The organism is Pseudomonas sp. TE6283, assembly GCF_054060555.1.
This window is the reverse complement of sequence record NZ_JBSSDH010000008.1, coordinates 1-56,309: the sequence shown is the minus strand read 5'-3', so window position 1 is coordinate 56,309 and position 56,309 is coordinate 1. Positions and strand designations below refer to the sequence as shown.

Genomic DNA, 56,309 nt, shown 5'->3' with positions numbered 1-56,309 from the left:
GCCTATTCGGCCAACCCGGTCAAACTGGAAAGCCAGCGCATCGGTACCTACGTGTTGCTGTACCTGGCTTTCTTCTTCGTGTTCGCCTACTTGCTCAAGCGCGAATACTGGAAGGACGTGCACTGATCACGCAGTAGTTTCTGGTAGTTGAACGCGCCCGGGGGGCTCCAGCGATAGTGCTGGGGCGCCCCGGGCGCGTTTTCATTTAAGTTTTACAAGCATCCCGTGCGAGGAGGCGCTACATGGGCGCAACCAACAGGTTAGCCTGCTATTCCGACCCCGCTGATCATTACTCTCATCGGGTCCGCCTGGTGCTTGCGGAGAAAGGCGTCACGGTGCAGATCATCGATGTCGACGCCAATCGCCTGCCGCCCAAGCTGATTGAAGTGAACCCTTATGGCAGCTTGCCGACCCTGGTCGATCGCGACCTGGCGTTGTACGAATCGACCGTGGTGATGGAGTACCTCGAGGAGCGTTACCCGCATCCGCCGCTGATGCCGGTCTACCCGGTAGCTCGGGGCAACAGCCGCCTGCTGATGCACCGCATCCAGCGTGACTGGTGCGCCCTGGCCGACACCGTGCTCGATGCGCGCAGCAGCGAGGCGGCACGCACCCAGGCGCGCAAGGAGCTGCGCGAGAGCCTGACCGGCGTGGCCCCGCTGTTCGGCGAGATGCCCTGCTTCATGAGCGAGGAGCAAAGCCTGGTCGATTGCTGTCTACTGCCCATTCTCTGGCGTTTGCCGGTGATGGGTATCGAGTTGCCGCGGCAGGCCAAGCCGCTGCTGGATTACATGGAGCGACAGTTCGCCCGCGAGCCTTTCCAGGCGAGCCTGTCCGCTGCCGAACGTGAAATGCGCAAGGTTTAAGAGGAACCGTTGATGAACTCCAGTCGCCCCTATCTGGTTCGTGCGCTGTACGAGTGGATCGTCGACAACGATTGCACGCCACATATGCTGGTCAATGCCGAGTATCCGGCGGTCCAGGTGCCCCAGGGTTTCGCCAGCGATGGCCAGATCGTCCTGAACATCTCTCCCAGTGCCGTGCGCAGCCTGCACATGGATAACGAGGCGGTGAGTTTCGAAGGCCGTTTCGGCGGCGTTGCGCACTCGCTCTTCGTGCCGGTCGGCGCCATCCTCGGGATCTATGCCCGGGAGAACGGCCAGGGCATGGTCTTCGAACTGGAGCCGCCGTTCGAGGATGAGGATGACCATGAAGATGAAGGCGTCGAGCCGGATGATGATGGGCCGCCCGAGCCGCCACGCCCCACTGGCCGTCCGAGCCTGAAGGTGGTCAAGTAGGCGTAGGGCAGTCAGGCCGGGCAGGTTCGGCACCGCTGAAGATGTTTCGACGCCGATTGACTTATCGTAAGCAATTTCAGAAGCTCACGACTTGCAGCCGCAGGCTGCTTCCAGGCCTGAGGCCGAAGTAACTTGGCCAGGGGCGGGCGACCGCCTCTGGCTCGAAATGGCCATGCGGCCGAGCAATGCAGCGACACACCGGTCGACCCAGGACGGGCGACCCAACAACAAAAACAAGAGAAGTCATCGACATGGATGTGAGATGTGATCAGCTCAAGGCGCTGACGGGCACCCTGTGCCTGGCGTTCGCCACCGGACTGCCGTTGCCTGCTGTGGCGGCCTATCAGGAAACCGGTCGCCTGGGCGACCCTGCCAGCTGGCGGTCGGCCGAGTACCAGCAGGACTGGGGCCTGGAGCGCATGCAGGCGAGTCAGGCCTATGCCGCCGGCATCACCGGCGCCGGCGTCAGCATTGGCGCCCTGGACTCGGGATTCGATGCCGCCCACCCCGAAGCCAACCCCCTGCGTTTTCACGCCGTTACCGCCACCGGCCAGTACCTGGATGGCACTCCGTTCAGTGTGTCCGGCGGGCTCAATGGCGCCAACGACAGCCATGGCACCCATGTCACCGGCACCATGGGCGCGGCCCGTGATGGCGCTGGCATGCATGGCGTGGCCTTCAATGCCCAGGTCTACGTGGGCAACACCAACCACGACGACAAGTTTCTGTTCGGTCCCGGCCCTGACCCCAAGTATTTCAAGGCGGTCTACGATGCCCTGATGGACGCCGGTGTTCGGGCCATCAACAACAGCTGGGGCAGCCAGCCCAAGGATGTCAGCTACCAGACCCTGGACGGCTTGCGCGCGGCCTACGCTCAGCATTTCCAGCAGGACACCTGGCTCGACGCCGCCGGCGACGTGGCGCGTCGGGGGGTGATCAACGTATTCAGCGCCGGCAACAGCGGCTATGCCAATGCCAGCGTGCGCTCGGCGCTGCCGTACTTCCAGCCGGAGCTGGAAGGCCACTGGCTGGCGGTGTCGGGCCTGGACAAGAACAACCAGCAGAAATACAACCAGTGCGGCATCGCCAAGTACTGGTGCCTGGCGACCCCGGGCGCGGCGATCAGCAGTACCGTGCCCGGTGGCGGCTACGCCACCTACAACGGCACCTCGATGGCCGCACCTCATGCCACAGGGGCCTTGGCCCTGGTCATGGAGCGCTATCCCTACCTGAACAACCAGCAGGCCCTGCAAGTGCTGCTGACCACCTCGCGCCAGCTCGACGGCTCGCCGACCCAGGGACCCAGCGAGCGGGTGGGTTGGGGCGTTCCGGACCTGGGCCGGGCGTTGCACGGACCCGGGCAGTTGCTGGGTGAATTCGACGTCAACCTGGGGCGCGGGCAGGGCGATAGCTGGAGCAACGGCATCTCCGACCAGGCCTTGGTGCAGCGTCAAATCGAGGACGCCGCGGAACGCCAGGCCTGGCAGCAGACCCTCAAGGATCGCGGCTGGGAGCATGGCCTGGCAGCGGGCGCCAGCCAGCAGGATCGCAGTGACTATGCCTTGGGCATGGCCCGCGACGCGGCTGCCGCGCAGCGAGTCTACCAGGGCAGCCTGGTCAAGTCCGGGGCTGGCTGGCTCGAGCTCACGGGGGACAGCAGCTACCGCGGCCCGACCCGCGTCGAGGGCGGCTTGCTGGCGGTCAACGGCAGCCTGCAATCGGCGGTGACGGTCAATGCGGGCGGTACCCTGGGCGGCAACGGGCGGGTCGGTGCCCTGACCGCCAGCGCCGGGGGCGTGGTGGCCCCGGGTAACTCCATCGGCACCTTGAGTGTCGCTGGCAACCTGGACTTGCAGCCGGGCTCGACCTACCGGGTGGAACTGTCGCCCACGGCCAGCGACCGCCTCGTCGTTGCTGGTCAGGCCAGTGTCGGCGGCGCCAATCTCAGCCTGCAGTCCCAGGCGCGGCCCAACCTGTTGACCAGCGGCCCGGTGTCCAGCCTGGTGGGGCGCCAGTTCGACATCCTGCAGGCCGCAGGTGGCGTCAACGGGCGCTTCGCCCAGGTCGAGCCCGACTACCTGTTCCTGGGGACTTTCCTCGATTATTCGGCCAACGGCGTGCAACTGGACGTGACGCGCAGCGCCACGACGTTCGCCAGTGTCGGTGTCACGGCCAACCAGCGCGCCAGCGGCGGTGCCGTGGAGCGGCTGGGGCCGGGCAATCCCGTGTATGAAAGCCTGCTGCTTTCGACCTCGGCGGACCAGGCCCGGGACGGCCTGCGTCAGCTGGCCGGGGAGATCTACCCGGCGCTGGACTCGATGCTGCTCAGCCAGGGCTCGGTCTTGCGCGATGCCCTGGGTGAGCGAGTGCAAGGTCGCGCACTGATTACCAATGCCCCTGGAAAGGGTGACAGCGAGTCGGGTGCGACCCAGCTCTGGCTCAAGGGCCTGGGCAGTTGGGGGCGCATCGAGGGCGTGCAAGGCACCGAGTCCTATACCAGTTCCCTGGGCGGCGTGCTGCTGGGCGTGGACCATGACCTTGACGAGCAGACCCGGGCCGGCCTGGGCGCAGGCTACAGCGACAGTTCCCTGGGCATGGGCGGCAGCCACTCCCGGGCCACGGTCGACAGCTACCACCTGGGCGCCTATGCCCGCCATGACCTGGACCAGTTGCGCCTGAGCCTGGGCGCCAGCCACAGCTGGCACCGTGCCGAAGTCCGGCGCGACCTGGCCTATGGCGAGGTGTCTGGCCGCCAGCGCGCACGGATCGATGCCCGCAGCCAGCAGGTGTTCGCCGAGGCGGCCTATCGCCTGGCGTTGCCGGCGGTACAGCTGGAGCCTTTCGCCAACCTGACCTACCAGCACCTGGAGCGCGACGGCTTCCATGAGAAAGGCAGTGCTGCGGCGCTGCATGCCGGTGACGAGCAGCGCGACGCCTGGCTCGGCACCTTGGGCCTGCGTGGGCGCCAGCAATGGCAACTGGGCCCGCAGCAGGACCTGCAACTGGCGGCAAGCCTGGGCTGGCAGCATCGCCTGAACGGCACCCAGGATCGTGAGCACCTGGCTTTCGCCGGCAGCGACCTGCCGTTCCGGGCGGAGACTGCGCCGGCCTTGCGCGATGCCGCGCTGGTGGGGCTGCAGGCACGGTTGGGACTGACCCGCGACCTGGACCTGAGCCTGGACTACCAGGGGCGCCTGGCCAGTCGCGAGCAACAGCATGGCGCAGGGCTCAACCTGCAATGGCGGTTCTGAAGCGCCCTGGCGTGATACGGGCCAGGCGTTGCAACACGGAGTGTGACCAACGCGGTACTAAACCAAAACAAAACTAAGGAAGGTTGTAGTGAAGCACGTCAGAAAGGATGACAGCGCACTCGCGCAGGGCTGGGCCCTGGCCCCACTGGGGCGGGCATTGGTGGGTTGGGCGGCGCTGATGGGCACGGCCCAGGCCGCGCCCTACGTGGAGAGTGGGCGCCTCGGCGATGCCGGCAGCTGGCGCAGCAGCGAGTTCAAGGCCGACTGGGGGCTGGGGGCGATCCACGCCGACAGCGCCTATGCCGCCGGCTACAGCGGCAAGGGGGTGAAGCTGGGGATCTTCGACCAGCCGGTATATGCCCCGCACCCCGAGTTCGCCGGCAAGGACAAGATCGTGACCCTGGTCACCAGCGGCATTCGCCAGTACACCGACCCCTACATTCCGGTGAAGGCCGGCGATGCGTTCCGCTATGACGGCAGCCCGTCGGTGGGCTCGGACGGCAAGCTCGGCTCCCACGGTACCCACGTCGGCGGGATCGCCGCCGGCAACCGTGATGGCGAGTCGATGCACGGCGTGGCCTATGATGCGCAGATCATCAGTGCCGACAACGGCGACCCCGGCCCCGAGGATGGCATCGTCCTGGGCAATGATGGCGCGGTGTACAAGGCCGGCTGGGACAGCCTGGTGGCCAGCGGCGCGCGGATCATCAACAACAGCTGGGGCATCGGTATCACCGATCGCTTCGCCAAGGGCGGGCGCAACCCGGACTTCCCGCATTTCACCGTGGACGATGCCCGCGCACAGTTCGCGCAGATCCAGCCGCTGCTGGGCACCTTGCCTGGCGGTGCCTACGACGGGGCCATCGCCGCTGCCCGCAGCGGAGTCCTGACGATCTTCGCCGCCGGCAACGACTACAACCTGAACAACCCCGACGCGATTGCCGGCCTGGGCTATTTCGTTCCGGACATCGCCCCGAACTGGATGACCGTGGCGGCGTTGCAGCAGAACCCCGACACCAGCAGCGCCAACCCGTACCTGGCCAGCACGTTCTCTTCCCGCTGCGGCTATACCGCGAGCTTCTGCGTCTCGGCTCCCGGTACCCGGATCTACAGCGCGGTGATCGGCGGCACCAGTCTGGAGGACCTGACCCAGGGCTACGCCAACAAGAACGGCACGTCCATGGCCGCGCCCCATGCCGCCGGCGCGGCGGCGGTGCTGATGGAGCGCTTCCCCTACATGAGCGGCGCACAGATCGCCAGCGTGCTGCGCACTACCGCCACCGACATGGGCGCGCCCGGCATCGATGCCTTGTACGGCTGGGGCATGATCAACCTGGACAAGGGGATCCGCGGTCCGGGCATGTTGGTCACCGAGCAGGACATCCCCGAGGAGTTCCGCATCGCCGGCGGCTACGGCCCGAGCCAGTTCGTGGTCGATCTGCCGGGTGTCGGCGCCGTGGTCGATGCCGGCAGGCCGACCCAGCGACTCTGCAACGGGCTTAGCTGCGTGCTGGACCTGTGGAGCAACGATATCTCCGGCCATGGCGGCCTGACCAAGCAGGGTATCGGTACCCTGGTGCTCAGCGGCAACAACACCTACGCAGGTCCAACCCTGGTCAACCAGGGGCGGCTGGCGGTCAATGGCTCGCTGCAATCGACGGTGACGGTCAATGACGGCGGCATGCTGGGCGGCAATGGCCGGATCGGCGCGCTGGTGGTCAACCGTGGTGGCGTGGTGGCGCCAGGCAACTCCATCGGCACCCTGCGCGTGGGCTCCGACGTCACCTTCCAACCGGGCTCGACCTATGCCGTGGAGCTTGATGCTACTGGCAGCGACCGCCTGGTCAGCGATGGCACGGTTTCTGTGAGCGGTGCGAACCTGGCCCTGGATCTGCAGAATCCCGGGGTTTCGCTGCAGTCCCAGCCGGCAACCAGCCTGGTGGGACGTCAGTTCGACATCCTGCAGGCCGCTGGCGGCGTGCAGGGCGGTTTTGCCGCTGTGCAGTCCAACCTGCTGTTCCTTGGCGGTGGCCTGACCTACACCGGCACCGGGGTGCAGCTGGCGGTGCAACGCAGCGCCAGCTTCGCCAGTGTCGGCCTGACCGCCAACCAGCGTTCGGTGGCCGCGGCCGCCGACCGGCTCGGCGCGGGCAATCCGGTCTACGAGAGCCTGCTGTTGTCGGCTGATGCCGGCAGCGCCCGGCAGGCGTTCGATCAACTGTCCGGTGAAATACACCCGGCGGTGGGCAATCTGCTGCTCAACGACAGTCGCCAGTTGCGCGACGCCGTGGGCGAGCGTACCCGCCAGCAGGGTGTCGCCGCCGCGCCGGCCATCGACGGCCAGGGCAACGGCCTGTGGGTCAAGGCCCTGGGGGCCTGGGGCAAGGCCGACGGTGATTCTGGCCATGCGCGCTACAGCAGTTCGATCGGCGGCATGCTGCTGGGTGTCGACGGGCAGTTGAGCGAGGACACCCGCCTTGGCGTCTTCACCGGCTACAGCGACAGCTCGCTGAGCATGGGCGATGGTCGTCATTCCTCGGCCAGCGTCGACAGCTACCACTTGGGTGCCTATGCCGGCAAGGAGCTGGAGCAGGTGCGCCTGAGCCTGGGCGGCAGCCACAGCTGGCATCGCATCGAGACCAAGCGCGAGCTGCAATACAACGAGGTCAGCGATCGCCAGAAGAGCAAGCGTGATGCGCAGAGCACCCAGGTGTTCGGCGAGGCCGCCTGGAAGGTCGCGGTGCCGGGCATGGCGCTGGAGCCGTTCGCCAACCTGGCCTATGTGCATATTGCCAGCGACAGCTTCAAGGAGCATGGCGGCGCCGCCGCGCTCAAGGGCGGACAGGATAATCGCGATGCCTGGCTCTCGACCCTGGGCATGCGCGCCGGCAAGCAGTTGCAATTGTCCGGCGGCCAGACGGTGGAGCTTTCCGCCACCCTGGGTTGGCAGCACAACCTGAGTTCCACCGGGTCCGACCAGCACCTGGCCTTTGCCGGCCAGGGCGATGCCTACAAGGTCCAGGCGCTGTCCCTGGACCGTGATGCGGCGGTGATCGGCGCACGGGCGGGGATCAGCCTGGGGCGTCAGGCCCGGGTCAACCTCGACTACAACGGATTGCTGGGTAGCCGCGACAAGAGCCACGGGGTGGGCTTGAGCCTGGACTGGGCGTTCTGAGGCCCTGAAAAGCAAAACGCCCGATGCTGAGCATCGGGCGTTTTGCTTGACCTGCCTGAACCGCCATTTCGCAATTACAGGTCCTTGATGCTCTGCACCTGGTCCTTGTTGATGCGGGTCGGCTTGCCGTCCAGTTGCTTGAACTCGTAGAAGCCGGAGTTGCGGTCGAAGTGCGGAGTGTCGGTGGTCTGCAGTTCGCGACCATCGTTGAGGGTGATCACGCTCGGGGTGGAGCAGCCGGCCAAGGTGGCGAAGGCGCCGATCAGCAGGGCGGGCAGCAGCAGCTTTTTCATGGAGTACTTCCTGGATCAGAGGGGAAAGGCGAGCGTCCTGACGCCCGCCGAAGGGTTGTCAGTCGATGTATTCGAACAGCTTGACGATCTTCTGCACGCCCGATACGCCCTGCACCACGTTGGTGGCGGCGTTGGCCTCCTGCTGGCGGACCAGGCCGAGCAGATAGACAATGCCGTTCTCGGTGATCACCTTGATGCGCGAGCTGGGAACGCTCTCGTCGGTCAGCATCTGGGTCTTGATCTTGGTGGTCAGCCAGGCGTCGTTGTTGCGCGCCAGAATCGACGATGGCTGCATCACCTGCAGCTCGTTATGCACCTTCTTGACCCGCTGCACCTGGCCGGCGGTCTGCTCGGCAAGGGACTTGAGGTCAGCGCGCGGTGTCTGGCCGGCAAGCAGCACCACGCCGTTGTAGCTGCTGACGACGATGTGCGAACCCTTGTCCAGCTCCGGGTTGGCCTTGGCGATGTTGACCGAGACCTTGGTCTCGATCAGCGAGTCGTCGATCTTGCTGCCGATGGTGCGGGTGCCGCGGTCGTCCTCGATCGGCGAGTTACGGGTCGAGGTCAGCACGGAACTGCAGCCGGAGACACCCAGGCACAGGGTTAGGGCCATCAGGCCGAGACGCTTGGAGATCATTCTTCACTCCCGAACAGTTGGCTGTCGATCAGGTCGCACAGACAGTGGATCGCCAGCAGGTGGACTTCCTGGATGCGTGCGGTCACGCTCGAGGGGACGCGGATTTCCACGTCCTCGGGCAGCAGTAGCGAGGCCATGCCGCCGCCGTCGCGCCCGGTCAGGGCAACGACGATCATTTCGCGGTCATGGGCGGCCTGGATCGCCTGGATCACGTTGGCCGAGTTGCCGCTGGTGGAGATCGCCAGCAGGACGTCGCCGGGCTGGCCCAGGGCGCGGATCTGCTTGGAGAAGACTTCGTTGTAGCTGTAGTCGTTGGCGATCGAGGTGAGCGTGGAGCTGTCGGTGGTCAGGGCGATGGCCGGCAGGCTCGGGCGTTCACGCTCGAAGCGGTTGAGCAGTTCCGATGAGAAATGCTGGGCGTCGCCGGCCGAGCCGCCGTTGCCGCAGGCGAGCATCTTGCCGTCGTTGAGCAGGGTGTTGACCATGACCAGGCTGGCCTGCTCGATGTAGGGTGCCAGGATGTCCATTGCCTGTTGCTTGGTGTCGATGCTGTTCTGGAACAGTCGGCGGATTCGGGATTGCATGTCCATCTGGGTGACCTTAAGAGGGGCGGTGGCCTTTGCTACGCGCAACAGTGACCAGCCCGCGAAACATAGAGCTAGAAAATCGAATTGGGTTCAGCATTCGAAGGCGTTTTTCAGCCATTGAAGCGGTTGCCCCGCATGCCCCTGGCCCTGCAGGGCGACAACGTCGAAACGGCAGGGGTGGGTGGCCCAGCAGGGCGCTTGCTGCAGGAAGAGGTTGGCGGCCAGCGCCAGTCGCTGCTGCTTGCGCCCATCGATACTGGCGAGCGCTCCGCCGAACTCCGCATGCAACCGGTAGCGGACTTCGACGAATACTACTGTATCGGCATCGAGCATGACCAGATCGAGCTCGCCCCGCTTGCATCGCCAGTTGCGCGCCAGCAGCCGCAGGCCTTGCCCCTGAAGGTATTCAAGGGCGTGGTCCTCGGCGGCCTGGCCGGCGCGGTTGGGCGATGCGCCGGGCATCAGCGCGGCGTGTCCGGCAGGCGCTTGACCTGGCCACCGGCGAACTCGGCCCACGGCAGCTGGCGCTCGACGCGCTGGCTGGCGTTCATGCTCAGACTGCCCGACAGGCCCTCGACGCGGTTGTCCGGCAGTGCCTTGAGCTGGCCCAGGCGTGGCGCCAGGCTATAGGCGTCGACGCCCATGGCATACAGGCGGCCGAGGCTGCCGGCGGCCTGCGGCCACTGCTGCACGACCTGCTGGCGCAGGCTGTTGGTGGTGTCCAGCAGCCACGGCGTTTCGCAGAAGCGGATGCCGTTCATGTCGTTGTACTGGTTGACGTCGCCGCTGGCGCTGTACAGGTTGGAGGTGGCGTAGACCGGTACGTCGCCGGCGTACTGGAAGTTCAGCGTCGGCTTGATCTGCTGGGCTTGTTGTGGCGTCGAGGCGAGGAAGATGAAGTCGATGTCCTGGCGACGCGAAGGCTGGGCGGCGATGTTGCCGCCGACGGTGCTCTGCAGGCTCTTGGCGCGGCCTTCGCTCTGGCGCAGCTGGAACAGGTCGGCGATCTGCTGGGCGAGGGCAACCGGCTGGGCGATGCGCTGGGCGCTGATCAGGGTACCGCCATTGCCTTCCCAGTCCTGGCGGAAGGCGGCGAGCACGCGGTCGCCCCACTCACCGCTCGGCACCAGGGCCACGGCGCGGACCATGCCGTCGGCGCGCGCGCGGCGGGCGACTTCGCGGGCTTCGTCCTCGGCGGCCAGGCCGAACTGGAACAGTTGCGGTGGGGCTTTCTGGCCGGCGTCGGCGTAGTTCAGGGCCAGGGTGGTGATGGGCAGTTGCGGGTAGGCGGCGAGTTTCTTGACCAGCGGTTTTTCCAGCGGGCCGACCACCAGTTGCACGCCAGTGGCCTGGGCCTGGCGGTAGAAGTCATCCAGCGAGGTGATGCGCGAGCTGTCGAACACCTGTACGGCGGGGGCCGGCTGGCCACCTTGCTGCGCCTGGAAGTGGGCGGCCATGAAGCCGTCGCGCAGGGCGCGGGCGACACCGGCCAGCGGGCCTTCCTGGGGCAGCAGCAGGGCGATCTTGGTCAGTGGTTGGCTGGCCAGTTCCTTGAGTTTGACCAGGGCGGTCGGCAGTTGCCTGGCCGCCGGGTGCTCGGGGTGTTGCTGGCGCCAGGTGTCGATGGCGGCCTGTTGCTGCTCCAGGGTGCCGGCGCGCTTGACGGCGAGGGCCAGGCTGGTCCAGCCGGCCAGGGTCTCGTTGGCGGCGGGCTGTTGCAGCTGTTCGGCGGGCAGCGATGCAACCAGAGCCCAGGTGGCGTCGTTGTTGGCGGCGGCGGCCTGCTCGCTGAGCAACGGCGCCAGCAGCACGCGCTGCTGGGCGGCAGCCAGGGCCTGGCCGTCGGCCTCGAGGGCGGCGGCGTGGACGCTGTAGGTGCGAATCTGCTGCTCAGCCGGCAGTTCGCCGACGCGTTGCAGGCTCGGGTGCGCGAGGGCGGTCAGGGCGGCCTTGGGCTGGTTGCGGCTCATGGCCAGTTCCGCGGCCAGGGTCGAGGCGAACACCTGCTGGGCGGGCTTGAGCGGTTCCAGTTGGACCTGCTCGAGGATCCGGGCCGCGCGCGGGAAGTCCTTGTGCTTGTATGCCAGGTCCGCGGCGCTCAGGCGCAGCAGGGCCGCGTCCTCGGCGGACTTGCTGGAGGCCGCCTTCTCGAGCAGTTGCTCGATGCTGGCGTCCGGGGTGCGTGGCAGTTCGCCCAGGCTGGATGAGGGCGAGCTGGCGCAGGCTGCCAGCAGGGCAGCGAGGCAGAGGGCTGTGAGCAGCCGCAGACAAGCGATCATGTAAAGGTCCTGTTACTCGATCAAGTTGGCCGGCAATTGTACCCAAGCGGGGGGCGGGGCGCGATCTCGTCGACACTGATCCTTCACTATAGGTGGCCGCCGGCAGCGCCGGGGTGAAGTTCTTTGCGCCCTGTTACCGGCGCTCGGGCTACAATGGCGACCTTTGATCCGAAAAGCAGGTGTGCGCAGTGACTGATGTTGCAGGGGTTCCGAAATCCACGTTGGGCAAGCTTTACGTCGTCGCCACGCCCATCGGCAACCTCGACGACATGAGCGCCCGGGCGTTGAAGGTGCTGGCCGATGTGAGCCTGATCGCCGCCGAGGACACCCGTCACTCGGTGCGCCTGCTGCAACACTTCGGCATCGACACGCCGCTGGCGGCCTGCCATGAGCACAACGAGCGCGACGAAGGCGGGCGCTTCATCACCCGTCTGCTGGCCGGCGATGATGTGGCACTGGTGTCCGACGCCGGCACGCCATTGATTTCCGACCCGGGCTATCACCTGGTGCGCCAGGCGCGTGCCGCCGGTGTGCAAGTGGTGCCGGTACCCGGTGCCTGTGCGCTGATCGCTGCGCTGTCGGCGGCGGGGCTGGCGTCGGACCGCTTCATCTTCGAGGGATTCCTGCCGGCGAAGGCCGCCGGGCGCCGGGCGCGTCTGGAGCAGGTCAGGGAAGAGTCGCGCACGCTGATCTTCTATGAGGCGCCGCATCGTATTCTTGAGTGCCTGGAAGACATGGAGGCGGTGTTCGGTGGCGATCGTCCGGCGGTATTGGCCCGCGAGATCACCAAGACCTTCGAGACCCTGAAAGGGCTGCCCCTGGCCGAGCTGCGCGCGTTCGTGCAGGGCGACAGCAACCAGCAGCGCGGTGAGTGTGTTGTGCTGGTGGCGGGCTGGAGCGCGCCGGAGGGCGATCAGGCCATCAGCGCCGAGGTCCAGCGCGTGCTGGACTTGCTGCTGGCCGAGTTGCCGTTGAAGAAGGCCGCGGCTTTGGCGGCCGAGATTACCGGTGTGCGCAAGAACCTGCTCTACCAGTTGGCGCTGGAAAAACAGAAATCCCATTAATGGCGTAATGATATTATTTGTTGCATCGCTTGTTCTTGGGCGCGGCTACCGGTAACCTTGGCGGCGGAGAGTCGATCGGACAGTCGCTGCCGTCTTTTGTTCCGCAAAAGTCGGGGGAGGAAAGTCCGGGCTCCATAGGGCAGAGTGCCAGGTAACGCCTGGGAGGCGCGAGCCTACGGAAAGTGCCACAGAAAACAACCGCCTAAGCACTTCGGTGCCGGTAAGGGTGAAAAGGTGCGGTAAGAGCGCACCGCACGGCTGGCAACAGTCCGTGGCTAGGTAAACCCCACTCGGAGCAAGACCAAATAGGGTTCCATACGGCGTGGCCCGCGTCGGAACCGGGTAGGTTGCTAGAGGCGTCCAGTGATGGCCGTCGTAGAGGAATGACTGTCCTCGACAAAACCCGGCTTACAGATCGACTCTCCACCTTTTCCCTCCCTGCTTGAATCGATAGCAGAAGCGCCCTGGTAATACCGAAAAATTCTTACTCTTAATAAATCACTTTAACTTCGCACTCTATCCGCTTGAGTGTGTTTGATTTTTCCCGTCAGTTTTCTTCTTCGGCAATCCTTCCACCTTCCTTTGTTGAGCTAAATCGCCGTCCTGTAAGGGATTTCCCTATGAACGTGCCTTGACGGTGTGGCGGGCGGATTCCTATAGTGTGCGCAAGTGGCAGAAAGTGGGATGAAGTGGGTTTTCTGACACAAAAAAGCTAACATTGTGGGGAATCGCAGCCGTGTTCCGCGGAGCCAACGCCGTCAGCCTCGATGCCAAGGGCCGTCTCGCCATGCCGAGCCGGTACCGTGACGAGCTCGATTCGCGTTGCAATGGTCAGTTGATCGTGACCATCGACGCCGTTGACCCCTGCTTGTGTGTTTATCCCCTCGACGAGTGGGAGCAGATAGAAGCCAAGCTGCGCGCCTTGCCGTCGTTGCGTGAGGAAAACCGTCGCCTGCAGCGTTTGCTGATCGGCAATGCGGTTGACCTGGAACTCGATGGCAGTGGGCGTTTCCTGGTGCCGCCGCGCCTGCGTGAGTACGCCAAGCTGGACAAGAAGGCGATGCTGGTGGGGCAGTTGAACAAATTCCAGCTGTGGGACGAGGATGCCTGGAACGCGGTTTCGGCAGCCGACCTTGCAGCTATTCAACAACCGGGCGCCATGCCCGATGATTTGCGTGACCTGATCCTGTGACCATAGATAGCGGCTTCAACCACATCACCGTCCTCCTCGACGAAGCCGTCGAGGCCTTGGCTCTGCGCGCCGACGGTTGCTATCTGGACGGCACCTTCGGGCGTGGCGGCCACAGCCGCCTGATCCTCAGCAAGCTCGGGCCGCAAGGGCGGCTGCTCGGGTTCGACAAGGATCCACAGGCGATTGCCACCGGGCAAGCGCTAGCGGCCGAAGACGGCCGCTTTGTCATTGTGCAGCGCAGCTTTGCCGAGCTGGGTGCCGAGGTGGCCGAGCGCGGCCTGGCAGGCAAGGTCAGCGGCATCCTGCTTGACCTGGGCGTGTCTTCGCCGCAGCTTGATGACCCGGAGCGTGGCTTCAGTTTCCTCAACGACGGTCCGCTGGACATGCGCATGAACCCGGACCAGGGCATCAGTGCCGCCGAGTTCGTTGCCACTGCTCCGGTCGAGGAAATCGCCCGCGTGTTCAAGGAGTATGGCGAGGAGCGTTTCGCCGGGCGCATGGCGCGTGCCGTGGTCGAGCGTCGCGAGAAGCAGCCGTTCACCCGTACCGCCGACCTGGCCGAGGTGCTCAAGGTCGCCAATCCGGCTTGGGAGAAGGGCAAGAATCCGGCCACTCGAGCGTTCCAGGGGCTGCGCATTCACGTCAACAATGAACTGGGTGACCTCGAGACGGGCCTTGAAGCCGCGCTCGATGCCCTCGAAGTGGGTGGCCGCCTGGCGGTGATCAGTTTCCACTCGCTGGAAGACCGTATCGTCAAACTGTTCATGCGCAAGCTGGTCAAGGGCGAAGCGGACAACCTGCCGCGCAACCTGCCGGTGCAGCACAAGACCTTCGAGCCGAAGATCAAGCTCATCGGCAAGGCGCAGTTCGCCTCCGAAGCCGAACTCAAGGCCAATCCGCGGTCGCGCAGCGCCGTGATGCGGGTGGCGGAGAAGTTGCGGTGAGCCGGCTGTTTGCCAAGCCTTTGCCAGGCGGAAGCTTCCTGATGCTCCTGCTGTTCGTCGCCGTCCTGATTTCGGCCATTGCCGTTTCCTACAGTGCCCACTGGAACCGCCAACTGCTCAACACCCTGTACGGTGAGTTGAGCGAGCGCGACAAGGCCCAGGCCGAGTGGGGGCGACTGATCCTCGAACAAAGCACCTGGACCGCGTCCAGCCGTATCGAGAGCCTGGCCTCCGAGCAGCTCAAGATGCGCGTGCCCGCCGCTGACGAAGTGCGGATGGTGGCGCCATGATGAAGCTCGAGGGCGCGCTCTACCCTTGGCGGTTCAGGGTGGTTATCGGCTTGCTGGCGCTGATGGTCGGTGCCATCTGCTGGCGCATCATCGACCTGCAGGTGGTCGACCGTGACTTCCTCAAAGGCCAGGGTGATGCCCGCAGTCTGCGCCATATTCCCATTCCTGCGCACCGTGGCCTGATCACCGACCGCAACGGCGAGCCGCTGGCCGTCAGTACCCCGGTCACCACCTTGTGGGCCAACCCCAAGGAAATGCAGGCGGCCAAGGATCGCTGGCCGCAACTGGCCGCCGCGCTGGGGCAGAACCCGCAGCAGCTGACCGAGCGCCTGACCCAGCAGGCCAACAAGGAATTCATCTACCTGGTCCGTGGCCTGACCCCGGAGCAGGGCCAGCACGTGCTTGACCTGAAGGTGCCGGGTGTCTACGGCCTGGAAGAGTTCCGTCGTTTCTATCCGGCAGGCGATGTCACCGCGCACATGGTCGGCTTCACCGACCTGGACGACCATGGTCGTGAAGGCGTCGAGCTGGCCTACGACGAGTGGCTCGCGGGAGTGCCCGGCAAGCGGCAGGTGATCAAGGACCGGCGTGGTCGGCTGATCAAGGATATCCAGGTAACCAAGAACGCCAAGGCCGGCAAGACCTTGGCGTTGTCGATAGACCTGCGCCTGCAATACCTGGCTACCCGCGAACTGCGCAACGCGATCGCCGAACAGGAAGCCAAGGCCGGCAGCCTGGTGATCATGGACGTCAAGACCGGCGAGGTCCTGGCCATGGTCAACCAGCCGACCTACAACCCGAACAATCGCCGCAGCATGTTCCCGGCGGCCATGCGCAACCGGGCGATCATCGACGTCTTCGAGCCGGGCTCGACGGTCAAGCCGATCTCCATGAGTGCTGCGCTGCAGAGCGGCCGCTGGAAACCCACTGACAAGGTCGAGGTGTATCCGGGCAGCTTGCAGATCGGCCGCTACACCATCAAGGACGTGTCCAGAAGCGAGGGCCCGATCCTCGACCTGACCGGCATCCTGATCAACTCGTCCAACGTCGGCATGAGCAAGATCGCCTTCGATATCGGTGGCGAGGCCATCTATCGGGTGATGTCCCAGGTCGGCCTGGGCCAGTACACCGGACTCGGCTTCCCGGGAGAGCGCGTCGGCAACCTGCCCAACCACCGCGAGTGGCGCAAGGCCGAGACCGCGACCCTGTCGTATGGCTATGGCGTGTCGGTGACCGCCCTGCAACTGGTGCATGCCTACGCCGCGCTGGCCAACGACGGCAAGATGGTGCCGCTGTCGATTCTCAAGGTCGACAAGGTGCCGGAAGCGGTGCAGGCCATCCCCAAGGAAACCGCCGAAACCGTGCAGGCCATGCTGCAGCAGGTGATCGAGGCGCCACGTGGGGTGTTCCGCGCCCAGGTGCCGTTCTATCACGTGGGTGGCAAGTCGGGTACCGCGCGCAAGGCCACCGTCGGTTCCAAGGGCTACACCGAGAACGCCTACCGTTCGCTGTTCGCCGGCTTCGGCCCGATGAGCGATCCGCGCTACGCCATCGTCGTGGTCATCGACGAGCCGAGCAAGGGCGGTTACTTCGGTGGCCTGGTCTCGGCCCCCGTATTCAGCAAAGTGATGTCGGGCACCCTGCGCCTGATGAACGTACCGCCGGACAACCTGCCGCCTTCGACGCAGCAAGCCAGCGCAGTACCCGCCAAGGGAGGGCGAGGTTGATGACGATGCCATTGAGCAAACTGTTCGCCCATGCCAGCCGCGATCCGTTGATCCGCGAGCTGACCCTGGACAGCCGCGCCGTGCGCCCGGGCGACCTGTTCCTGGCCGTGCCGGGGGCCAAGGTCGATGGTCGTGCGCATATTGCCGATGCGCTGGCTCGTGGCGCCGCCGCAGTGGCCTATGAAGAGCAGGGCGCCAGCGTGCTGCCGCTCACCGATGCGCCGCTGATTCCGGTCAAGGGCCTGATCGGCCAGCTGTCGCAGATCGCCGGCCGCTTCTATGGCGAGCCGAGCCGTCAGCTCGACCTGGTCGGCGTGACCGGCACCAATGGCAAGACCAGCGTGACCCAACTGCTGGCCCAGGCGCTTGACGCCCTGGGCAACCGCTGTGGCCTGATCGGTACCCTCGGCACCGGTTTTTATGGCGAGCTACAGAGCGGCCGCCTGACCACGCCGGACCCGATCGCCGTGCAATCGACCTTGAATGACCTGAAGAAGGGCGGGGCCAAGGCCGTGGCCATGGAGGTATCCTCCCATGCGCTCGAGCAGGGTCGGGTTGCCGCGCTGGACTTCGATATTGCGGTGATGACCAACCTGTCCCGCGACCACCTGGACTACCACGGCAGCATGGAGGCCTACGAGGCCGCCAAGGCCAAGCTGTTCGCTTGGTCGAGCCTGCGTGCTCGGGTGGTCAACCTGGATGATGACTTTGGGCGTCGCCTGGCAGATGCTCCTGCCGCATCGCGCCTGATCAGCTACAGCCTGCAGGATTCGGCGGCGTCGCTGTTCTGCAAAGAGGCAGCCTTCAACGATGATGGCGTGCGCGCCGTGATCGTCACCCCGCAGGGCGAGCATGTCTTGCGTAGCCGCCTGCTGGGGCGTTTTAACCTGAGCAACATGCTGGCGGTGGTAGCCACGCTGATGGCGCTGGATTACCCGCTGGACGAAATTCTCAAGGTCACCCCGCAACTGCAGGGGCCGGTCGGCCGCATGCAGCGCCTGGGTGGCGGAGACAAGCCGCTGGTGGTGGTCGATTACGCCCACACCCCGGATGCCCTGGAAAAAGTACTCGAAGCCCTGCGCCCGCACGCTCACGGCAAGCTGCTGTGCCTGTTCGGCTGTGGTGGCGATCGTGACGCTGGCAAGCGCCCGCTGATGGCTGAAGTGGCCGAGCGCCTGGCCGACCGAGTGCTGGTCACCGACGACAACCCGCGTAGCGAAGATCCCTTGCGGATCTTCGACGATATTCGCCCCGGTTTCGCCAAGCCTGCTGCCGTCGCGTTCGTCGCCGGCCGTGGCGCGGCCATTGCCCAGCTGATCGCCAGTGCCAGGGCCGACGACGTGATCGTCCTGGCTGGCAAGGGGCACGAGGATTACCAGGAGATCAATGGCCAGCGCCATGACTTCTCCGACCTGGTCGAAGCCGACAAGGCACTTGCAGCCTGGGAGGCGCCACATGCTTGAGCCGATGATCCTCAGCCAGCTGACCGGCGCCCTGAATGCGCGTCTGGCAGGCGCCGACGCCAGCTTTACAGGCGTGAGCATCGACAGCCGCAGTGTCGTCGCCGGCCAACTGTTCGTCGCCCTGACCGGGCCGCGCTTCGATGGCCACGACTACCTGGCTGACGTGAAGGCCAAGGGCGCGGTCGCCGCACTGGTCGAGCGCGAGGTCACCGGTGTCGACCTGCCGCAGTTGCTGGTCGCCGACTGCCGCGTCGCCCTCGGCCAGCTCGGCGCGCTGAACCGTGCCGCCTTCGACAAACCGGTGGTGGCCATCACTGGTTCCAGCGGCAAGACCACGGTCAAGGAAATGCTCGCCGCGATCCTGCGTACCCGCGGTCCGGTGCATGCCACCCGGGGCAACCTGAACAATGACCTCGGCGCACCGCTGACCCTGCTCGAGATCGCTCCGCAGCACAGCGCCGCGGTGATCGAGCTGGGCGCCTCGCGCATCGGCGAGATCCGCTACACCGTCGGCCTGACCCGGCCGCAGGTGGTGATCATCAATAACGCCGGTACCGCCCACGTCGGCGAGTTCGGTGGCCCTGAGAAGATCGTCGAAGCCAAGGGCGAGATCCTCGAAGGCCTGGGCGAGGGCGGCACGGCCATCCTCAACCTGGCCGACAAGGCATTCGAAATCTGGCGCAAGCGGGCGGGCAATCACCACATCTTCAGTTTCGCCCTGGACAACCCGCAGGCGGACTTCCATGCCAGCGACATCGGGCGCGACACCCGTGGCTGCCCGTCGTTCACCCTGCACGGCCCGGACGGCAGCGTCCCGGTGCAGCTGAACCTGCTCGGCACCCACAACGTCAGCAACGCCCTGGCCGCCGCCGCCGCCGCCCATGCCGTTGGTCTGAGCCTGAGCGGCATCGCCGCCGGCTTGAACGCCGTGCAGCCGGTCAAGGGCCGCACCGTGGCGCAGATCGCGCCGAACGGCGTGCGAGTCATCGACGACAGCTACAACGCAAATCCCACCTCGATGTGCGCCGCCATTGATATACTCGCCGGCTTTTCCGGACGCACCGTCCTGGTGCTCGGGGATATCGGCGAACTGGGGCAATGGGCCGAGGAAGGCCACCGCCAGGTGGGTGACTATGCACGCGGCAAGGTCGACGCGCTGTACGCGGTGGGCACCAACATGGCCCATGCGGTCAAGGCGTTCGGCGCCAATGGCCGCCATTTCGCTACTCAAGCTGAGCTGATCGCTGCCGTCGGCGCCGAGAATGCCAGCGACACCACTATCTTGATCAAGGGCTCGCGCAGCGCTGCGATGGAAAACGTCGTGGCCGCACTGTGTGGTGCCAGCGGGGAGAAACATTAATGCTGCTGCTGTTGGCTGAGTATCTGCAACAGTTCCACAAGGGCTTCGCGGTCTTCCAGTACCTGACCCTGCGCGGGATCCTGGGCGTGCTGACCGCGTTGTCCCTGGCCCTGTGGTTGGGCCCGTGGATGATCCGTACCCTGCAGATCCGCCAGATCGGTCAGGCCGTGCGTAACGACGGCCCGCAATCGCACCTGTCCAAATCCGGCACCCCGACCATGGGCGGTGCGCTGATCCTGTCGGCCATTGCCATCAGCACCCTGCTGTGGGCCGACCTGACCAACCGCTACGTGTGGGTGGTGCTGATCGTCACCCTGGCGTTCGGCGCCATCGGCTGGGTCGACGACTACCGCAAGGTGATCGAAAAGAACTCCCGTGGCCTGCCGAGCCGCTGGAAGTATTTCTGGCAGTCTGTGTTCGGCCTGGCCGCGGCGATCTTCCTGTACAAGACCGCGCCGACCAGCGTCGAGACCACGCTGATCATCCCGATGCTCAAGGACCTGGCGATTCCGCTGGGCGCCGGATTCATCGTGCTGACCTATTTCGTCATCGTCGGCTCAAGCAACGCGGTCAACCTGACCGACGGCCTCGATGGCCTGGCGATCATGCCGACGGTGATGGTCGGCGGTGCCCTGGGCATCTTCTGCTACCTGTCGGGTAACGTGAAGTTCGCTGAATACCTGCTGATCCCTTACGTGCCGGGCTCGGGCGAGCTGATCGTGTTCTGCGGCGCGCTGATCGGCGCCGGCCTGGGCTTCCTGTGGTTCAACACCTATCCGGCCCAGGTATTCATGGGCGACGTCGGCGCCCTGGCGCTGGGCGCGGCCCTGGGCACCATCGCGGTGATCGTCCGCCAGGAAATCGTCCTGTTCATCATGGGCGGCGTGTTCGTGATGGAAACCCTGTCGGTGGTCATCCAGGTGGCTTCGTTCAAGCTCACCGGCAAGCGCGTGTTCCGCATGGCGCCGATCCACCACCACTTTGAACTCAAGGGTTGGCCCGAGCCACGGGTGATCGTCCGCTTCTGGATCATCACCGTGATTCTGGTGCTGATTGGCCTTGCCACCCTGAAACTGAGGTAAACGAGCGTGTCACTGATCGCTTCCGACCAATTCCGCATCGTTGTCGGCCTCGGCAAGAGCGGCATGTCCCTGGTTCGCTTCCTGGCGAACCGGGGCATTGCCTTTGCGGTCGCCGACACCCGCGAGCAACCGCCGGAACTGGACACCCTGCGCCGTGAGTACCCGCAGGTGGAAGTGCGCTGTGGCGAGCTTGACGTGGACTTCCTGTGCCGGGCCAACGAGCTGTACGTGAGCCCCGGCCTGGCCCTGGCCACGCCTGCCCTGCAGCAGGCCGCCACGCGAGGGGTGAAGCTGTCGGGCGACATCGAGTTGTTCGCCCGCCACGCCAAGGCACCGGTCATCGCCATCAGCGGCTCCAACGCCAAGAGCACCGTCACCACCCTGGTCGGCGAAATGGCCGCCAAGGCAGGCAAACGTGTGGCGGTCGGTGGCAACCTCGGTACCCCGGCCCTCGACCTGCTGGCCGACGATGTCGAGCTGTACGTGCTGGAGCTGTCGAGCTTCCAGCTGGAAACCACCGACCAGCTCAACGCCGAAGTGGCCACCGTGCTGAACATCAGCGAAGACCACATGGACCGCTACAGCGGCCTGCCAGCCTATCACCTGGCCAAGCACCGGATCTTCCGCGGTGCCCGCCAGGTGGTGGTGAACCGTCAGGATGCCCTGAGCCGTCCATTGCCGGTCGAAGGCCGGCCGAGCTGGAGCTTCGGGCTCAACGTGCCTGACTTCAAGGCCTTTGGCCTGCGCGAAGTGGAGGGCGAGAAGTGCCTGGCGTTCGAATTCCAGACGCTCATGCCGGTGCGTGAGCTGAAGATCCGTGGCGCCCACAACCAGAGCAACGCCCTGGCCGCGCTGGCTCTCGGTCATGCCGCCGGCCTGCCCTTCGCGCCAATGCTCGACGCCCTGCGCGAATTCAAGGGCCTGGCCCATCGCTGCCAGTGGGTGCGCGAGCGCAACGGGGTGAACTGGTACGACGATTCCAAGGCCACCAACGTCGGTGCCGCCCTGGCTGCCATCGAAGGCCTGGGCGCCGATATCGAAGGCAAGCTGGTACTGATCGCGGGTGGTGATGGCAAGGGTGCCGACTTCGCTGCCCTGCGCGAGCCGGTGGCTCAGCATTGCCGTGCCGTCGTGCTGCTTGGCCGTGACGCCGACCGTCTGGCTGAAACCTTGGGCGATGCCGTGGCGCAGGTCCGGGTCAAGACCCTCGACGAAGCCGTGCAGCGTTGTGCCGAACTGGCGCAGCCGGGCGACGCGGTCCTGCTGTCGCCTGCCTGCGCGAGCCTCGACATGTTCAAGAACTTCGAAGAACGCGGGCGCCTGTTCGCCCAGGCGGCGGAGGGGCTGGCATGATCTTCGGCATCCTCAAGCCGTATCCGTCGCCGCTGATCAGCGGCCGTGGCATCGACCTCGACTTCCCACTGCTGGCCGGCTGCCTGGCGCTGCTCGGCCTGGGCCTGGTGATGATCACCTCGGCCTCCTCGGAGGTGGCCGCGGTGCAGTCGGGCAACCCGCTGTACCACATGATCCGCCACCTGGTGTATGTCTCCCTCGGCCTGGGGGCCGGGGTGTTGACCATGCTGGTGCCGATCGCCACCTGGCAGCGCATGGGCTTCCTCATGCTGATCGGCGCCTTCGGCCTGCTGGTACTGGTGCTGGTGCCAGGCATCGGCCGCGAGGTGAACGGTTCGATGCGCTGGATCGGCTTCAGCTTCTTCAACGTGCAGCCGTCGGAGATCGCCAAGGTCTTCGTGGTCATCTACCTCGCCGGCTACCTGGTTCGCCGGCAGACAGAGGTGCGCGAAAGCTGGATGGGCTTCTTCAAGCCGTTCATCGTGCTGCTGCCGATGGCCGGCCTGTTGCTGATGGAGCCAGACTTCGGCGCTACGGTGGTGATGATGGGCGCCGCGGCGGCCATGCTGTTCCTCGGTGGGGTGGGGTTGTTCCGCTTCTCGCTGATGGTGGTGCTGGCGGTCATTTCGGTGGTGGTGCTGGTCCAGGCCCAACCGTACCGCATGGCGCGACTGATCACCTTCACCGACCCCTGGTCCGACCAGTTCGGCTCCGGCTACCAGCTGACCCAGGCGCTGATCGCCTTCGGTCGCGGCGAGTGGCTGGGCGTGGGCCTGGGCAACAGCGTGCAGAAGCAGTTCTACCTGCCCGAGGCGCACACCGACTTCGTGTTCTCGGTGCTGGCCGAAGAGCTCGGCGTGGTCGGTTCGCTGCTGACCATCGCGCTGTTCGTCTTCATCACCGTGCGCGCGCTGTACATCGGCCTGTGGGCCGAGAAGGCCAAGCAGTTCTTCGCCGCCTACATGGCCTTTGGCCTGTCGTTCCTGTGGATCGGCCAGTTCCTGATCAACATCGGCGTGAACGTCGGCCTGCTGCCGACCAAGGGCCTGACCCTGCCGTTCCTCAGCTACGGCGGCAGCTCGCTGGTGATCTGCTGCGCCTGCGTGGGGCTTTTGCTGCGGATCGAGTGGGAGAGCCGCACGCACCTGGGCAGCGAGGAGCACGAATTCAAGGAGAGCGATTTTGCCGAGGAGACCAGTCATGGCCGCTGACGGCAAGAACATCCTGATCATGGCGGGCGGTACCGGGGGGCACGTGTTCCCGGCCCTGGCCTGCGCCCGCGAGTTCCAGGCCCGTGGCTACAGCGTTCACTGGCTGGGCACCCCGCGTGGCATCGAGAACGAGCTGGTGCCTCAGGCCGGCCTGCCGTTGCACCTGATCCAGGTCACCGGCCTGCGTGGCAAGGGCAAGCTGTCGCTGCTCAAGGCGCCGTTCACCCTGGTCAAGGCCGTGCTGCAGGCGCGTCGCATCGTGCGTAAGCTCAAGCCGGTCTGCGTGGTCGGCTTCGGTGGCTATGTGACAGGCCCCGGCGGTGTTGCCGCCCGGTTGTGCGGGGTGCCGCTGGTGATCCACGAGCAGAATGCCCGCGCCGGCACCACCAATCGCCTGCTGCTGCCTTTGGCCGCGCGTGTCTGCGAAGCCTTCCCGGACACCTTCGCCGCCAGCGACAAGCTGCGTACCACCGGCAATCCGGTGCGTCCGGAGCTGTTCATGGACGCGGCGCGCGCGCCCCTGGCCGAGCGCCGTGCGCGCCTGCTGGTCATGGGTGGCAGCCTGGGTGCGGAACCATTGAACAAATTGTTGCCTAAGGCCCTGTCCGAAGTGCCGGAGAACCTGCGCCCCGAGGTGTTCCACCAGGCCGGGAAAAACCACGCCCCCGTCACCGCCGAGCGTTATCACGAGGCAGGTGTCGAGGCCCAGGTCGAACCGTTCATCAAGGACATGGCCCATGCCTATGGCTGGGCCGATATGGTGGTGTGCCGGGCCGGCGCCCTGACCGTCAGCGAACTCGCGGCGGCGGGCCTGCCCTCGATGCTGGTGCCCTTGCCCCATGCCATCGACGACCACCAGACCCACAACGCCCAATACCTGGCTCGCGAAGGCGCCGCCTTCCTGATGCCACAAGCGACTACTGGCGCAGCGCAGCTCGCTGAACGCCTGAACGAGGTGCTGATGCAACCCGAGAAACTCAACGCCATGGCCGGCACCGCCCGCCGCCTGGCCAAACCTGGCGCAACCAGCACCGTGGTCGATATCTGCCTGGAGGTGGCCCATGGTTGAGAGCCAGAAAGCCATGCCCCAGCCAAAGATGGGCCGTATCCGTCGCATCCATTTCGTCGGCATCGGCGGCGTGGGCATGTGCGGCATCGCCGAAGTGCTGCTGAACCTGGGCTACGAAGTATCCGGTTCCGACCTGAAAGAGTCGCCGGTGACCGAGCGCCTGCAGTCGTTCGGCGCGCAGATCTTCGTCGGCCACCGCGCCGAGAACGCCGCCAACGCCGATGTGCTGGTGGTGTCCAGCGCGATCAACCCGGCCAACCCGGAAGTCGCCACCGCCCTGGAGCGGCGGATTCCCGTGGTGCCGCGTGCCGAGATGCTTGCCGAGCTGATGCGCTATCGCCACGGCGTGGCCGTTGCCGGCACCCACGGCAAGACCACCACCACCAGCCTGCTGGCCTCGGTGTTCGCCGCCGGCGGCCTGGACCCGACCTTCGTCATCGGCGGTCGCCTGACCGCGGCCGGCACCAACGCGCAACTGGGCACCAGCCGCTACCTGATCGCCGAGGCCGACGAGAGCGACGCCAGCTTCCTGCACCTGCAGCCGATGGTCGCCGTGGTCACCAATATCGACGCCGATCACATGGCCACTTACGAAGGCGACTTCAACAAGCTGAAGAAGACCTTCGTCGAGTTCCTGCACAACCTGCCGTTCTACGGGCTGGCGGTGATGTGCCTGGACGACCCGGTGGTGCGCGAGATCCTGCCGCAGGTCAAGCGCCCGACCGTCACCTACGGCTTCAGCGAAGAGGCTGACATCCGCGCCATCAACGTGCGTCAGCAGGGCATGCAGACCCACTTCACCGTGCTGCGCCGTGACTGCGAGCCGCTCGAGGTGTCGGTGAACATGCCGGGCAACCACAACGTGCTCAACGCCCTGGCCACCATCGCCATCGCCACCGACGAAGGCATCAGCGACGAAGCCATCGTCCAGGGCCTGTCGGGCTTCCAGGGCGTCGGTCGACGCTTCCAGGTCTACGGTGAGCTGCCGGTCGACGGTGGCAGCGTGATGCTGGTCGACGACTACGGTCACCACCCGACCGAGGTCGCCGCGGTGATCAAGGCCGTGCGTGGCGGTTGGCCGAGCCGCCGCCTGGTGATCGTCTACCAGCCGCACCGCTACAGCCGTACCCGCGACCTGTACGACGATTTCGTCCAGGTGCTGGGCGATGCCAACGTGCTGTTGCTGATGGAGGTCTACCCGGCCGGCGAAGAGCCGATCCCCGGCGCCGACAGCCGCCAGCTGTGCCACAGCATCCGCCAGCGCGGCAAGCTCGATCCGATCTACATCGAACGTGGCGCCGAGCTCGCGCCGCTGGTCAAGCCGCTGCTGCGCGCCGGCGACATCCTGATCTGCCAGGGTGCCGGTGATGTCGGTGGCCTGGCCCCGCAATTGATGAAAAGCCCGCTGTTCGCAGGCGCCAAGCAGGAGAAGTCGAAATGACCAGCGCCTACGACAAGTTGCATTCGACCCTGGACGTCAAGGCCTTTGGCCGCGTCGCTGTGCTGTACGGTGGCAAGAGTGCCGAGCGTGAAGTTTCCCTGAAATCGGGCAAGGCCGTGATCGAGGCGCTGACCAACGCTGGTGTCGACGTAGTCGCCATCGACGTCGGCGACGACCTGCTGACCCGCCTGCAGAGCGAGAAGATCGACCGCGCCTTCATCATCCTCCACGGTCGTGGCGGTGAGGACGGCAGCATGCAGGGCCTGCTCGAGTGCCTGGGGATCCCCTACACCGGCAGCGGCATCCTCGCCTCGGCGCTGGCCATGGACAAGCTGCGCACCAAGCAGGTGTGGCAGAGCCTGGGCATCCCGACCCCGCGTCATGCGGTGCTGGGCAGCGAGCAGGACTGCATAGGCGCCAGTGCGGAACTGGGCTTCCCGTTGATCGTCAAACCCGCCCATGAAGGTTCGAGCATCGGCATGGCCAAGGTGAACAGCGAGCAAGAGCTGGTTGCCGCCTGGAAAGACGCCGCCAAGTACGATTCGCAAGTGCTGGTCGAGCAGTGGATCCACGGTCCGGAGTTCACCATCGCCGTATTGCGTGGCCAGGTGCTGCCGCCGATCGCGCTGGGCACGCCGCACGTGTTCTACGACTACGACGCCAAGTACATCGCCAATGACACCCAGTACCGCATCCCGTGCGGCCTGGACAGCGTCAAGGAGCAGGAGCTGATCGACCTTACCGCGCGCGCCTGTGATGCCGTTGGCATCGAGGGCTGGGGCCGTCTGGACGTGATGCAGGACGAGCAGGGCCGTTTCTGGCTGCTCGAGGTCAACACCGCGCCGGGCATGACCGACCATAGCCTGGTGCCCATGGCGGCCCGTGCCGCCGGCCTGGACTTCCAGCAACTGGTGCTGGCGATCCTGGCCGACAGCGTAGCGACGAGAGGTTAATAGACATGCAAGGCGCGATGATACGTCAGCAGCCACCCGTTACCGGCCGTAGCAAGCCGGTGCCGCGGGGTGCCAGCCGACTGGTGGCCGACGAGCCCGTATCGGCGCGCCTGCCACGGCCGAGCTTCGGCGGTCTCAAGCGCCTGCTGTGGCCGGTGCTGCTGGTGGCTGCGGGCTTTGGCGCCTACGAGGGCGCCATCCGCCTGATGCCCTACGCCGACCGGCCGATCACCAAGATCGACGTGCAGGGCGATCTCAGCTACATCAGCCAGCAGTCGGTGCAGCAGCGGATCGCCCCCTATGTGGCGGCGAGTTTCTTCACCGTCGACCTGGCGGCGATGCGCGTCGAACTGGAGCAGATGCCCTGGATCGCCCACGCCGAAGTGCGCCGGGTGTGGCCGGACGAGGTGGTGATCCGCCTCGAAGAACAGCTGCCGGTGGCGCGCTGGGGCGACGAGGCCTTGCTCAACAACCAGGGCCAGGCCTTCACACCGCGCGAGCTGGCCAACTACGAGCACCTGCCGCAGCTGTTCGGGCCGCAGCGCGCTCAGCAACAAGTCATGCAGCAGTATCAGGTATTGAGCCAGATGCTGCGCCCCATGGGCTTTTCCATCGCTCGCCTGGAGCTGCGCGAGCGAGGCAGCTGGTTCCTGACCACCGGTGCGGGCAGCGCCGGTGCGGGCGTCGAGCTGCTGCTGGGGCGCGACCATCTGGTGGAGAAGATGCGCCGTTTCATTGCCATTTACGACAAATCGCTTAAAGACCAGATCACCAATATCGCCCGCATCGATCTGCGTTATTCCAACGGACTTGCCGTTGGGTGGCGGGAACCGAATGCACCGACGACGGCCCAACCCGCCGTTGCGAAGAATTAGAGAGAGGCAGGACCATGGCAAACGCGCATAGCGGCAAAATGATCGTCGGGCTGGACATCGGCACCTCCAAGGTGGTGGCGCTGGTGGGTGAGGTCGGCGAGGACGGCACCCTGGAGATCGTCGGGATCGGCACCCATCCGTCCCGCGGCCTGAAGAAGGGCGTGGTGGTGAACATCGAATCGACCGTGCAGTCGATCCAGCGCGCCGTCGAAGAGGCCCAGCTGATGGCCGGCTGCCGCATCCACTCGGCGTTCGTCGGCGTGGCCGGCAACCACATCCGCAGCCTGAACTCCCACGGCATCGTCGCCATCCGCGACCGCGAAGTCAGCACCGCCGACCTCGAGCGCGTGCTCGACGCCGCCCAGGCCGTGGCCATTCCGGCCGACCAGCGGGTGCTGCACACCCTGCCGCAGGACTACGTGATCGACAACCAGGAAGGCGTGCGCGAGCCCCTGGGCATGTCGGGCGTGCGCCTGGAAGCCAAGGTCCACGTGGTCACCTGCGCGGTCAACGCGGCGCAGAACATCGAGAAGTGCGTGCGCCGCTGCGGCCTGGAAATCGACGACATCATCCTCGAGCAGCTGGCCTCGGCCTACTCGGTGCTGACCGACGACGAGAAAGAGCTGGGCGTGTGCCTGGTGGACATCGGCGGCGGCACCACCGACATCGCCATCTTCACCGAAGGCGCGATCCGTCACACCGCGGTGATCCCGATCGCCGGTGATCAGGTCACCAACGACATCGCCATGGCCCTGCGTACCCCCACGCAGTACGCCGAGGAAATCAAGATCCGCTATGCCTGCGCCCTGGCCAAGCTGGCCGGTGCCGGCGAGACCATCAAGGTGCCGAGCGTCGGCGACCGCCCGCCGCGCGAGCTGTCGCGCCAGGCCCTGGCCGAAGTGGTGGAGCCGCGTTACGACGAGCTGTTCACCCTGATCCAGGCCGAACTGCGACGCAGCGGTTTCGAGGACCTGGTGCCGGCCGGCATCGTCCTCACCGGCGGCACCGCGAAGATGGAAGGCGCCGTGGAACTGGCCGAGGAGATCTTCCACATGCCGGTACGCCTGGGCGTGCCGCACAGCGTTCGGGGCCTGAGCGACGTGGTGCGCAACCCGATCTATTCCACCGGCGTGGGCCTGCTCACCTACGGCCTGCAGAAGCAGTCCGAGGACCCGTCCCTGACCGGTATCAGCAACAGCAACAGCAGCAACAACAGCTATGGCGATGAACCGAAGGGCCCTGTGCTTGAACGACTCAAGCGTTGGGTCCAGAGCAACTTCTAAGTTTCAAAGCAGTAGTGGTAGGCGCGACAACTAGAGAACTGTAAGGAGAGGGAAAATGTTCGAGCTCGTAGACAACGTCCCGCAGAGTCCGGTCATCAAGGTGATCGGCGTTGGGGGTGGTGGCGGCAACGCCGTCAACCACATGGTCAAAAGCAACATCGAAGGCGTCGAGTTCATCTGCGCCAACACCGATGCCCAGGCGCTGAAGAACATCGGCGCGCGCACCATCCTGCAACTGGGCACGGGTGTGACCAAGGGCCTGGGTGCCGGTGCCAATCCGGAGGTCGGCCGTCAGGCCGCGCTGGAAGACCGTGAGCGCATCGCCGAAGTGCTGCAAGGCACCAACATGGTGTTCATCACCACCGGCATGGGCGGCGGTACCGGTACCGGCGCGGCGCCGATCATCGCCGAAGTGGCCAAGGAAATGGGCATCCTCACCGTTGCGGTGGTGACCCGTCCGTTCCCGTTCGAGGGCCGCAAGCGCATGCAGATTGCCGACGAAGGCATCCGCATGCTGGCTGAGAGCGTAGACTCGCTGATCACCATCCCCAACGAGAAGCTGCTGACCATCCTGGGCAAGGATGCAAGCCTCTTGTCCGCCTTCGCCAAGGCCGACGACGTGCTGGCCGGTGCCGTTCGCGGTATTTCCGACATCATCAAGCGTCCCGGCATGATCAACGTCGACTTCGCCGACGTGCGCACCGTGATGGGCGAGATGGGCATGGCGATGATGGGTACCGGTTGCGCCAGCGGCCCGAACCGTGCGCGCGAAGCCACCGAGGCGGCGATTCGCAACCCGCTGCTCGAGGACGTCAACCTGCAGGGCGCCCGCGGCATCCTGGTGAACATCACCGCCGGTCCCGACCTGTCGCTGGGCGAGTACTCCGACGTGGGTAGCATCATCGAGGCCTTCGCCTCCGACCACGCGATGGTCAAGGTCGGCACCGTGATCGACCCGGATATGCGCGACGAACTGCACGTGACCGTGGTGGCCACCGGCCTGGGCGCGCGCATCGAGAAGCCGGTCAAGGTGGTCGACAACACCCTGCAGACCGCCCAGCAGGCTTACGAGGCCTCCAATCCGGCCCCGGTTCGCCAGGAGCAGTCGGCGGTCAACTACCGTGACCTGGAGCGTCCGACCGTGATGCGCAACCAGGCCCACGCCGGTGCCGCGGCGGCCGCTAAACTCAACCCACAGGATGATCTGGACTACCTGGATATCCCGGCGTTCCTGCGTCGTCAGGCCGATTGATGGAATTTATCAGGGGTATTAGGGTGATTGGTGTTCAGCAAAGGCCGGGTCTGTTATCATCCCCAGCCTTTGTTGATACCTGTTCGCAATTTGCGCTGAAGCGGCCAATGCCATGATTAGACAACGCACCCTGAAGAATACCATCCGTGCCACAGGTGTCGGCCTGCACTCCGGGGAGAAGGTCTACCTGACCCTCAAGCCTGCGCCTGTCGACACCGGCATCGTCTTCCGTCGCGCCGACCTCGACCCTGTGGTCGAAATCCCGGCGCGCGCGGCCAACGTCGGCGAGACCACCATGTCGACGACGCTGGTCAACGGTGACGTCAAAGTCGATACGGTCGAGCATCTGCTCTCCGCCATGGCGGGCCTGGGCATCGATAACGCCTACGTCGAGCTCTCCGCCTCGGAAGTGCCGATCATGGATGGCAGCGCCGGACCCTTCGTATTCCTGATCCAATCGGCCGGCCTGGAAGAACAGGACGCAGCCAAGAAGTTCATCCGCATCCTGCGCGAAGTGACAGTGGAGGAGGGCGACAAGCGCGCCACTTTCCTGCCTTTCGACGGGTTCAAGGTGAGCTTCGAGATCGACTTCGATCACCCGGTCCTCAAGGGCCAGACCCAGAGTGCGGTCGTCGACTTCTCCAGCACCTCGTTCGTCAAGGAAGTCAGCCGTGCCCGCACGTTCGGCTTCATGCGTGACATCGAGTACCTGCGCAAGCACAACCTTGCGCTGGGTGGCAGTGTGGAGAACGCCATCGTGGTCGACGAGACCGGCGTGCTTAACGAAGACGGCCTTCGTTCCGATGACGAATTCGTCAAGCACAAGATCCTCGACGCCATCGGCGACCTTTATCTGCTGGGCAACAGCCTGATCGGCGAGTTCAAGGGCTACAAGTCCGGGCACGCGCTGAACAACCAGCTGTTGCGCAAGCTGATCGCTGAAACCGACGCTTGGGAAGTGGTCACCTTCGAAGATGCCAGCACGGCACCGATCTCGTACATGCGCCCTGTTGCGGCCGTGTAAGTTCGAACACTCTCTCTAGTGATTAAGGCCACCTTCGGGTGGCCTTTTTTATTGGGGTGTCGAAAGATGGAGCCCGGGAGCGGGCATGACTCTCGATACGTCCGCGCACGCTATCGCGGGGACGTGTATCAGGCTTTGCCTTGCGCGTGTGCCGCCAGACGCTCCAGCGCTGCGCGCAGCTTCGGGTCGCTGATGCCTTCGGCCGAGCCGCGGATGCTGTCTGCGGCAGATTCCGAAAGCTCGGGCCCGTGACCTTCGTGTTTTGCCGCCACCAGCGGCGGCTGGACCTTGAACTGGATGCGGCTCAGGTTGGCGAACGCTTCCATGGCTTGCAGCTGGCGTTGCAGGCGCTTTTGCTGGTAGCGCAGGCGGGTGGCCCAATGGCCGTCGGTCACCACCAGCAACAATGTTCCTTCCTTCCAGGAGGCCACGTGGCAGTGCTCGCGGGCGGCCGGTTGCAGCTGGCTTTCCAGCAGGCGCTGCAGGTGCTCCAGGCGTTCGGCCTGGTTGAGCAGCAGGCGCAGGGGCCGGGCCTTGCGCAACAGGTCGGCGGGGGGGCGGGCAGGGGTGGGTTTGTAGGCCATGGAGGTCTGCAGAGGGATACAGGATCAACAGTCTACCAGTTGGGCATTCATCGCGGGGCAAGTCGCAGCGGCGGGCGACGGGGCGTGGGAATTGGCTTGCCCTGCGATCGCGTGCCGGATCTTGATGCAAGTCATTCGCGATACGTTTCATCTTCACGCACCTTGAACTTGCGCAAAAAGCCCCTATGTTAGTCAGGCCCCCTAAAAGCGCTGTGCCAGCATCGTGGAAATCCACCACTTTCCTCACCATCGTTTCCGGGTAGAATGCTCGTTCGCATGCGGCCTCAGGGCTGCACGGGCGACTCACGGGGCCGCCCTCCATCCCTACGTGTGGAAGATCCTGCCGATATGTTTGCGCCTTTGTTAAAAAAACTTTTTGGAAGCAAGAACGAGCGTGAAATCAAACGCATGCTCAAGACGGTGAGCACCGTCAATGCCTTCGAAGAGAAGATGGTGGCCCTCTCCGACGAGCAGCTGCGGGGCAAGACCGCAGAGTTCAAGGAACGCCTGGCCAAAGGCGAGACGCTCGACCAGCTGCTGCCCGAAGCCTTCGCCGTGGCCCGCGAGGCCGGCAAGCGCGTAATGGGCATGCGTCACTTCGATGTCCAGCTGATCGGCGGCATGACCTTGCACGAAGGCATGATCGCAGAAATGCGCACAGGTGAAGGCAAGACCTTGGTCGGTACCCTGGCCGTGTACCTCAACGCGCTGTCCGGCAAGGGCGTGCACGTGGTCACCGTCAACGACTACCTGGCCCGCCGCGACGCCAACTGGATGCGTCCGCTGTACGAGTTCCTCGGCCTCAACGTCGGCATCGTCTCGGCCTTCCAGCCGCCGGAAGAAAAGCGCGCCGCCTATGCCGCCGACATCACCTACGGCACCAACAACGAATTCGGTTTCGACTACCTGCGCGACAACATGGCGTTCAGCCAGGACGAGAAGTTCCAGCGTGAGCTGAACTTCGCCGTGATCGACGAAGTCGACTCGATCCTCATCGACGAAGCGCGCACCCCGTTGATCATCTCCGGCCAGGCCGAGGACAGCTCCAAGCTGTACATCGAGATCAATCGCCTGATCCCGCGCCTGACCCAGCACATCGAGGAAGTCGAAGGCCAGGTGACCCAAGAGGGCCACTACACCATCGACGAGAAGAGCCGTCAGGTCGAACTGAACGAGGCCGGCCACCAGTTCATCGAGGACATGCTGACCCAGTCCGGCCTGCTGGCCGAGGGCGAGAGCCTGTACTCGGCGCACAACCTGAGCCTGCTGACCCACGTCTACGCCGGCCTGCGCGCGCACAAGCTGTTCCACCGCAACGTCGAGTACATCGTCCAGGAAGGCCAGATCCTCCTGATCGACGAGCACACCGGCCGCACCATGCCGGGCCGCCGCCTGTCCGAAGGCCTGCACCAGGCCATCGAGGCCAAGGAAAACCTGAACATCCAGGCCGAGAGCCAGACCCTGGCCTCGACCACCTTCCAGAACTACTTCCGCCTCTATACCAAGCTGTCCGGCATGACCGGTACCGCTGACACCGAGGCATTCGAGTTCGCCCAGATCTACAACCTCAACGTGATGGTCATCCCACCGAATAAGCCGTTGGCCCGCAAGGACTTCAACGACCTGGTGTACCTGACCGCCGACGAGAAGTACGCCGCGATCATCGCCGACATCAAGGAAAGCATGGCCCACGGCCGTCCGGTCCTGGTCGGTACCGCGACCATCGAAACCTCCGAGCACATGTCCAACCTGCTCAAGAAGGAAGGTATCGACCACAAGGTCCTGAACGCCAAGTACCACGAAAAAGAAGCCGAGATCATCGCGCAAGCCGGTGCTCCGGGTGCACTGACCATCGCCACCAACATGGCCGGCCGTGGTACCGACATCCTGCTGGGCGGCAACTGGGAGGCCGAGGTGGCCGCCCTGGACAACCCGACCGCCGAACAGATCGCCCAGATCAAGGCCGACTGGCAGAAGCGTCACCAGCAGGTGCTGGAAGCCGGTGGCCTGCACGTGATCGCCTCTGAGCGCCACGAGTCGCGCCGTATCGACAACCAGCTGCGTGGCCGTGCCGGCCGTCAGGGCGACGCCGGCTCCAGCCGTTTCTACCTGTCGCTGGAAGACAGCCTGATGCGCATCTTCGCCTCCGACCGGGTGAAGAATTTCATGAAGGCGCTGGGCATGCAGTCCGGTGAGGCCATCGAGCACCGCATGGTAACCAACGCCATCGAGAAGGCGCAGCGCAAGGTCGAAGGCCGCAACTTCGACATCCGCAAGCAACTGCTCGAATATGACGACGTGGCCAACGAGCAGCGCAAGGTGATCTACCACATGCGCAACAGCCTGCTGGCCGCCGAGAACATCGGTGACACCATCGCCGAGTTCCGCCAGGAAGTGCTCGATGCCACCATCAGCCAGCATATTCCGCCGCAATCGCTGCCCGAGCAGTGGGACGTGGCCGGCCTGGAAGCTTCGCTGGCCAGCGATTTCGCCATCAAGCTGCCGATCCAGCAGTGGCTCGACGAGGACGATCACCTCTACGAGGAGACCCTGCGCGAGCGGCTGATCAAGGAAATCACCGACGCCTACAACGAGAAGGAAGACCAGGCCGGTATCGACGCCCTGCGCACCTTCGAGAAGCAGATCCTGCTGCGCGTGCTGGACGACCTGTGGAAAGACCACCTGTCGACCATGGACCACCTGCGCCACGGTATCCACCTGCGCGGCTATGCGCAGAAGAACCCGAAGCAGGAGTACAAGCGCGAGTCGTTCACCTTGTTCCAGGAGCTGCTGGAGTCGATCAAGCGCGACACCATCCGCGTGCTCTCGCACGTCCAGGTACGCCGCGAAGATCCGGCCGAGGAAGAGGCGCGCCTGCGCCGCGAGGCCGAGGAGCTGGCCAGCCGCATGCAGTTCCAGCATGCCGCCGCGCCGGGCCTGGAAGGCGAGCAGCTGGCCGAGGAGGGCGCCGAAGTCGCCGTGGCCTCCGCGCCGGTTCGCAACGACATGAAGCTGGGCCGCAACGAGCCGTGCTGGTGTGGTTCGGGCAAGAAATTCAAGCATTGCCATGGTCAGATTGAATGATCTGAACCACCTGCAGTAACGTGATACATCCAGGGCCGCTTCGCGGCCCTTTCGCGAGATAAGGCCGCTCCCGCAGGAAACGCGACAATCCTGTAGGAGCGGCCTTGTGTCGCTAATGGGGCGCGAAGCGGCCCCGTTTTTGTTCTCAACCGATTTATCTAGGAGCGCTCTAATGGCTGTTGGTCTTGGTCCCCTGCCCACCCTGCACCCGGTTCCCGGTTTCGAACTCGGTATCGCCTCGGCGGGCATCAAGCGCCCAGGGCGCAAGGATGTGGTGGTGATGCGCTGCGCCGAAGGCTCCAGCGTCGCCGGTGTGTTCACCCTCAACGCCTTCTGCGCGGCCCCGGTGATCCTTTCCAAGCAGCGTGTGCAGGGTACCGTGCGTTACCTGCTGACCAACACCGGCAACGCCAACGCCGGCACCGGCGCACCGGGCCTGGCCGCCGCCGAGCGCACCTGCGCCAAGTTGGCCGAGCTTGCCGGCGTGCCGGCTGAATCCGTGCTGCCGTTCTCCACCGGCGTGATCGGCGAGCCGCTGCCGGTCGAGAAGATCGAAGGCGCGCTGCAGGCCGCCCTGGACAACCTGTCGGAAAACCACTGGGCCGAAGCCGCCACCGGCATCATGACCACCGACACCCTGCCCAAGGGCGCCAGCCGCCAGTTCCAGTACGATGGCAAGACCATCACCGTCACCGGCATCAGCAAGGGCGCGGGCATGATCCGTCCGAACATGGCCACCATGCTCGGCTACATCGCCACCGACGCCAAGGTCGCCCCGGCGGTGCTCAAGGACTTGATGCTCGACGGTGCCAACAAGTCGTTCAACCGCATCACCATCGACGGCGACACCTCGACCAATGACTGCTGCATGCTGATCGCCACCGGCAAGGCCGATGTGCCGGAAGTGACCGAGGCCAGCGGCGCACTGTTCGAGGCGCTGAAGAAGGCGGTGTTCGAGGTGTGCATGGAGGTGGCCCAGGCCATCGTCCGCGACGGCGAAGGCGCTACCAAGTTTGTCACCGTGCAGGTCAACGGCGGTGGCAATCACCAGGAGTGCCTGGACGTCGGCTACGCCGTGGCTCACTCGCCGCTGATCAAGACCGCGCTGTTCGCCTCCGACCCCAACTGGGGCCGTATCCTCGCCGCGGTCGGTCGGGCCGGCGTGCCGGCGCTGGACGTGAGCCTGATCGATGTGTACCTGGATAGCGTCTGCATCGCCAGCAAGGGTGGACGCAGCCCGAGCTACACCGAGGACCAGGGCGCCAAGGTGATGGCCCAGGAGGAGATCACCATCCGCATCGAACTGGGCCGTGGCCAGTGCAGCGAAACAATCTGGACCACCGACCTGTCCCACGAGTACGTGAAGATCAACGCCGAGTACCGCACCTGATCCATCGCGGGGCAAGCCCGCTCCCACGCAGACTGTCGTGGGAGCGGGCTTGCCCCGCGATTACTGCACACTGTCCGCAACATGGAGCCGAACCATGAGCTATCACCTGATCATCGGCGACAAGCTGTATTCCTCCTGGTCGCTGCGCGGCGCCCTGGCCCTCGAGCTGGCCGGCGTCCCCTACGAAGAAACCCTGGTCAAGCTCAACCAGCCTGACACCCGCCAGCGCCTGCTGGCCTTCTCGGCCACCGCCAAGGTGCCGTTGCTGCAAAGCGAGCATGGCGTCATCGCCGACTCCCTGGCCATCGCCGAATACCTCAACGAACGCCACCCCGAGGCCCGCCTGTGGCCAGAGGACGTTGCCGCCCGCGCCCAGGCCCGTTCGGCCTGCGCGCAGATGCACAGCGGCTTCTTCGCCCTGCGCGGTGCCATGCCATTCGACCTGTCCCGTGACGAAGCACTGGCCGAGATGCCGTTGGACGTGCAGGTCGATATCGACCGCATTGTCGCCCTGTGGAGCGAATGCCGCTTGGTGGCCAAGGAAAACGGCCCGTTCCTGTTCGGCCGCCCGACCTTGGCCGACGCCTTCTTCGCCCCTGTGGCCGTGCGCTTGCGCACCTACCGTGTCGTGGTGCCGGCCGAAGCGGCTGCCTACATCGAGACCATTTATCAATGGCCAGCCTTCCAGGCCTGGCAAAAAGCTGGCCTGGCGGAGCGTGAAGGGTGAAACGAATTCATGTAGTCGCAGCGGTCATTCGTGGTGCCGACGGGCGGATCCTGATCGCCCGCCGCGCCGATACCCAGCACCAGGGGGGGCTGTGGGAGTTCCCTGGTGGCAAGGTGGAGGAGGGCGAGGGCGTCGAGGCGGCGCTGGCCCGCGAATTGCGCGAGGAGCTGGGGATCGAGGTTGCGGGTTCGCGGCCGTTGATCAAGGTCAGCCACGACTATCCGGACAAGCAGGTGCTGCTGGATGTACGTGAAGTGCATGCCTTTACCGGCGAGCCCCACGGCGCCGAAGGCCAGCCCCTGGCCTGGGTGGCGCCGCGTGACCTGGGTCAGTATGAGTTCCCCGAGGCCAACAAGCCGATCGTCGCCGCGGCGCGCTTGCCCGACCAGTACCTGATCACCCCGGACGGCTTGGAGGTGCCTGAGCTGCTCAAGGGTATCCAGAAGGCCGTGGCCAGCGGCATCAGGCTGATCCAGCTGCGTGCGCCGGACATGTACGACCCCAAGTACCGCGATGTGGCGGTGGATGCGGTCGGCCTGTGCGCGGGCAAGGCCCAATTGATGCTCAAGGGGCCGTTGGAATGGCTGGGCGACTTCCCGTCGGCCGGCTGGCACCTGACCGCCGCGCAATTGCGCAAGTACGCGGCCAAGGGGCGTCCATTCCCTAAGGCGCGCTGGCTGGCGGCGTCCTGTCACAGCGCCGAGGAGCTGGCGCTGGCCGAGCAGATGGGGGTGGATTTCGTCACCTTGTCGCCGGTGCAGGCGACCCAGACTCATCCCGAGGCGGTGCCGTTGGGCTGGGATGAAGCGCAGCGGTTGATCGGCGGGATCAGCCATCCGGTGTTTCTGCTGGGCGGGGTCGGGCCTGGTGAGCGGGAGCGGGCCTGGGAGGTTGGGGCGCAGGGGGTTGCAGGGATCAGGGCGTTCTGGCCTGAGAGCTGAGTAATTGGGGCCGCTTTGCGGCCCATTGCGACACTAGGCCGCTCCCACAGGTATGGCGCAGTATTCAATGTCTGCGCGGTACCTGTGGGAGCGGCCTTGTGTCGCGATGGGCTGCGCAGCAGCCCCGGCAATCTCAGGCCTCAGGTTTAGCCGCAGGCTGCCACAAGACCTCTGCAATTCCTTGGCGCCGGCCAATGATCCGTGCCGCGACGAACAGCAGGTCCGATACCCGGTTGATATAGGCCAGCCCCACCCCCTCCAGAGGTTCCAGCGCATTCAACTGCTGGCAACGCCGCTCCGCCGCCCGCGCCACGCTACGGCAGACATGGGCCTGGGCCACCAGCATCGAGCCCCCGGGCAAGATGAAATTCTTCAGCGGCCCCAGCTCTTCGTTCCAGCGGTCGATGGCCGCCTCCAGGCGCTCCACCTCGGCAATGTCCAACGCCTGGTAGCTGGGCATTGCCAGTTCCCCACCCAGATCGAACAAACGGTGCTGACAAGGCGCCAGTACCTCGATCAGCTCGCCAAGACCGGCCTCGGCCAGCCCGGCCAGCAGCACGCCCAACTGGCTGTTGAGGCTGTCTACCTCGCCGATCGCCTCGATCCGCGGATGGTCCTTGGGCACCCGGCGTCCGTCGCCCAGGCCGGTTTCGCCTTTGTCGCCGGTGCGGGTGTAGATCTTCGACAGGCGGTGGCCCATGTCATGTCTCCGTCTTGGTGGTGGTCGGCTGGGCCGGGTTCAGAGGTAGGCGCAGTGTGAAGCAGGTGCCCTGGCCGGGAGTGGACTGCACCTCCATCTGCCCTTTGTGGTTGTTGGTGATGATGAAGTACGACACCGACAGGCCCAGGCCGGTGCCCTGGCCGATTTCCTTGGTGGTGAAGAACGGCTCGAATGTGCGCTTGCGCACCGTCTCGGGCATGCCGATGCCATTGTCTTCGACCTGGATCTCCGCCCATGGCGGGTTGAGCCGCGTGCGCAGGGTGATACGCCCCGGCTCGCTGGGCTGTGGGCGCTGGTGGATGGCCTGGGCGGCATTCTTCAGCAGGTTGAGCAGCACTTGTTCCAGTTCGTTGGCGGTGCAGGGCACCGGGCCCAGTTGCGGGTCGAATTGGCGGACGATGGCCTGGCCCTTGAAGTCGAATCCGATGGCCAAGTCGAAGTCGTTGCCGGCGATCTCCACCGCCTGGTCGATCAGCGCCGGCAACTCGCAAGGCGCCAGCTGGCGGTTGCTGCGGCGGCTGAAGCTGAGCATGTGGGTGACGATCTTGGCCGCCCGGGCGCCGGCCTGCTGGATGCCGTCGAGCAGTTGCGGCACTTCGCGGCTCTCCAGGTAACGGTTGACGGCCGTCAGGTCGATGCCCAGTTCGCCGGCCTGCTCCTGGTTGCGCGGCAGGTCCGGCGACAGGCGTCGGCGGATGTTCTGCACGTTGTGCAGGATCGCGCCCAGCGGGTTATTGATCTCGTGGGCCATGCCTGCGGCCAGGCCGCCGACCGAGAGCATCTTTTCCGACTGCACCATCATTTCTTCCAGGGACAGGCGCTGGGTGATGTCGTCGATGCGGATCACCACGCCACGTCCGGCGCCGCCCATCAGTGGGTAGAAGGTCAGGGCGTAGTGGCGCAGGTCCTCGCCCTTTGGCCAGGTAACCCGCTCGATCTTGGCCACCCGGTACTTCTCCACGCTCTCCTTGAGCTGCGGCAGGAAGGGCTTGAGCGGCTCGAAGGCGAGGAACACCGGCTGGTTCAGCGCCTCGTCCAGCGGCGTGCCGGAGAGCACCGTTGCCTCGTGGTTCCACTGGGTGACGTAGAGCTGCTCGTCGAGGGCGATCAGTGCCGAGGGCATGGAGTCGATGATGCTGTTCAGGTAGTTCTGAAAGCCCGTGAGCTTTTTCTCGATCTTGCTGCGCACCTGGACTTCCAGCTCCAGCTTGCGGTTGGTGTGGCGGGTTTCCTCGGCCAGACCCTGGGCCTGGTCGTAGGCGTCCTGGAACTCGTCGCGGGTGCGCTTGAGCTGCTGCTCGCGGGCCTCGATGCGCGAGAGCATGGTGTTGAACGCCTCGGCCAGGCTGCCGATCTCGTCGTCGTTGCCGCGCTGGGCGCGCAGGGCGTAGCTCTCCTCGCGGGTAACCTGGCGGGTGAGCTCTTCGAGGCGATTGATCGGCAGGGTGATCAGGCGCTTGATCTGCCGGGCGATGACCAGCCACAGCAGTATGCTGAACACCAGGATGGCCAGGCTGGCCGATAGCGTGCCGGTGTAGAACGCGGTGGGCAACTCGCTGCTGGCCACCAGCAGCAGGTGCGCGGGTGGGGCGGCGCTGCGCGGCAGGCGGATCAGCTGGGTGCTGCGAAACTCCATGAGGCGCCAGCCGTCGATGTTGCGGTAGCGCTTGGGCAGGGTTAGCGGGTCGCCGTGCTGCAGCTGGGCCAGCATCTGCCCGTCACCGCCATAGATCGCGGCGGCGCGAAGCGGCGAATAGCTGTCGAGCTCCTTGAGCAGTGCCGTGGCGTTCTCTGCCGAGTCGCCGGCGCGCGCGGACATCTGCGGGTTGGAGACCAGCTTGCCGATGGTCTGCAGGGCCTGGGGCGCCATGCTTTCCTGGGTGATCCAATAGGCGGCGCTGATGAAGGCGAGGTTGGCCACCAACAGGATGGTCACCAGCAGCACCAGCAGGGCCGCCAGCAGTTTCTGCCCGACCGGGAGGTTTTCCAGGCGTTGACGCAGGGTCATGGGTGAGGAGGTGTCCTGTCCTGTGGATGAATGCCGTCAGTCGCTACGCAGTCCGCGCGCCTGCAAGTTATCGACCAGGCGCCGCTGCAGCCGTTCCAGGGCCGGTACCGCCAGGTCATGGCGGTTGGCGGTACGGCAGGCGTGGCCGAGCAGGTAGTGGACCTCGGTGCGTCGGCCATGGCGGACATCCTGGTACATGGAAGAGTAGTTGGCCGCGGTGGCGAGAATCACCCGCTGCACTTCCTCATGCAGGTCGTGGGCGGCCTCGGGCTGGCCGCAACGGCGCAGCAGGTCGGCCAGTTCGTCACACAGCTGGTCGACTTCGGCCAGGTGGCCGAGCAGGCCACCGTTCTGGCAGTCGTGCAGCACGGTGAGCGGGTTGATCGCGCAGTTGAGGGCCAGTTTGCGCCACAGGCGGGTGGGGATGTCGAGCGACCACTGGGCCGGGATGCCGGCGTCATCCAGGTCTGCGAACCAGGACGGGACGTTGGGGTTGGCCGGATCACCCAGCCAATTGAAACCGTGGCCGGCGAAGCGCACCTGCCAGTCGGCCTCGCGGAACGCGCCCTCGGTGCTGGAGGCGAAGATGCAGCGGGCGTGGGGCACCTGGTCGGCGACTTCGTCCTGGCTGCCCAGGCCGTTCTGCAACAGCACCAGTTCGGCGCCGTTGGCCAGTCTCGCGGCCAGGCGCGCCACGGCTGGCGCGGCATCGTAGGCCTTGCAGGCCACCAACAGGCGATGAATCGGCCCTTGGGCATCGAAGGTTTCCGCGGGGATCGCGTAGTGCTGGGTCTTGTCCTGTTCGAACAGCGTCAGCTTGCCTGCGCCCTGGTAACTGGACAGGCGCTGCTTATCGCGCAGGATCAGGCGGACCGCCTTGCCGGCGCGGGCCAGGCGACAGGCCCAGAGGCTGCCGAGGCTACCGGCGCCGAGAATATGCCAGGTGCTGCTCATCTGCGTTTCGCAACCCGTTATAATGAGCCCGCATTTTAACCATCAAACCCGACGCGCTCCATCTTCAAGCCGAGCGCGCTTTTTTTTCTGGAGATCATCCATGCCTTCGTTCGACGTGGTATCGGAACTGGACAAGCACGAAGTGCAGAACGCCGTCGACAACGCCATCAAGGACCTCGACCGCCGTTACGACCTCAAGGGCAAGGGCACCTTCGAGTTCAAGGACAAGGAACAGACCGTGCTGCTGACCGCCGAGGAGGAGTTCCAGCTCGAGGCGATGCTGGAAATCCTGCGCCTGGCGCTGGTCAAGCGCAAGATCGACGTCAAATGCCTGGAAACCAAGGATCCCTACGCATCCGGCAAGGAAAAGAAGCAGGAAGCCAAGTTCCGCGAGGGCATCGACAAGGACCTGGCCAAGAAGATCGTCGCCACCATCAAGGATGGCAAGCTCAAGGTCCAGGCCGCCATCCAGGGCGAGCAGGTGCGCGTGACCGGCAAGAAGCGTGACGACCTGCAGGAAGCCATCGCCCTGCTGCGCACCAAGGAATTCGACATGCCGCTGCAGTTCAACAACTTCCGCGACTGATCCGTGGCGGCCCGGAACCTTGATGGCGCAGTGATGTCCATCGGGGTCCGGGCCGCTTGCTTTGCGTTGCCCGCCTCATCGTGTACTTGCCGTTCGGCATCAGGAGATAAACATGGATTTGAACGCTGAAGTCGATCAGCTGGTCCGTCAATCGCAAACCTGGCTCCCCTTGATCATGGAGTACGGCAGCCGCCTGTTGCTGGCGCTGCTGACCCTGGCCATCGGCTGGTGGATCATCAACAAGGTCAGCGCCCGCCTGGGCAAGCTGGTCGGCCTGCGCGCCGACGCGGCGCTGCAGGGCTTCATCAGCACCCTGGCCAACATCGTGCTGAAGGTGCTGCTGATGGTCAGCGTGGCCTCGATGATCGGCATCGAGACCACCTCGTTCGTCGCCGCCATCGGTGCCGCGGGCCTGGCCATCGGTCTGGCCCTGCAGGGCAGCCTGGCGAACTTCGCCGGTGGCGTGCTGATCCTGATGTTCCGTCCGTTCCGCATTGGTGACTGGATCGAGGCGCAAGGTGTCGCGGGCACCGTGGACAGCATCCAGATCTTCCACACCGTGCTGCGCACTGGCGACAACAAGACCGTGATCATGCCCAATGGCAGCCTGTCCAACGGCATCATTACCAACACCAACCGCCAGCCGACCCGCAAGGTGGTGTTCGACGTGGGCGTGGACTACGACGCCGACCTGCAGAAGGCGCGCAATGTGCTGCTGGAGCTGGCCCAGGACCCGCGCGTGCTGCAGGATCCGGCGCCGCAGGCCGTGATCTCGACCCTGGGTGACAGCTCGATCACCGTGTCGCTGCGTATCTGGACCAAGACGGCCGACTACTGGGACGTGATGTTCATGCTCAACGAGCATGCCCGCGACCGTCTGAAGGCCGAAGGCATCGACATTCCGTTTCCGCAGCGGGTGATCCGTGTGGTGCAGGAGACTGTGGCGTAGCACAAGCGCCTGCGAAATCGGGGCCGCAAAGCGGCCCCGTTTTTTTTTACACTTGTTCACAGCCAGGCGGTGCCATATCTGGCATACACCCTGATCCTGCCTGAAAACCCGATGTCCGCCATGAAACCTTTGCTGTATATCACCCCCTTGCGCGCCTTGCTGTTCGGTCTGACCCTGGCGCTGTTCGAATTGCTGACCTACCTCGCCAGCGACGCGGTCATGCCCGCCATGCCGGTGGTGGTCGGCGACCTTCAGGCCAGCACCGAGTACATCCCCCACGCCCTCAACCTCTATCTGCTGGGCGGAGTGCTTCTGCAATGGCTGATCGGCCCGCTGGCGGATCGCTACGGCCGGCGCCCATTGCTGCTGGGCGGCTGCATCTTCTTCGGCCTGGCGTGCCTGGCGACCTTCTGGGTGAAGGACATCGGCTTGTTCAACCTGTTGCGCCTGTTGCAGGGCATCGGCCTGGGTTTTGTGGTCACAGTCAGTTACCCGGCGCTCAACGAGGCTTTCAGCGAGGCCGACGCGGTGCGCATGATGGCCCTGCTGGCCAATATCGCCCTGTTGTCGCCACTGCTCGGCCCGCTGGTGGGCACCCTGATGCTGCAGTGGCTGGACTGGCGCTGGCTGTTCGTGGCGTTTGCCGCGGGCGCTGTGCTGTGCTGGCTGCTGCTCTACCGGCTGATGCCCGAAACCCTGGGGGTGGAGCGTCGCGACGGTTCGCGCCTGCCGTTCACGCCCATCCACCTGCTGCCATTGCTGGCAGGCTACGGCCAGTTGCTGGGCAATCGGCGCTTCGTGGCCGGCAGTGCGGCGCTGGGGTTGGTGGGGCTGCCGCTGATCGGCTGGATCGGCCTGTCGCCGGTGCTGCTGATCCATGACGAGGGCCTGAGCACCTTGGAATACGCGCTGTGGCAGCTGCCGGTGTTCGGTGGGCTGATCCTGGGCAACCTGATCATCAATCGAATTGCCGATCGCTATCCGCTGCCGTCACTGGTGCGTGGGGCCTTGTGGCCATACCTGGCAGGGCTGTCGCTGATGGTTGCGGCGACCTGGTATTGGCCGACGGTGCCCAGCGTGGTGGCCGGCATGTCGCTGTATGCGCTGGGATTGGGCGTGGCCAACGCCGTGCTGTACCGCATGACGCTGTTCTCCAGCGAACAGAGCAAGGGGCTGGTATCGGCGATGCTGGGGATGATCACCATCGCCCTGCTGGGGCTGGGCGGCGCGGTGTTGGCGATGCTCGGCGCGGGTGCGAGCCTGATGCACTTTGCCCTCGCCGCAGGCGTGGCGGGCGCGCTGGCGCTGTGGCCCCTGTGGTTCGTGGTAGGCGGGCGTTCGGGGAAAGGGGCTGTGACCCAGTAGAAACATCGCGGGGCAAGTCCGCTCCCACGCAGTCAGTCATTCAGGCTGAATATGTGGGAGCGGGCTTGCCCCGCGACAAGGCCGGTGAAGGCCTAGTTTTGTTCAGCCGCCGGACTCTCCACCGGCACCGGCTTTCCCCGACCAGCCTCCTGCCGCCAGTGCAGGGCGATCAGCACAAGCGTCGGAACGCCAAGCAGCGCGGTGATCAGGAAGAAGTCGTGGTAGCCGAACTTCTCCACCATCACCCCGGAATAGCCACCGATCAAACGCGGCAGCAACAGCATGATCGAGCTCAGCAGTGCGTACTGGGTGGCCGAGAACTTCAGGTTGGTCAGGCTTGACAGGTAGGCGACGAAGGCCGATGTGGCCAGCCCCGAACTGAAATTGTCCAGCGAGATGGTCACCACCAGCATTTCCAGGTTCGAGCCCATGTCGGCCAGCATCAGGAACAGGATGTTGGTCGCCGCCGAGGCCGCGCCGCCGATGAACAGGATCGGCAGGATGCCGAAGCGCACGATCAGCAGGCCACCGGCACCGGCGCCCACCAGGGTCATGATCAGGCCGAAGATCTTGCTGACGCTGGCGATCTGGTCCTTGGTGAAACCCATGTCGATGTAGAACACGTTGGCCATCACGCCCATCACCGTGTCGGACATGCGGTAGGTGGCGATCAGCCCGAGCAGCAGCAGGGCCTGCCAGCGGTAGCGCGTGATGAAGTCGTTGACCGGCGTGAGCACCGGCGCCAGGCCGCGGCGGCCCAGGGACGACAGGCATGCCCAGGTCAGCAGCACATAGAGGATCAGGCGCAGGAAAGCACGGTCTTCGAGCAGCAGGTCGAGCATGGACGAGTCGCCGAACACCACGCTGGCCCAGTCGGTGTTGAACAGCTGGGTGAAGCTGGCCGGCACCGAGACCAGCAGGACGATCAGCACGAACACCGAGGCCAGTTGGTGCATCAGCCCGTAGCGGGCCGCCGACAGCTGGGTGCGCAGGGGCACCGGCGGTTCGCGCATCACCAGGGTGGTGAACAGCGCGGGCAGCATCAGCACGCCGAACAGCACGTAGGTACCGGTCCAGGCCTCGTGCAGGTAGCTGAACCCGGTGGAACCGAACCACTCGGCGAAGAACAGCGCACCGGCGGTGGCGAGCAGGGCGGCGACCCGGTAGCCGGCCATGTAGCTGGCGGCCAGGGCGGCCTGGCGCTGGTCGTCGGCGATCTCCAGGCGGTAGGCGTCGACGGCGATGTCCTGGGTGGCCGAGGCAAAGGCCACCAGCACCGCCAGGGCGATCAGCCACGACAGGTGTTTCTGCGGGTCGCAGAAGCCCATGCCGACCAGCCCGAGCACCACCAGCACCTGGGACAGCAGCAGCCACGAACGACGACGGCCCATGCCACCGAGCAGCGGCAGGCGCCATTGGTCGAGCAGCGGCGACCAGACCCACTTGAAGGCGTAGGCCAGGCCGATCAGGCTGGCATAGCCGATGGTCTCACGCGCCACACCCGCCTCGCGCAGCCAGACCGAAAGCGTCGAGAACACCAGCATATACGGCAGGCCGGCGGCGAATCCGAGCAGCAAAAGCACCAAAGTTGACGGGCTGGCATAGGCAGCGAGCGCAGCGCGCCAGGTTTTACGGGGCATGGGCCAACATCTGCCTCAAGGTTTGCGAAAACAAAGCGCGCACTCTAACCGCTGTGCTCCATTGGACGCCAGCCATGGCGTGCCATATCCACACGATTATTGGCCACATTCACGCCTTCTGCGCGCAAGCGGGCGCGTTGTTCGTCGCCCGATGGCGTGCCCAGGGCAAGGCTCAGTCGGCCACCGGCACCCAGCACCCGGTGCCAGGGCAGGCGGGTGTCCGCCGGCAGCTGCCCCAGGGTGCGTCCGACCCAGCGCGCCGCGCGGCCGAGGCCGGCCAGTTCGGCCAATTGCCCGTAGCTGATCACCTTGCCGGCGGGGACCTGGCCCAGCACCGAGTACAGTGCCATTCGTCGGGCCTCGGCATCCTCCGGCACAGCGGGCGGTGGCGTCGAGGTCACGGGGTACTTGGCCTGTGAATGAAACCGGACAGGCGGTCCGGGCAAATGCGAGTGGAACTCATCGGCATGGTCTGGGTCTGTCCTTGCTCAGGTTGTCGGTATCTGGATAATGCCCGGCTTTTTCGTCGAATCGAACCCAAATTGCGCTTATGTCTTCTAGAACCCTGCTTTGCCTCATCGCCGCGTCCCTCTGTACCCCCGTGCTCGCCGACACCGTGTGGATGAAGAACGGTGACCGCCTGAGCGGCAAGATCAAGGTCTTCGACGGCGGCAAGCTGCTGCTGGAAACGCCCTATGGCGGCTCGATCGCCCTGGACTGGAAACAGGTGCAGACACTGGAGAGCGACCAGGAACTGCTGGTCAAGCAGGACGCCTACTCCGGCGAGAAGGCCAAGTCGCTCAAGGCCGCCGAGCCGGGCAAGGTGACCCTGGCCAACGGCGAGGCGCCGAAGACCGTCGAGCTGGCCAGCATCGAGCAGATCATGAAGCCGCGACCGCTGGTCGAGGACTTCCTGTGGAAGGGTAATGTCGATGTGGCGATGGACTACAAGCGTGCCGAGACCGACAGCGACGACTATGACGTCAGCTTCAAGACCACCGCCCGCCATGGCCGTTGGCGGCACAATGCCGAGGGCGAGTACAACCGCGAGACCAAGGACGACGTCACCACCACCAACAACTGGAGCGCCGAGTACGCCCTGGACCGCTTCATCACCGAGAAGTGGTTCTGGCAGGGGCGTCTGGAGTACAAGCGCGACCATATCGAGGACCTGGCGCGCCAGCGCACCGTCGGTACCGGCCCGGGCTACCAGTTCTGGGATGACGAACTGGGTGCGTTCTCGCTGGGTTCGCTGATCAACCGCACCGATTTCGAGTACCGCGACGGTGGCAAGGACAACTTCTATTCCGCCGCCGTGAAGTGGGACTACAACCGCTACCTGATCGGCAAGAAAGTGGAGTTCTTCACCAATGGCGAATTCGGCAAGCCGCTGGGCGGCGTGGCCGACTACTCGCTGGATGCCGAGATGGGGCTGCGCTACAAGGTGACCGAGTGGGCTTCGCTCAACCTCAAGGCGGAGAAGGACCTGATCAAGGGCACGAGCGACAGCGACTTGGACAAGACTCGCTATACCGCAGGGTTTGGTGTTACCTGGTAAAAGCAGTCGTTAGCGGTAAGCTACAAGCGGCAAGCACGAGCTGTGCAGGCACTTTCAACAGGCAGTGCCGGCTTGCTTTTTCTTGTCGGTTGTCGCTTATAGCTTGCAGCTGATTTTCTTCAGGAGCCTATTCAGTGAGTACCAACGCCCTTCGCCCCGCCCGGGAACTGCTGCTCAAGGAGTACCGCGGCGTCCTCTCGACTCACTCCAAGTCCATGCCCGGCTATCCCTTCGGTTCGGTGGTGCCTTACTGCCTGGACGCCGAGGGCCATCCGCTGATCCTCATCAGCCGTATCGCCCAGCACACCCACAACCTGCAGAAAGATCCGAAGTGTTCACTGCTGGTGGGCGAGCGCGACGCCGAGGACGTGCAGGCGGTCGGGCGCCTGACGGTGATGGCCGAGGCGCGCAAGCTGACCGACGAAGCGGCCATCGAGTCTGCCGCGGCCCGCTACTACCGGTACTTCCCCGAATCGGCCAACTACCACAAGGCCCACGACTTCGATTTCTGGGTGCTCGAGCCGGTACGCCATCGCTACATCGGTGGCTTCGGCGCGATCCACTGGCTCGACCAGGTGACCCTGACCAATCCCTTTGCGGGCAAGGCCGAGGCCAGCATGATCGAGCACATGAACAGCGACCACGCCAATGCCATCGCCCATTACGTCGAACTGAGCGACCTGCCGCGCACGGCGCCGGCCGAAATGGTTGGTATCGACAGCGAAGGCATGCATCTGCGTATCGGCCAGGGGGTATACTGGCTGGCTTTCCCGAGTACCTGCAACACGCCGACACAAGTTCGTGAAGCCTTGGTTTTGCTGGCCCGCGCTGACCAGTGGCCGGTTGCGGAAAGCGTCGAGGGTTGAAAACAGGCGTCGAGGCATCCATCTGATGGTCTTACAGGAAGATTCTCTTCCGTCGAGGAACCCTTGATGCGTGCTTTTCTACTGCTGTTACTGCTTTTCCCCGTGCTGGAGCTGTTCGTCTTCGTCAAGGTCAGCGCGGCCATCGGTTTCTTCCCGGCGCTGCTGCTGATTATCGCCGGTTCCGCCCTGGGTGTGTTGGTGATGCGCGTTGCCGGCCTGGCCACTGCCCTGCGTGCCCGGGAAAGCCTGCAGCGCGGCGAGTTGCCGGCTGAGGACATGTTCCAGGGCCTGATGCTCACCGTCGGTGGCGGCCTGTTGCTGCTGCCGGGCTTCATCAGCGATGTGCTGGGCCTGCTCTGCCTGCTGCCGTTCACCCGTCGCCTGGTGGCCGGTCGGCTGCGTCGCCGCGCCGAGGAACAGGCTCTGCGCCAGCGCGCGTTCCAGGATGATCCGTTCCAGGCGCAGCCCCGCGATGGCGGCCATCGTCCGAACGTGATCGAGGGCGAGTACGAGCGTCGCGACAAATAACACCGATTTTTCGTGGGCGCGGGCTTGCCCCGCGATGGCCTCCGGGTTGGGCTCATCGCGGGACAGGCCCGCTTCCACGATGACGTTTTGAAAAATTTTCCGCGCAAGCCTTGTAATTGTTTTTAGCGGCCTCATGTATGTGTCACCGCAAGGTTTCTGGTGGCGACACCAGACATAACTTAGGTGGCTCGCCCTGTGCGGGCCACGCCCGGCAACGCCGGATCGAATCAACCCGCCGGTGTCGACACCGGCCGATGAAAACCACAATTTGGGAGAGATCGACAATGAAGCTTCGTCCTCTGCATGACCGCGTCGTCATCCGTCGCAGCGAAGAAGAATCGAAAACCGCTGGCGGTATCGTCCTGCCGGGTTCGGCCGCTGAAAAACCAAACCGCGGCGAAGTCGTTGCCGTCGGCACCGGTCGTATCCTGGACAACGGCGAAGTACGCGCGCTGGCCGTGAAAGTGGGTGACAAAGTGGTTTTCGGCCCTTACTCGGGCAGCAACACCGTGAAAGTCGACGGCGAAGACCTGCTGGTCATGGCCGAGAACGAAATCCTGGCCGTTATCGAAGCCTGATTTCCCCGACTTCCCGTTACTCCAAAGAATTTCAAGGATTAAACGATCATGGCTGCTAAAGACGTAAAATTCGGCGATTCCGCCCGTAAGAAAATGCTGGTTGGTGTCAACGTTCTGGCTGACGCGGTAAAAGCGACCCTGGGCCCGAAAGGCCGCAACGTGGTCCTGGCCAAGAGCTTCGGCGCGCCGACCATCACCAAGGACGGCGTTTCCGTCGCCAAAGAGATCGAGCTCAAGGACGCCTTCGAGAACATGGGCGCCCAGCTGGTCAAGGAAGTCGCTTCCAAGGCCAACGACGCCGCCGGTGACGGCACCACCACCGCCACCGTCCTGGCCCAGGCCATCGTCAACGAAGGCCTGAAGGCCGTTGCCGCTGGCATGAACCCGATGGACCTCAAGCGCGGTATCGACAAAGCCACCGCCGCCGTCGTCGCCGAGCTGAAGAACCTGTCCAAGCCATGCGCCGATTCCAAGGCCATCGCCCAGGTCGGCACCATCTCCGCCAACTCCGACAACTCCATCGGTGAAATCATCGCCGAAGCCATGGAAAAAGTCGGTAAAGAAGGCGTGATCACCGTCGAAGAAGGTTCGGGCCTGGAAAACGAACTGTCTGTCGTAGAAGGCATGCAGTTCGACCGTGGCTACCTGTCGCCGTACTTCGTCAACAAGCCGGACACCATGGTTGCCGAGCTCGAAGGCGCGCTGCTGCTGCTGGTCGACAAGAAGATCTCCAACATCCGTGAGCTGCTGCCAGTACTGGAAGCCGTTGCCAAGGCCGGTCGTCCGCTGCTGATCGTTGCCGAGGACGTCGAGGGCGAGGCACTGGCCACCCTGGTGGTCAACAACATGCGCGGCATCGTCAAGGTTGCCGCGGTCAAGGCCCCGGGCTTCGGCGACCGCCGCAAGGCCATGCTGCAGGACATCGCCGTCCTGACCGGCGGTACCGTGATCTCCGAAGAGATCGGTCTGTCCCTGGAAACCGCCACCCTGGAGCACCTGGGTAACGCCAAGCGCGTGATCCTGTCCAAGGAAAACACCACCATCATCGACGGTGCTGGTGAAGAAGCCGACATCCAGGCCCGCGTCACCCAGATCCGTGCCCAGGTTGCCGACACCACTTCGGACTACGACCGTGAGAAGCTGCAAGAGCGTCTGGCCAAGCTGGCTGGCGGTGTTGCCGTGATCAAGGTCGGTGCTGGCACCGAAGTCGAGATGAAAGAGAAGAAAGCCCGCGTCGAAGACGCCCTGCACGCCACCCGTGCAGCCGTCGAAGAAGGCGTGGTGCCTGGCGGTGGCGTTGCCCTGGTTCGCGCCCTGGCTGCCATTGCCAACCTCAAAGGCGACAACGAAGACCAGAACGTCGGTATCGCCCTGCTGCGTCGCGCCGTCGAAGCCCCGCTGCGCCAGATCACTGCCAACGCCGGCGACGAGCCAAGCGTTGTCGCTGACAAGGTCAAGCAAGGTTCGGGCAACTTCGGCTACAACGCCGCTACCGGTGAATACGGCGACATGATCGAGATGGGCATCCTGGACCCAGCCAAGGTCACCCGTTCGGCCCTGCAAGCCGCAGCTTCGATCGGCGGTCTGATGATCACCACCGAAGCCATGGTTGCCGACCTGCCGGAAGACAAGCCAGCTGCTGGCATGCCTGACATGGGCGGCATGGGTGGCATGGGCGGCATGATGTAAGCCAGCCTTACCCCCTGTACCCAGAAAAAGCCCCGCCTAGTGCGGGGCTTTTTCGTTTGTTCTGGCGTCATCGCAGGGTGGGTTTGCCCCGCGATTGTTCATCGAACGGCGCTGTGTTCTGCCACGGGGGCCCTGGCGGCCCCGCTGCGATACAGCACCAGGTAATACGACCCCAGCCCGATCAACCAGCAGAACACCGCTGTCCATACGTTGTGTGACAGGAAGTGCGCGCCCTGCATCATCCGTCCGACCGACAGTCCCGCGCCAGCCACGAGGGCTACCGCGAGCGCCACCCGTGCCAGGCGCGGACGGCGATCGCGCAGCATGAAGAACAGGCCGAACAGGCAGAACCCGGTCGCGGCATGCCCGCCTGGCCAGCACAGTCCGGGCTTGTCGGTCGCAGGGCGTGGCTCCAGCAGCTTGCTGTAGGTCTCCTTGCCGCCGAATTGGGTCAGGCTCCACGGGCATTGCACTTGGGTCACCTTCTTCAGCGGCGTGACGAAGGCCGTCGACAGCCCCAACGCCAATACCAGGCAGCCGAGTTCACGGCGCCAGCCCGCCAGCCGTTGCCAGACGAAGCTCAGGGCGAAACCGACCACGGCCAGCAGTCCGAAGACGATTACGCCCTGCTTGACCCGGTCATGCAGGATGTTTTCCAGCAGGTAGCTGTGGCGACCGATGAACTGGCCGGCAGCCGGGTCGTAGAACAGGTTGGCCACATCCATGTCCAGCGGCGTCCATTCGAGCAGGATCAAGGCCATGGCGGTAACGAAAGGGATGCCCAGGTACAGCCACGGGTTGATCGGGCGAGGGCGCACGGATGACTGCATGATGACTCCAGAGGGTGGAAAAGACCGTGCATTGTCGGGTGCCCGCTATCCTGTGTGCGTGAATGATCGGTGAAAAAACTGTCAAGTTCGGTGATTTCGAGCCAGGGCATGGCACCATGCGGGCATTGGCCGTAAGCTGCGCCTGCCGCGCCCGGCGAAGCGCCGCACAGGAGACCTCGATGCGCATTCTTTTGGTTGAAGACAACCGCGATATTCTGGCCAACCTGGCCGACTACCTTGGCATGAAGGGCTACACCGTCGACTGTGCCCAGGATGGCCTGTCCGGGTTGCACCTGGCCGCGACCGAACACTACGACCTGATCGTGCTCGACATCATGTTGCCGGGCATCGATGGCTATACGCTGTGCAAGCGCCTGCGCGAGGATGCCCGGCGCGACACGCCGGTTATCATGCTCACTGCCCGCGACCAGCTGGACGACCGCCTGCAAGGCTTCCGTTCGGGCGCGGACGACTACCTGCTCAAGCCGTTCGCGCTGTCCGAACTGGCGGCGCGCATCGAGGCGGTGCTGCGTCGCGCCCAGGGTGGTGGTCGGCGTACCCTGCAGGTCGCCGACCTGAGCTATGACCTCGATACCCTGGAGGTGACCCGCCAGGGGCGCTTGCTCAAGCTCAACCCGGTCGGCCTGAAACTGCTGGCCGTGCTGATGCAGAAGAGCCCCCATGTATTGCGCCGCGAGGTGCTGGAGGAAGCCTTGTGGGGCGACGACTGTCCGGACAGCGACAGCCTGCGCAGTCACGTCCACCAGTTGCGCCAGGTGATCGACAAACCGTTCGACAAACCCCTGCTGCATACCGTCCATGGCGTCGGCTATCGCCTCGCCGAGGGCCGCGATGGAGTTTAAACAGAGCCTTGCCCAGCGCATCATCATCGCTTTCGCGCTGATGAGCGCGCTGGTGGCCGGGGCCTTCGCCTTCGGCATCGTCGCCACGGTGCACCTGGTCGAGGAACGCCTGATCTCGTCGGTGCTTGGCGGTGATCTGCAACGCCTGCTGCGCATGGACAGCGTCAGCGACTGGAGCCATCGGCCACGCCCCGACCAGTTGTTCTATTTCAGCGGCGGGCGCGATGACTTCGAGTTGCCCAAGGACCTGCGCCACCTGGATGCCGGCTTCCACGAGGTGTTTCGCGACCAGCTCTCGTATCATGCCATGGTCGAGATCGTCGACGGTCGGCGTTATGTGCTGCTGCAGGACCAGAGTGATTTCGAGGAGCGCGAGCGGGTATTGTTCGCCGTGGTCGTGGTCGGCTTCGTGCTCAGCCTGGCCCTTGCGGTGATCCTTGGTTGGTTGCTGGCGCGGCGCGTGATGGCGCCGGTGATCCGCCTGGCGCGCCAGGTCCGCCACCGTGACCAGTTGCTGGGCCTTGCGCCGCCGTTGGCGCCGGACTACGCGGCGGACGAGGTCGGCCAGCTGGCAGTCGCCTTCGACGATACCCTGGGGCGCCTGCGCGATGCCTTGACCCGTGAGCGGCTGTTCACCAGCGACGTCAGCCATGAGCTGCGCACGCCGCTGATGGTCCTGGCGACATCGTGCGAGTTGCTGATGGAGAACCCCGGCCTTGATGGGCGCGCGCGCAGCCAAGTCGAACGCATCGCCCGGGCGACCGAGGAGATGCGCGAACTGGTGAAGACGTTCCTGATGTTGGCCCGTGCACAGCGCGATGAAGGCGCCATCGCATCGCGGGCAACCTTGCGTGAGGTGGGCGACGACCTGATCGGTGTATGGCGCGACACCATCGAACAGAAGGGCTTGGCGCTTTACTACGAGGGGCGGGTCAGTGCCAGCCCGGTGCTGTACAACGCCACCTTCCTGCAGTCGGTGATGGGTAACTTGCTGCGCAACGCGGCGCACTACACTGACAGTGGCTACATTCGCCTGAGTCTCGAGGCCAATGGCTTCTGTGTCGAGGACAGTGGCGTGGGGATTCCGGAGGAGCAGCGCGAGGCGATGTTCCGGCCGTTCGTGCGTGGCGACGAGCGCCGCGGCGAGGGTCTGGGCCTGGGCCTGTCGCTGGTGCAGCGCATCTGTGACGATCAGGGGTGGCGCGTCACCTTGACCGCGACCTTGCCCCATGGTTGCCGCTTCCAGGTCGACCTGAGCCAGGGCACGAAAGTGGTGCAGGACGGTGAAAGCCAGGATGGGCTATTGGATCCCGATTAACCTCCTGTAACACCTGCATTTGGTGCTGACAGATTTTTCACATCGACATGACCTGATTCCAACGCTTGCGTACCTATGGTGAGCGCACTGGAGTCAGGAGATGTCCAATGCGTAGCCCCATCAAACTCGAATTCTCGGACAAGTACGACCGCAATCACGCCCGGGAGTACTTCCTCAAGCACCAGGATGGCCTGGCTCGGCGCTTGTCCCACCAGCGTGACGAGCAGTTGGCCCGCCGTGCCCTGGCGCTGGCCGGTGAGCCTGGCCTGGTGCTCGACCTGCCCTGCGGCGCCGGAAGGTTCTGGCCGCTGCTGGCGGAAAAGGCCAACCGCGTGATCATCGGCGCGGACAATTCAGCGGCGATGATCGAGACAGCCTGTGCGTCACAACCGCCAGAGGTGGTTGCGCGGGTACGCCCCTTGCAGACTTCCGCGTTCGCCATCGACCTTCCGGATAACGCGGTCGACAGCATTTTTTGCATGCGCTTGTTCCACCATATTGGCGACCCGCTCCATCGGAAGAGAATTCTTTCGGAATTTCAAAGAGTTAGCCGGGACAGCGTGATCCTTTCGCTGTGGGTGGATGGCAATTTCAAGGCCTGGCGCCGCCGCAAGCTCGAAGCCAGGCGCAGTGCGCGGACGACGCAGGACGGCTATCAGAACCGCTTCGTGTTACCGGCGGCTACAGTTGAAGAAGAATTTGTGTCAGCAGGATTCAGAATTCAGGAACGACTCGACTTTCTACCGTTCTATGCCATGTGGCGAGTTTACGTATTGCGCAAGGGGTAACGAGTGATGGCGGTAGCGCAGAATCAGTCCAGGCAGTTTGATTTTTACTGGCAGCAGCAGGGAGAGTGGGTCGAGGAACCCAACCAGCGGCGTGGCGGCGAGAGTGGCGTGCAGCGCCTGAGCGACGGCGAGGGGCATCTGCTGTATGCCAAACGCCAGGTCGGGCACATCTACCGCAGCCTGCTGCATCCGTTCGGGCGCCCCACGGTGTTGCGCGAACTCGATGCACTGAACAGTTTCGAGCAACTGGGCGTCAGGGTGCCGCGGATCGTCTATGCCGGGGCCGAGCGGGACGCTGATCATCAGTGGCGGGCCTTGCTGGTCAGCGAGGCGCTCGAGGGTTTCGTCGACCTCGATGCCTGGCATGCCTCCGGGGCCCGTGAGCATTACCCGCAGGCCGTGCATGAGCGCATGCTCAAGGACCTCGCGGACAACCTGGCGCGCATGCACCTGGGGCATTGGCAGCATGGCTGCCTGTACGGCAAGCACGTGTTCGTCAAGGTGCTGGGCGAGGGCGAGCAGGCACGGGTGGAAGTGGCGTTGCTGGACCTGGAGAAGTGCCGGCGGCGGATCAGTTGCCAGCGGGCGGCCTATAACGACCTGCGGCAGTTGCGCCGCCACTCGTCGTTCAATGAGGCGGAATGGCAGACCTTGCTCTACTTTTACCAAATGGCGTTTGGCAGCGCGGTCAAAGGTTTAGAGCAATGAAACTAGAAATCGCTCGAGCTTTGTTCCTGGTCGCGGCGTTGGCAGTGACCACGGCGGCGGCGGCGGCCTGGGAGCAGCCGCGGCCCACGGTGTTCAGCAAGGCTGAGGTTGGTGGGGTGTGTCCGTTGCCACGGGTGGCCAAGGTAGAGCAGGGGCGGGCTGAGCCGGATCATGATCTGCTGTTGTTCCTGTTTGGGATGAGGCAGGGGTTGCGGCCGTTTGGTTGACGTGGGTTATGTGTTGAGCGCCGGGGGTTTCTTTATGAATTTCTGGCGTTTGTTTATTTGGGGTTTATGGTTGGTTGATGTTTGTTTTTGAAGTTTTATGCGCATTCATTTGCGATGTCGACGCTTATTCACCTTTCCGCCCTTACGGCGGGTTACTTTGGTCTTGGCCAAAGTAACCAAAGCCGCCTCGCTCCATTCATCCGGCCCTCCGCTTCGCTCCGGGTTCCCTCACTCCGGCCTTGCTCCCGGGAGGACCGCGCTGCAGGGCCCATCCTGGGCCCCAGCGCTTGACGGGCATCCATGC

General features: G+C 64.8%; 51 protein-coding genes and 1 other RNA gene (1 of these 52 running past the window's edge). 40 read left to right on the top strand and 12 right to left on the bottom strand.

The window, feature by feature from the left end:
• From ACVWZ5_RS13130 to ACVWZ5_RS13110, 5 genes are all read left to right on the top strand, one after another.
• On the top strand, positions 1-126 hold the 3' end of the coding sequence (locus ACVWZ5_RS13130) for a cytochrome c1 (RefSeq protein WP_028689759.1). Its footprint begins 654 nt before the window's first position; only the last 126 of its 780 coding nucleotides appear in the window; its start codon lies off the left edge, out of view; the stop codon is at positions 124-126.
• A 116-nt stretch (positions 127-242) separates the two neighbouring features.
• Positions 243-866, top strand: coding sequence for a glutathione S-transferase N-terminal domain-containing protein (locus tag ACVWZ5_RS13125; protein ID WP_062575079.1), 624 nt, complete (start codon positions 243-245; stop codon positions 864-866).
• 12 nt (positions 867-878) lie between these two features.
• Positions 879-1,298 carry a ClpXP protease specificity-enhancing factor gene (locus ACVWZ5_RS13120; RefSeq protein WP_028689757.1) on the top strand — a complete coding sequence of 140 codons (420 nt, stop codon included), beginning with the start codon at positions 879-881 and terminating at the stop codon, positions 1,296-1,298.
• Positions 1,299-1,549: 251 nt separating this feature from the next.
• Positions 1,550-4,549: an autotransporter serine peptidase EprS gene (gene eprS / locus ACVWZ5_RS13115; RefSeq protein WP_457340667.1), complete on the top strand. Its 3,000-nt coding sequence runs from the start codon at positions 1,550-1,552 to the stop codon at positions 4,547-4,549.
• Positions 4,550-4,727: 178 nt separating this feature from the next.
• The gene (locus ACVWZ5_RS13110) at positions 4,728-7,724 is read left to right on the top strand and encodes an autotransporter outer membrane beta-barrel domain-containing protein (protein WP_457340690.1); all 2,997 of its coding nucleotides are present in this window, start codon (positions 4,728-4,730) and stop codon (positions 7,722-7,724) included.
• A 74-nt stretch (positions 7,725-7,798) separates the two neighbouring features.
• On the opposite strand, the gene ACVWZ5_RS13105 is transcribed toward ACVWZ5_RS13110, so the two are convergent.
• The 5 genes from ACVWZ5_RS13105 to ACVWZ5_RS13085 form a co-directional block, all read right to left on the bottom strand.
• The gene (locus tag ACVWZ5_RS13105) at positions 7,799-8,017 is read right to left on the bottom strand and encodes a YgdI/YgdR family lipoprotein (RefSeq protein WP_028689754.1); all 219 of its coding nucleotides are present in this window, start codon (positions 8,015-8,017) and stop codon (positions 7,799-7,801) included.
• Positions 8,018-8,075: 58 nt separating this feature from the next.
• Entirely contained in the window at positions 8,076-8,654 is a 579-nt protein-coding gene (locus ACVWZ5_RS13100) for a BON domain-containing protein (protein ID WP_062364064.1), read from the bottom strand.
• Entirely contained in the window at positions 8,651-9,244 is a 594-nt protein-coding gene (locus ACVWZ5_RS13095) for a phosphoheptose isomerase (protein WP_028689752.1), read from the bottom strand. Before ACVWZ5_RS13095 ends, ACVWZ5_RS13100 begins: the two co-directional genes overlap by 4 nt.
• 87 nt (positions 9,245-9,331) lie before the next feature.
• A complete protein-coding gene (locus ACVWZ5_RS13090; protein ID WP_062575076.1) occupies positions 9,332-9,703 on the bottom strand; it encodes a YraN family protein in 372 nt (123 codons plus the stop codon).
• Positions 9,703-11,520 carry a penicillin-binding protein activator gene (locus ACVWZ5_RS13085; RefSeq protein WP_457340665.1) on the bottom strand — a complete coding sequence of 606 codons (1,818 nt, stop codon included), beginning with the start codon at positions 11,518-11,520 and terminating at the stop codon, positions 9,703-9,705. The genes ACVWZ5_RS13090 and ACVWZ5_RS13085 overlap by 1 nt, the downstream gene beginning before the upstream one ends.
• Before the next feature lie 188 nt (positions 11,521-11,708).
• Here ACVWZ5_RS13085 and rsmI point away from each other — a divergent pair, with 188 nt between their 5' ends.
• The 18 genes from rsmI (at position 11,709) to lpxC (ending at position 31,103) form a co-directional block, all read left to right on the top strand.
• Positions 11,709-12,584, top strand: coding sequence for a 16S rRNA (cytidine(1402)-2'-O)-methyltransferase (rsmI, locus tag ACVWZ5_RS13080; RefSeq protein WP_062575075.1), 876 nt, complete (start codon positions 11,709-11,711; stop codon positions 12,582-12,584).
• A 67-nt stretch (positions 12,585-12,651) separates the two neighbouring features.
• An RNA gene (rnpB, locus tag ACVWZ5_RS13075) (RNase P RNA component class A) lies at positions 12,652-13,011 on the top strand.
• A gap of 309 nt (positions 13,012-13,320) precedes the next feature.
• A complete protein-coding gene (mraZ, locus tag ACVWZ5_RS13070) occupies positions 13,321-13,776 on the top strand; it encodes a division/cell wall cluster transcriptional repressor MraZ (RefSeq protein WP_011535546.1) in 456 nt (151 codons plus the stop codon).
• Entirely contained in the window at positions 13,773-14,720 is a 948-nt protein-coding gene (gene rsmH, locus ACVWZ5_RS13065) for a 16S rRNA (cytosine(1402)-N(4))-methyltransferase RsmH (RefSeq protein ID WP_062575074.1), read from the top strand. The genes mraZ and rsmH overlap by 4 nt, the downstream gene beginning before the upstream one ends.
• Complete coding sequence (ftsL, locus tag ACVWZ5_RS13060; RefSeq protein ID WP_028689746.1) at positions 14,717-15,010, top strand: cell division protein FtsL; 294 nt, start codon at positions 14,717-14,719, stop codon at positions 15,008-15,010. Before rsmH ends, ftsL begins: the two co-directional genes overlap by 4 nt.
• Positions 15,010-16,737, top strand: coding sequence for a peptidoglycan D,D-transpeptidase FtsI family protein (locus tag ACVWZ5_RS13055; RefSeq protein WP_167388432.1), 1,728 nt, complete (start codon positions 15,010-15,012; stop codon positions 16,735-16,737). Before ftsL ends, ACVWZ5_RS13055 begins: the two co-directional genes overlap by 1 nt.
• Positions 16,737-18,200, top strand: a complete 1,464-nt coding sequence (locus ACVWZ5_RS13050; protein WP_096049407.1) for a UDP-N-acetylmuramoyl-L-alanyl-D-glutamate--2,6-diaminopimelate ligase — start codon at positions 16,737-16,739, stop codon at positions 18,198-18,200. Before ACVWZ5_RS13055 ends, ACVWZ5_RS13050 begins: the two co-directional genes overlap by 1 nt.
• On the top strand, positions 18,193-19,560 hold the full coding sequence (locus ACVWZ5_RS13045) for a UDP-N-acetylmuramoyl-tripeptide--D-alanyl-D-alanine ligase (protein WP_457340664.1): 1,368 nt from the start codon (positions 18,193-18,195) through the stop codon (positions 19,558-19,560). Before ACVWZ5_RS13050 ends, ACVWZ5_RS13045 begins: the two co-directional genes overlap by 8 nt.
• Positions 19,560-20,642, top strand: coding sequence for a phospho-N-acetylmuramoyl-pentapeptide-transferase (mraY, locus tag ACVWZ5_RS13040; protein ID WP_062575070.1), 1,083 nt, complete (start codon positions 19,560-19,562; stop codon positions 20,640-20,642). The genes ACVWZ5_RS13045 and mraY overlap by 1 nt, the downstream gene beginning before the upstream one ends.
• Before the next feature lie 6 nt (positions 20,643-20,648).
• Positions 20,649-21,995, top strand: a complete 1,347-nt coding sequence (gene murD / locus ACVWZ5_RS13035; RefSeq protein WP_457340663.1) for a UDP-N-acetylmuramoyl-L-alanine--D-glutamate ligase — start codon at positions 20,649-20,651, stop codon at positions 21,993-21,995.
• Positions 21,992-23,206, top strand: coding sequence for a putative lipid II flippase FtsW (ftsW, locus tag ACVWZ5_RS13030; protein ID WP_028689740.1), 1,215 nt, complete (start codon positions 21,992-21,994; stop codon positions 23,204-23,206). Before murD ends, ftsW begins: the two co-directional genes overlap by 4 nt.
• Entirely contained in the window at positions 23,196-24,275 is a 1,080-nt protein-coding gene (murG, locus tag ACVWZ5_RS13025) for an undecaprenyldiphospho-muramoylpentapeptide beta-N-acetylglucosaminyltransferase (RefSeq protein WP_062575068.1), read from the top strand. Before ftsW ends, murG begins: the two co-directional genes overlap by 11 nt.
• On the top strand, positions 24,268-25,716 hold the full coding sequence (gene murC / locus ACVWZ5_RS13020; RefSeq protein WP_028689738.1) for a UDP-N-acetylmuramate--L-alanine ligase: 1,449 nt from the start codon (positions 24,268-24,270) through the stop codon (positions 25,714-25,716). Before murG ends, murC begins: the two co-directional genes overlap by 8 nt.
• Positions 25,713-26,669 carry a D-alanine--D-alanine ligase gene (locus ACVWZ5_RS13015; protein ID WP_062575067.1) on the top strand — a complete coding sequence of 319 codons (957 nt, stop codon included), beginning with the start codon at positions 25,713-25,715 and terminating at the stop codon, positions 26,667-26,669. The genes murC and ACVWZ5_RS13015 overlap by 4 nt, the downstream gene beginning before the upstream one ends.
• A 5-nt stretch (positions 26,670-26,674) precedes the next feature.
• Positions 26,675-27,544 carry a cell division protein FtsQ/DivIB gene (locus tag ACVWZ5_RS13010; protein WP_062364074.1) on the top strand — a complete coding sequence of 290 codons (870 nt, stop codon included), beginning with the start codon at positions 26,675-26,677 and terminating at the stop codon, positions 27,542-27,544.
• A gap of 14 nt (positions 27,545-27,558) precedes the next feature.
• Complete coding sequence (gene ftsA / locus ACVWZ5_RS13005; RefSeq protein ID WP_028689735.1) at positions 27,559-28,827, top strand: cell division protein FtsA; 1,269 nt, start codon at positions 27,559-27,561, stop codon at positions 28,825-28,827.
• 55 nt (positions 28,828-28,882) lie between these two features.
• Positions 28,883-30,079 carry a cell division protein FtsZ gene (gene ftsZ, locus ACVWZ5_RS13000; RefSeq protein ID WP_028689734.1) on the top strand — a complete coding sequence of 399 codons (1,197 nt, stop codon included), beginning with the start codon at positions 28,883-28,885 and terminating at the stop codon, positions 30,077-30,079.
• A 112-nt stretch (positions 30,080-30,191) separates the two neighbouring features.
• Positions 30,192-31,103, top strand: coding sequence for a UDP-3-O-acyl-N-acetylglucosamine deacetylase (gene lpxC, locus ACVWZ5_RS12995; protein WP_028689733.1), 912 nt, complete (start codon positions 30,192-30,194; stop codon positions 31,101-31,103).
• 128 nt (positions 31,104-31,231) lie between these two features.
• Here the strand turns inward: lpxC and ACVWZ5_RS12990 are convergent, their stop codons facing one another.
• Positions 31,232-31,687, bottom strand: coding sequence for a DUF721 domain-containing protein (locus ACVWZ5_RS12990; protein WP_062575066.1), 456 nt, complete (start codon positions 31,685-31,687; stop codon positions 31,232-31,234).
• 348 nt (positions 31,688-32,035) lie between these two features.
• On the opposite strand from ACVWZ5_RS12990, the gene secA reads away from it, so the two are divergent.
• The 4 genes from secA (at position 32,036) to ACVWZ5_RS12970 (ending at position 37,829) form a co-directional block, all read left to right on the top strand.
• Positions 32,036-34,771, top strand: a complete 2,736-nt coding sequence (gene secA / locus ACVWZ5_RS12985; RefSeq protein ID WP_028689731.1) for a preprotein translocase subunit SecA — start codon at positions 32,036-32,038, stop codon at positions 34,769-34,771.
• Between the two features lie 172 nt (positions 34,772-34,943).
• Positions 34,944-36,161 (top strand): bifunctional glutamate N-acetyltransferase/amino-acid acetyltransferase ArgJ, encoded by a 1,218-nt coding sequence (argJ, locus tag ACVWZ5_RS12980; protein ID WP_062575065.1) that lies wholly within the window; start codon positions 34,944-34,946, stop codon positions 36,159-36,161.
• Positions 36,162-36,255: 94 nt separating this feature from the next.
• A complete protein-coding gene (locus ACVWZ5_RS12975) occupies positions 36,256-36,888 on the top strand; it encodes a glutathione S-transferase family protein (RefSeq protein WP_062575064.1) in 633 nt (210 codons plus the stop codon).
• Positions 36,885-37,829, top strand: a complete 945-nt coding sequence (locus ACVWZ5_RS12970; protein WP_062575063.1) for a Nudix family hydrolase — start codon at positions 36,885-36,887, stop codon at positions 37,827-37,829. The genes ACVWZ5_RS12975 and ACVWZ5_RS12970 overlap by 4 nt, the downstream gene beginning before the upstream one ends.
• Before the next feature lie 133 nt (positions 37,830-37,962).
• Here the strand turns inward: ACVWZ5_RS12970 and ACVWZ5_RS12965 are convergent, their stop codons facing one another.
• Genes ACVWZ5_RS12965 through ACVWZ5_RS12955 form a run of 3 tightly spaced genes read right to left on the bottom strand, consistent with a single transcriptional unit; the run spans position 37,963 to position 41,512 of the window.
• Positions 37,963-38,529 (bottom strand): cob(I)yrinic acid a,c-diamide adenosyltransferase, encoded by a 567-nt coding sequence (locus tag ACVWZ5_RS12965; protein ID WP_062575062.1) that lies wholly within the window; start codon positions 38,527-38,529, stop codon positions 37,963-37,965.
• Position 38,530: 1 nt separating this feature from the next.
• Positions 38,531-40,558, bottom strand: coding sequence for a sensor histidine kinase (locus tag ACVWZ5_RS12960; protein WP_028689726.1), 2,028 nt, complete (start codon positions 40,556-40,558; stop codon positions 38,531-38,533).
• 36 nt (positions 40,559-40,594) lie between these two features.
• Entirely contained in the window at positions 40,595-41,512 is a 918-nt protein-coding gene (locus ACVWZ5_RS12955) for a putative 2-dehydropantoate 2-reductase (protein ID WP_062575061.1), read from the bottom strand.
• A 100-nt stretch (positions 41,513-41,612) separates the two neighbouring features.
• On the opposite strand from ACVWZ5_RS12955, the gene ACVWZ5_RS12950 reads away from it, so the two are divergent.
• The 3 genes from ACVWZ5_RS12950 to ACVWZ5_RS12940 all read left to right on the top strand — a co-directional run bounded on the left by ACVWZ5_RS12950 (position 41,613) and on the right by ACVWZ5_RS12940 (position 44,412).
• Positions 41,613-42,098 carry a YajQ family cyclic di-GMP-binding protein gene (locus ACVWZ5_RS12950; RefSeq protein ID WP_011535522.1) on the top strand — a complete coding sequence of 162 codons (486 nt, stop codon included), beginning with the start codon at positions 41,613-41,615 and terminating at the stop codon, positions 42,096-42,098.
• Between the two features lie 112 nt (positions 42,099-42,210).
• A complete protein-coding gene (locus ACVWZ5_RS12945; RefSeq protein ID WP_028689724.1) occupies positions 42,211-43,047 on the top strand; it encodes a mechanosensitive ion channel family protein in 837 nt (278 codons plus the stop codon).
• Between the two features lie 120 nt (positions 43,048-43,167).
• Complete coding sequence (locus ACVWZ5_RS12940) at positions 43,168-44,412, top strand: MFS transporter (protein WP_062575775.1); 1,245 nt, start codon at positions 43,168-43,170, stop codon at positions 44,410-44,412.
• A 92-nt stretch (positions 44,413-44,504) separates the two neighbouring features.
• Here the strand turns inward: ACVWZ5_RS12940 and ACVWZ5_RS12935 are convergent, their stop codons facing one another.
• Together ACVWZ5_RS12935 and ACVWZ5_RS12930 are read right to left on the bottom strand one after the other, a co-directional pair.
• On the bottom strand, positions 44,505-46,052 hold the full coding sequence (locus ACVWZ5_RS12935; protein ID WP_457340662.1) for an AmpG family muropeptide MFS transporter: 1,548 nt from the start codon (positions 46,050-46,052) through the stop codon (positions 44,505-44,507).
• A gap of 44 nt (positions 46,053-46,096) precedes the next feature.
• Positions 46,097-46,402, bottom strand: coding sequence for an MGMT family protein (locus tag ACVWZ5_RS12930; protein WP_084943402.1), 306 nt, complete (start codon positions 46,400-46,402; stop codon positions 46,097-46,099).
• Between the two features lie 200 nt (positions 46,403-46,602).
• On the opposite strand from ACVWZ5_RS12930, the gene ACVWZ5_RS12925 reads away from it, so the two are divergent.
• The 5 genes from ACVWZ5_RS12925 (at position 46,603) to groL (ending at position 51,271) form a co-directional block, all read left to right on the top strand.
• Positions 46,603-47,610 (top strand): DUF481 domain-containing protein, encoded by a 1,008-nt coding sequence (locus ACVWZ5_RS12925; RefSeq protein ID WP_062575058.1) that lies wholly within the window; start codon positions 46,603-46,605, stop codon positions 47,608-47,610.
• A 134-nt stretch (positions 47,611-47,744) separates the two neighbouring features.
• On the top strand, positions 47,745-48,476 hold the full coding sequence (locus ACVWZ5_RS12920) for a HugZ family pyridoxamine 5'-phosphate oxidase (protein ID WP_301142122.1): 732 nt from the start codon (positions 47,745-47,747) through the stop codon (positions 48,474-48,476).
• A gap of 66 nt (positions 48,477-48,542) precedes the next feature.
• Positions 48,543-49,004: an FxsA family protein gene (locus ACVWZ5_RS12915; RefSeq protein WP_028689691.1), complete on the top strand. Its 462-nt coding sequence runs from the start codon at positions 48,543-48,545 to the stop codon at positions 49,002-49,004.
• Between the two features lie 284 nt (positions 49,005-49,288).
• Positions 49,289-49,582 (top strand): co-chaperone GroES, encoded by a 294-nt coding sequence (locus ACVWZ5_RS12910; protein ID WP_028689692.1) that lies wholly within the window; start codon positions 49,289-49,291, stop codon positions 49,580-49,582.
• 48 nt (positions 49,583-49,630) lie between these two features.
• A complete protein-coding gene (gene groL / locus ACVWZ5_RS12905) occupies positions 49,631-51,271 on the top strand; it encodes a chaperonin GroEL (RefSeq protein WP_028689693.1) in 1,641 nt (546 codons plus the stop codon).
• A gap of 98 nt (positions 51,272-51,369) precedes the next feature.
• Here groL and ACVWZ5_RS12900 read toward each other — a convergent pair whose 3' ends face one another.
• Positions 51,370-52,101, bottom strand: coding sequence for a phosphatase PAP2 family protein (locus ACVWZ5_RS12900; RefSeq protein WP_028689694.1), 732 nt, complete (start codon positions 52,099-52,101; stop codon positions 51,370-51,372).
• Positions 52,102-52,280: 179 nt separating this feature from the next.
• Between ACVWZ5_RS12900 and colR the strand changes: the two genes are divergently transcribed.
• The 5 genes from colR to ACVWZ5_RS12875 all read left to right on the top strand — a co-directional run bounded on the left by colR (position 52,281) and on the right by ACVWZ5_RS12875 (position 56,005).
• Positions 52,281-52,964 carry a two-component system response regulator ColR gene (gene colR, locus ACVWZ5_RS12895; RefSeq protein ID WP_028689695.1) on the top strand — a complete coding sequence of 228 codons (684 nt, stop codon included), beginning with the start codon at positions 52,281-52,283 and terminating at the stop codon, positions 52,962-52,964.
• The gene (locus ACVWZ5_RS12890; protein WP_028689696.1) at positions 52,954-54,282 is read left to right on the top strand and encodes a sensor histidine kinase; all 1,329 of its coding nucleotides are present in this window, start codon (positions 52,954-52,956) and stop codon (positions 54,280-54,282) included. The genes colR and ACVWZ5_RS12890 overlap by 11 nt, the downstream gene beginning before the upstream one ends.
• 107 nt (positions 54,283-54,389) lie before the next feature.
• Positions 54,390-55,070 carry a class I SAM-dependent methyltransferase gene (locus ACVWZ5_RS12885; RefSeq protein WP_062575055.1) on the top strand — a complete coding sequence of 227 codons (681 nt, stop codon included), beginning with the start codon at positions 54,390-54,392 and terminating at the stop codon, positions 55,068-55,070.
• 6 nt (positions 55,071-55,076) lie between these two features.
• Positions 55,077-55,778 carry a lipopolysaccharide kinase InaA family protein gene (locus ACVWZ5_RS12880; protein WP_062575054.1) on the top strand — a complete coding sequence of 234 codons (702 nt, stop codon included), beginning with the start codon at positions 55,077-55,079 and terminating at the stop codon, positions 55,776-55,778.
• Positions 55,775-56,005, top strand: a complete 231-nt coding sequence (locus tag ACVWZ5_RS12875; protein ID WP_028689699.1) for a hypothetical protein — start codon at positions 55,775-55,777, stop codon at positions 56,003-56,005. The genes ACVWZ5_RS12880 and ACVWZ5_RS12875 overlap by 4 nt, the downstream gene beginning before the upstream one ends.
• Positions 56,006-56,309: the final 304 nt, after the last annotated feature.

What these genes read in the sequence shown, in the direction of transcription:
- ACVWZ5_RS12880 (WP_062575054.1), top strand. Translation starts at nt 55,077, where the DNA reads ATGGCGGTAGCGCAGAATCAGTCCAGGCAGTTTGATTTTTACTGGCAG.
- ACVWZ5_RS12940 (WP_062575775.1), top strand. Translation starts at nt 43,168, where the DNA reads ATGAAACCTTTGCTGTATATCACCCCCTTGCGCGCCTTGCTGTTCGGT.
- ACVWZ5_RS12910 (WP_028689692.1), top strand. Translation starts at nt 49,289, where the DNA reads ATGAAGCTTCGTCCTCTGCATGACCGCGTCGTCATCCGTCGCAGCGAA.
- ACVWZ5_RS13095 (WP_028689752.1), bottom strand. Translation starts at nt 9,244, where the DNA reads ATGGACATGCAATCCCGAATCCGCCGACTGTTCCAGAACAGCATCGAC.
- ACVWZ5_RS12965 (WP_062575062.1), bottom strand. Translation starts at nt 38,529, where the DNA reads ATGGGCCACCGCCTGTCGAAGATCTACACCCGCACCGGCGACAAAGGC.
- ACVWZ5_RS13100 (WP_062364064.1), bottom strand. Translation starts at nt 8,654, where the DNA reads ATGATCTCCAAGCGTCTCGGCCTGATGGCCCTAACCCTGTGCCTGGGT.
- murG (WP_062575068.1), top strand. Translation starts at nt 23,196, where the DNA reads ATGGCCGCTGACGGCAAGAACATCCTGATCATGGCGGGCGGTACCGGG.
- ACVWZ5_RS13125 (WP_062575079.1), top strand. Translation starts at nt 243, where the DNA reads ATGGGCGCAACCAACAGGTTAGCCTGCTATTCCGACCCCGCTGATCAT.
- ACVWZ5_RS13105 (WP_028689754.1), bottom strand. Translation starts at nt 8,017, where the DNA reads ATGAAAAAGCTGCTGCTGCCCGCCCTGCTGATCGGCGCCTTCGCCACC.
- ACVWZ5_RS13085 (WP_457340665.1), bottom strand. Translation starts at nt 11,520, where the DNA reads ATGATCGCTTGTCTGCGGCTGCTCACAGCCCTCTGCCTCGCTGCCCTG.
- ftsZ (WP_028689734.1), top strand. Translation starts at nt 28,883, where the DNA reads ATGTTCGAGCTCGTAGACAACGTCCCGCAGAGTCCGGTCATCAAGGTG.
- ftsW (WP_028689740.1), top strand. Translation starts at nt 21,992, where the DNA reads ATGATCTTCGGCATCCTCAAGCCGTATCCGTCGCCGCTGATCAGCGGC.
- ACVWZ5_RS13050 (WP_096049407.1), top strand. Translation starts at nt 16,737, where the DNA reads ATGACGATGCCATTGAGCAAACTGTTCGCCCATGCCAGCCGCGATCCG.
- murC (WP_028689738.1), top strand. Translation starts at nt 24,268, where the DNA reads ATGGTTGAGAGCCAGAAAGCCATGCCCCAGCCAAAGATGGGCCGTATC.
- ACVWZ5_RS12925 (WP_062575058.1), top strand. Translation starts at nt 46,603, where the DNA reads ATGTCTTCTAGAACCCTGCTTTGCCTCATCGCCGCGTCCCTCTGTACC.
- ACVWZ5_RS12890 (WP_028689696.1), top strand. Translation starts at nt 52,954, where the DNA reads ATGGAGTTTAAACAGAGCCTTGCCCAGCGCATCATCATCGCTTTCGCG.
- eprS (WP_457340667.1), top strand. Translation starts at nt 1,550, where the DNA reads ATGGATGTGAGATGTGATCAGCTCAAGGCGCTGACGGGCACCCTGTGC.
- ACVWZ5_RS13090 (WP_062575076.1), bottom strand. Translation starts at nt 9,703, where the DNA reads ATGCCCGGCGCATCGCCCAACCGCGCCGGCCAGGCCGCCGAGGACCAC.
- ACVWZ5_RS12885 (WP_062575055.1), top strand. Translation starts at nt 54,390, where the DNA reads ATGCGTAGCCCCATCAAACTCGAATTCTCGGACAAGTACGACCGCAAT.
- ACVWZ5_RS12915 (WP_028689691.1), top strand. Translation starts at nt 48,543, where the DNA reads ATGCGTGCTTTTCTACTGCTGTTACTGCTTTTCCCCGTGCTGGAGCTG.
- ACVWZ5_RS13055 (WP_167388432.1), top strand. Translation starts at nt 15,010, where the DNA reads ATGAAGCTCGAGGGCGCGCTCTACCCTTGGCGGTTCAGGGTGGTTATC.
- ACVWZ5_RS13120 (WP_028689757.1), top strand. Translation starts at nt 879, where the DNA reads ATGAACTCCAGTCGCCCCTATCTGGTTCGTGCGCTGTACGAGTGGATC.
- ACVWZ5_RS12930 (WP_084943402.1), bottom strand. Translation starts at nt 46,402, where the DNA reads ATGGCACTGTACTCGGTGCTGGGCCAGGTCCCCGCCGGCAAGGTGATC.
- ACVWZ5_RS13010 (WP_062364074.1), top strand. Translation starts at nt 26,675, where the DNA reads ATGCAAGGCGCGATGATACGTCAGCAGCCACCCGTTACCGGCCGTAGC.
- mraY (WP_062575070.1), top strand. Translation starts at nt 19,560, where the DNA reads ATGCTGCTGCTGTTGGCTGAGTATCTGCAACAGTTCCACAAGGGCTTC.
- argJ (WP_062575065.1), top strand. Translation starts at nt 34,944, where the DNA reads ATGGCTGTTGGTCTTGGTCCCCTGCCCACCCTGCACCCGGTTCCCGGT.
- ACVWZ5_RS12950 (WP_011535522.1), top strand. Translation starts at nt 41,613, where the DNA reads ATGCCTTCGTTCGACGTGGTATCGGAACTGGACAAGCACGAAGTGCAG.
- ftsA (WP_028689735.1), top strand. Translation starts at nt 27,559, where the DNA reads ATGGCAAACGCGCATAGCGGCAAAATGATCGTCGGGCTGGACATCGGC.
- ACVWZ5_RS12900 (WP_028689694.1), bottom strand. Translation starts at nt 52,101, where the DNA reads ATGCAGTCATCCGTGCGCCCTCGCCCGATCAACCCGTGGCTGTACCTG.
- ACVWZ5_RS13110 (WP_457340690.1), top strand. Translation starts at nt 4,728, where the DNA reads ATGGGCACGGCCCAGGCCGCGCCCTACGTGGAGAGTGGGCGCCTCGGC.
- colR (WP_028689695.1), top strand. Translation starts at nt 52,281, where the DNA reads ATGCGCATTCTTTTGGTTGAAGACAACCGCGATATTCTGGCCAACCTG.
- ACVWZ5_RS12945 (WP_028689724.1), top strand. Translation starts at nt 42,211, where the DNA reads ATGGATTTGAACGCTGAAGTCGATCAGCTGGTCCGTCAATCGCAAACC.
- ACVWZ5_RS12975 (WP_062575064.1), top strand. Translation starts at nt 36,256, where the DNA reads ATGAGCTATCACCTGATCATCGGCGACAAGCTGTATTCCTCCTGGTCG.
- secA (WP_028689731.1), top strand. Translation starts at nt 32,036, where the DNA reads ATGTTTGCGCCTTTGTTAAAAAAACTTTTTGGAAGCAAGAACGAGCGT.
- ACVWZ5_RS12990 (WP_062575066.1), bottom strand. Translation starts at nt 31,687, where the DNA reads ATGGCCTACAAACCCACCCCTGCCCGCCCCCCCGCCGACCTGTTGCGC.
- ACVWZ5_RS13045 (WP_457340664.1), top strand. Translation starts at nt 18,193, where the DNA reads ATGCTTGAGCCGATGATCCTCAGCCAGCTGACCGGCGCCCTGAATGCG.
- groL (WP_028689693.1), top strand. Translation starts at nt 49,631, where the DNA reads ATGGCTGCTAAAGACGTAAAATTCGGCGATTCCGCCCGTAAGAAAATG.
- ACVWZ5_RS12935 (WP_457340662.1), bottom strand. Translation starts at nt 46,052, where the DNA reads ATGCCCCGTAAAACCTGGCGCGCTGCGCTCGCTGCCTATGCCAGCCCG.
- ACVWZ5_RS12960 (WP_028689726.1), bottom strand. Translation starts at nt 40,558, where the DNA reads ATGACCCTGCGTCAACGCCTGGAAAACCTCCCGGTCGGGCAGAAACTG.
- ACVWZ5_RS12955 (WP_062575061.1), bottom strand. Translation starts at nt 41,512, where the DNA reads ATGAGCAGCACCTGGCATATTCTCGGCGCCGGTAGCCTCGGCAGCCTC.
- ACVWZ5_RS12875 (WP_028689699.1), top strand. Translation starts at nt 55,775, where the DNA reads ATGAAACTAGAAATCGCTCGAGCTTTGTTCCTGGTCGCGGCGTTGGCA.
- ACVWZ5_RS13015 (WP_062575067.1), top strand. Translation starts at nt 25,713, where the DNA reads ATGACCAGCGCCTACGACAAGTTGCATTCGACCCTGGACGTCAAGGCC.
- lpxC (WP_028689733.1), top strand. Translation starts at nt 30,192, where the DNA reads ATGATTAGACAACGCACCCTGAAGAATACCATCCGTGCCACAGGTGTC.